The following is a 56,027-nucleotide window of genomic DNA, read 5'->3' on the forward strand; positions in this document are numbered from 1 at the left end:
ACACCCGCTGGGTGTGCCCCCGGCGTGGGCCGTGGTGGTCACGCGGGGCCGTTGTGCTACCCAGGGGGGTTTTTTTCAAATCCGGGGGGTGGGTGCAGGGGCGGCCCGGCCGGGGCCGGCCGGGACGCCGGGCGGTTCACTGGCCGGTGGTGCCGAGGACCGAGCCGAGGGCCGAGGTCAGCTCGCGGACCGTGGCCGCGTCGAAGAGCAGCTCGATGTCGAGCTCGCAGCCGAGTTCCGCCTCCAGCCGGGAGAGCAGGCGCAGGGCGCGCAGCGAGTCGCCGCCCAGTTCGAAGAAGTCGTCGTCCGGACCGACCTCCGGCACTGCCAGGACTTCACGGAACAGCCGGGTCACCAGCGCCTCGTGGTCCGCCGCCACGGCGGGCCGGCCGGTCGGCGCGGGCTCGGTGGTGGACTTCGCCGGGGTGGGCAGGGCGAGCAGGTCGGTCTTGCCCGCCGGGGTGAGCGGCAGCTCGGTGAGGACGGTGACCGCTTCGGGGACCATGTACGAGGGCAGCGAGCGGCGCAGCTCGCCCTGGAGCCCGAGGGCGTCGAACGGGGCTCCCCGTTCGGCGGGCACCACCCAGGCGACCAGGCGGTCCTCCCGTTCGGCGACCGCGGCGCCCGCCACCGCGGGCAGGGCGAGCAGCGCCTGCTCGATCTCGCCGGGCTCGATCCGGTAGCCGCGCAGCTTGAGCTGGCGGTCCATCCGGCCGAGCAGCTCGATCCGGCCGTCGGGCAGGCGGCGGGCGTGGTCGCCGGTGCGGTACATCCGGCCGCCGGTGAACGGGTCGGTGACGAACCGTTCCGCCGTCAGCTCGGGCCGCCGCCAGTAGCCCTGGGCGACGCCGTCGCCGCCGATGCACAGTTCGCCGACGCAACCGACCGGCAGCAGCCGGCCGTCCACGGTGTCCAGGACGTGCAGCACGGTGTTGGAGATCGGGCGGCCGACGGTGACCCGGGTGGTGTCGGCGGTGATCGGCTCGACGCTGGAGTACACGGTGGTCTCCGTCGGCCCGTACATGTTCCACACCGAGGAGCCGCGCTCGGCCAGTGGTGCGGCCAGGTCCGCCGGGAAGGCCTCGCCGCAGCTGTAGAGCCGGGGCCGCCCGGCGCCCTGCCAGCCGGACTCCAGCAGCGCCCGGTAGCGGGAGGGGGTGGCCTGCACCGCGGTGATGCCGTGCTCCACGGTGTAGCGGTCGAGCTCCCGGCGGCTCAGCCCGAGGGTCTGGCCGCCGACGTGGACCGTCCCGCCGACCGCGAGCGGCACCAGCAGTTCGGCGAGCGAGGTGTCGAAGCTGAGCGTGGTGAGGGCGAGGAAGCAGGTGTCGCCGTCCAGGCCCGGGTGACGGCGGGCCAGGCTGTCCACCAGGTTCGCCAGCGCCCGGTGGCCGACGGCGACACCCTTGGGGCGGCCGGTGGAGCCCGAGGTGAAGATCAGGTAGGCGAGTCCTTCCGGATCGGCGCCCGGGAGATCGTCGGCGGCCGGGGAGGGCGAGAGGTCCACGGCGGCGAGGTCGACGACGGTGCCGTCCCAGCCGGCCAGTGCGGGCACTCCGGTCGCGTCGACGAGCACCACGGCCGGCGCGGCGTCCTCCAGGACGAGGCCGATCCGCTCCACCGGGTGGGTCGGGTCGAGCGGGACGAACGCGGCCCCGGCCCGGGCGACCGCCAGCGTCGCGGTGACCAGGTCCACGCAGCGGCCCAGGCAGATGCCCACCCGGTCCCCCGGCCGCACCCCGTGGTCGGCCAGCCACCGGGCGAGGGCGTCCGCCCGCAGGTCCAACTCCCGGTAGCTGTACCGGGTCTGCGGGTCGATCACGGCCGGATGGTCGGGCCGGCTGCGGACCGCCTCGTCGATCAGCCCGGCGAGCAGGGTCGGCGGCTCGCTGCGGTCGACCTCGGTTCCGTTCCAGGTGTCCAGCTGCCGGGCGCGGGTCTCCTCGGTGACGTCCAGCAGCTCCCCGACGGCACGGCCGGGTTCGGTGGCGAAGCGGGTCAGCACGGCGACGACGTGGTCGAGCAGCGCCCGCGCCTCCTCCGGGGTGATCCGGCCGGCGTCCACCACCGCCTGCAGCTGCATTTCCGCGGCGGCCCGGACGACCAGGGTGACCGGGTAGTTGGTCCGGGTCTCGTAGCGGACGTCGCTGACCGTGACCGCGCCGTGGGAGAGCACCGCCTCCGTCCGGTCCGGGTAGTTCTCGACCACCACGACGGTGTCGAACAGCGGCACGCCGGGGGCCGTCTCGGCCCAGCGCTGGATGTCGGTCAGCGGGGTGTGCTGGTGGTCCAGCACGGGGTGACGGGTGGCGGCGTGGCCGGCCAGCCAGGCGTCGCCCGGCAGGTCCCGGTCGATCCGCACCCGCACCGGGACGGTGTTGATGAACATCCCGAGCATCTGCTCGGCGCGGTCGAGGCCGACCGGGCGTCCGGAGACGGTCACGCCGACCACCACGTCGTCGCGGCCGGAGTGACGGGCGACCGTTCCCGCCCAGGCCGCCTCGACCAGGCCGCTGAGCGTGGTGGCGTTGGCGGCGGCCAGGCGCCGGAGCGCGGTGAGGGTCTCGGCGGGCAGTTCCGCCCGGACGGTCCGGAACTCGCCGGACGGCTTGGCGCCCGGGTGCATCCCGGGCAGGGTCAGCGCCGCCGGCTCGCGATAGCCCGCCAGGTAGCCGGTCCAGAACTCCCGGTCGCGCTCCGGCTCCTGACGGCCCAACCAGGCGATGTACTCGCGGAAGGCGGGCGGCGCGGGCAGCTCGGCCGTGTCGCCGGACAGCCCGGCGGTGACCTCGGCCAGCAGCAGGGCGGCGGACCAGCCGTCCAGCAGCAGGTGGTGGTACGTCCACACCACCAGGTGCTCGCCGGGCAGGCGCAGCACCAGCAGCCGCATCAGCGGCGGCCGGGTCAGGTCGAAGCGCTCGCGGGCCCGCTGCTCCAACTCCTCGGCGACGGCCGCCGCGCGGGCCGCGTCGTCCAGGCCGGTCAGGTCGCGGAACTCGATCGGCAGGTCCGCCTTCGGCAGCACCACCTGGTGCGGGGTGCGGATCCGCTCCCGGACGAAGGCCGTGCGCAGCACCGGATGCCGGGCGATCGCCCGCTGCCAGGCGGCGCCCAGCACGGCGAGGTCCAGCTCGCCGTGCACCCGGAAGGTCGTCAGCTCGACGTAGAGGCCGTGCTCGGGGGAGGTGGTGCTGTGGTAGAGCATCCCCTCCTGGGTGGGCGAGAGGGGGTAGATGTCCTCGATGTCGTTCACTTGGTGTCCTCTCCTGACCGGAACAGGGCGAATACCCGGGCCAGGTCGTCTTCGCTGAGATCCGCGTCCGAGAAGGCCTCGCGCGGCCCCGGTGCGGGGGCCGGGTCGGATCCGGCGGGAGCGGTGGGCGGGGCTGTGGTGTCGGGCGCGGGCGCGGCGGCCGGTTCGCGGTCCGTGCGGAGCCGGGCGGCGAGCTGCCCGACGGTGGGGTGGGCGAAGAGGTCGCCGGGGGAGACGGCCAGCCCGAGCCGCTGGAGCTCACCGGTGATCTGGACGATCAGCAGGGAGTCGCCGCCGAGCTCGAACAGGCTGTCGTCCGGGCCGATGTCGGGCACCCCGAGCAGTCGGGACCAGACCGCGGCGATCCGCTCCTCCAGCTCCTCGGGCGCGGTCGGCCCGGGCTCCGGCGGCGCGGTGGCCTCCGGGGCGGTGCGGGCGGCGCCCGGGGCGGTCGCGGTGGTGGAGCGGGGGCTGACCAGCACGTGCGGGAGGTGACGGTTGGCCAGGATCCGATCGAAGGCCAGCAGGCCCTCCCGGGTCGGGATGCCGCCCCGCTCGGCGGCGGCACCGGCGGTACCGGCCGTCACACCTGTGCCGTCCGGGCCGGGCGCCGGGGCCGGGCGCAACACGAAGCCCTCGACGATCACGCTCGGCGTGCCGTCCGGCCCGGCGACGGTGACGTCGACGACCAGGGTGCCGCCCGCCCCGACCGCCCCGGGGCGGCGGACCACCCGGACCACCGCGTCGGGGCCGAGCGGGCCGAGCACCACCAGCCGCCGGTAGGCCACCGGCAGGTGGCTCCCGGTCCGGGCGGTGACCGCCCCGGTGGCGGTGTCCAGCAGCGCGGGGTGCAGCGGGTGCGCGGCCAGGTCGCCGTGGAAGCGCTCGGGAAGCTGCAGCCGCAGCATCGCCTCGGGCGCATCCCCGGCGGAGCCCTCGCGGACCTCCAGCACGCTCTCCCAGCGCGGTCCGGTGCGCAGCCCGCTGGCCCCGGCGGGCTCCCGGCCGGCGGCCGGGGCGACGGGGGCGCAGCGGCCCGCGAGCGCGTCGAGGTCGAGGCGCTCGGGGGAGCCGCCGCGGTACGGCGCGATCCGGCCCTGGGCGTGCGGCCTGGACGGCGCGGCGCTGGAGCGGACCTCCCACAGGTGGCCGCCCTCGGGCGCCGGACGCAGCCGCAGGGTGACCTGCGGCGGCTGGTCGGCGGGCAGCCGCAGCGGGTGGGTGAAGACCGCGTCCAGTTCGACCGGACCGTCCCCGAGCGTCAACCGGTGCCCGGCGACGGCGAGTTCGAGCAGTGCGGTGCCGGGCAGCACCGGGACGTCGCCGATCCGGTGTTCCGCGGCCGGCCACTCGGTCTGCTCCGCGCGGCGCAGCCGCAGCTCCACCGTGCCGTCCGGCTCGGTGCGGCGGGCGTCGAACAGGGCGTCGTCCAGCGCCTCGCCGCCGTCGAGCCAGTCCCGCAGCCCGGAGCGGACCGCCATGCCGGTCTGCGACCAGCGGTCCCAGCCGATCGACACGGCCGCCGGGCTGCCGGTGGCGAAGCTGTCCAGGAAGGCGTTGGCCCCGGTGTAGTCGGCCTGGCCGACCGCGCCGGTGACCGTGAGCGCCGAGGAGCAGAGCACCAGCAGCGGCCGGTCCCGGGCCGTCAGCCGCTCCAGCAGGACGGTGCCGAGGACCTTGGGGGCGAGCACCCGGGCCATCTCCTCGGGCCCGCGCAGGGCGGCCACACCGCCCCCGGGCACCCCGGCGGCGTGCACCACCCCGGCGAGGGGGCCGTACGCGGCCCGGACGGCGTCGAGGGCGATGGCCAGCGCGGCCTCGTCGGTGACGTCGGCCTGGACGAGGCAGAGCCGGGCGCCGTGGGCGGTCAGCCCGGCGAGCGCCTCGGCCAGCTCCGGCGGGCAGTTCCGCGCCGGAGCACAGCCCGCGGGCCGCAGGCTGTGCCAGCCGTCGCCGTCGGGGACGGCGCGGCGGGTCAGCAGCACGAGGGTCCGCGCGGGGTCCTCGGCGAGCCGGCCGGCCACGGCCAGGCCGATCCCGCCGAGACCGCCGGTGACCAGCCACGGGCCCGCGGGCAGCGCGCGCTGCGGGGCGTCCGGGTCGGTGAGCACGGGCCGGTCCGGGGCGGGCACCAGGTGGGCCCGGCCGCGGACCGCGGTGAGCGGCGCGGGCGCGAGCTCGGAGCACAGCCGGGCCACCACCGCGTCGGCGGCCAGGGCGAGTTCGGCGGGCTCCCGGGTGGGGCAGTCCAGGTCGAGCGCCTCGGCGGTGAGGCCGGGCGCCTCCTGCGGCAGCACCCGGACGGCGCCGAGCCCGGCGGCGGCCTGCGGGGTGCGGGCGGGCTGCCCGTTGACCCCGTGGGCGTTGTCGGTGACCAGCAGCATCCGCAGCGGCCGGCCCGGGAAGGCCTCGCCCAGGGCGCGGGCCAGCTGGACCGGGACGGTCAGCGCGCGCAGGGCGCCGTCGGCCGCCTCGCCCGGGGTCGCCCGCGCCAGCGCCGGCTCGTCCAGGGCGAGGCAGGAGACCACGGCGTCCGGCGGGGTGCCGCGCCCGGCCAGGGCGGCGGCGAGCGCGGAGTGCGCGGCGGCGTCGGCGGGGTCGAGGGTGAGCGCGTTCGTCTCCTCGGCGGCCGCTCCGTCGGCGGCCCGGACCACGGTGACGGCGGCGCCGGCCGCGGTGAGCCGCTCGGCGACCGGCCCGGCGAGCCCGGCGTCGTCGGCGAGCAGCAGCACCGAGGCCGGGACGGGCCCGGTGCCGACCGGCGGGAGGGCCGCGGTCCAGGACAGAACGTGCAGCCAGGAGTCCACCCCCTCGGCGGCCGGGACCGGCGCCGGGGCGGCGGGTCCGGCGGGGGCAGCGGGCGGCGCGCTGTCCTCGGCCGGCTCGAACCAGTGCCGGACCGGCTCGAACGGGTAGCCCGGCAGCGATGCGTGCCGACGCCCGGCCCGCTCGCCGAGGGCCGACCAGTCGAGCTCGGTGCCGCGCTCCCACAGCCGGCCCAGCGCGGTGAGCCGGGCGGGCGGCGGCGTCCCGTCGGTGGCCGCGTCCAGGGTGGGCAGGGCCGGCCGCTCGGTGCCCAGGGTCCGCACGGCGAAGCCGGTCAGGCCCCGGCCGGGGCCGAGCTCCAGCAGCGGGCCGTCGCCCGGCAGGGCGGCGAGCGCGTCGGCGAAGCGCACGGTGTGGCGCAGCTGGCGCGCCCAGTACTCCGGAGAGACGGCCTCCTCGGCGGTCAGTTCACGCCCGGTCAGGCCGGAGACCACCGGCAGGGCCGGGGCCTGCGCCGGGACGCCCGCCACCAGCCGGGCGAACTCGGCCAGCAGCGGCTCGGCGTCCCGGGTGTGGAAGGCGTGCCGGACGGCCAGCGGCCGGGCGGAGACGCCGCGCGCGGCCAGGCGTTCGGCCAGCCGGGCCACCGCCTCGGGGGTGCCGGCCGCGACGCAGCGGTCCGGCGCGTTGACGGCGGCGAGCTCCGGGCCCTCGGGGAGGTCCAACAGCGCGCGCAGCTCCGCCTCGGGCAGCGGGACGCTCAGCATCGCGCCGGGCGCCATGGTGCCCATGAGCCGGCCGCGCTCGGCCACCAGCCGGGCGGCGCCGGGCAGTTCGAAGACCCCGGCGGCGCAGGCGGCCGCGAACTCGCCGACGCTGTGGCCGGCCAGCGCGACCGGCCGCAGGCCGAGCGCCGTCCACCACGCGGTGAGCGCGTACTCCACCGCGAACAGGGCCGGCTGGGCGACCTCGGTCCGGTCGAACAGGTCCGCGTGGGCCGGGTCGAGCAGCAGCGCGCGCAGCGGCGCGGCCGTCCACGGGCGCAGGGCGTCCAGGCAGCGGTCGAGCGCGGCGCGGAAGACCGGTTCGGCGCGGTACGGCTCCGCGGCCATGCCGGGGCGGCCGGCGCCCTGGCCGGGGTACAGGAAGGCGACCCCCCGGCCGGTGGCGGCGGCCCGGACCGGGCGGGAGCGCAGCTGCTCCCCGGGGCCGGTCAGCACGGTGCGCCGCCACGGGTGGTGCCTGCGCCTGGTCTGCAGGGTGAACGCGGCGTCGGCGGCCGCGGGCGCGGCCGGTCCGGCCAGTGCCGCGTCGAGCCGCTCGGTGGCCCGGTCGAGCGCCGCCTCGGTGCGGGCGGACACCGGCAGCAGCTCCCACCCGCCGGTCGGCCCGGCGGGCGTGGCGGGCAGCGGGGGAGCGTCCTGGAGAACCAGGTGGGCATTGGTGCCGCCGATGCCGAAGGAGCTGACCCCGGCGACCCGGGTGCCGTCCGCGCCGGTCCACGGCTCGGCCTCGGTGAGCACCCGGAACAGGCGGGGGTCCAGCTCGGGGCTGGGGCTCTCGAAGTGGACGGTCGGCAGCAGCGTGCGGTGCTGCAGTGCGAGCACCGTCTTGATCAGCCCGGCCATCCCGGCGCAGGTGTCCAGGTGGCCGACGTTGGACTTGACCGCGCCGAGCACCCGGCGGGAGTCCGGCGCGTCGCCGAACACCCGGCCCAGTGCGGCGAGTTCGATCCGGTCGCCGAGGGCCGTCGCGGTGCCGTGCGCCTCGACGCAGGAGACCTCGCCGGGCGAGACCCCGGCCACCGACTGGGCCGCGGTGATCACCCGGACCTGGCCGTCCAGGCTCGGCGCGGTGAAGCCGACCTTGCGGTTGCCGTCGTTGTTGACCGCCGAGCCGAGCAGGACGGCCCGGACGGTGTCGCCGTCGGCGACCGCGTCGGCCAGCCGCTTGAGCACCACCACGCCGACGCCGCTGCCGAAGACCGTGCCGGTCGCCGTGGCGTCGAAGGGGCGGCAGCGCCCGTCGGCGGACAGGATCCCGCCCTCGGCGTGCAGGTAGCCGAGCCCCTGGCCGACCCCGGCGGAGACGGCCCCGGCCAGCGCCACGTCGCACTCGCCGCTCAGCAGCGCCTCGGCCGCCAGGTGCACGGCGACCAGGGCGGAGGAGCAGGCGCTCTGCACGCTCAGGCTGGGGCCGGTCAGGCCGAGCCGGTAGGAGGTCTGGGTGGCGAGGTAGTCCTTGTCGCCCGCGGCCAGCCACTGGACCTCGGCGCGGTCCGCCAAGTGTGCGGCGCGGGGCAGCAGTTGGTGGGTCAGGTAGGAGTTGAAGCCGGCCGAGGCGTAGACCCCGACGCCGCCCTCGACCCCGTCGGTCGGCTGTCCGGCGTCCTCCAGTGCGGTGACCGCGCACTGCAGGAACAGTCGGTGCTGGGGGTCCATCAGCTCGGCGTCCCGGGGCGGGATGCCGAAGTACTCGGCGTCGAACTCCGCCAGGCCCTCCAGGACGCCGCCGGCGCCCACGAACCGCGGGTCGGCCAGCCGTTCGGCCGGGACGCCCAGGGCGGCCAGCTCCTCGGGGGTGCGGAAGGTGATGTTCTCCCGGCCCGCGACCAGGTCGGCCCAGAAGGTCCCGGCGTCGGGGGCGCCGGGGAACCGGCAGGCAAGGCCGGTGACGGCGATCGCGTCCGGCAGGCCCGGCACTGCGGTGGCCGGCCCCTCGGGGGCGTGGGTGGACATCGGACTGTTCTCCTCACAGGTGGTCATCGACGCGGCTCGGTGGGTCGGCGGTCGGGCCGGGCAGGGGCGCACGGCCCGACCGCCGACCGTCCGGGTCAGCCGGTCGGTGCGGTGCCGGGGCCGCCTCGGCGGGCGGCGCGGCGCCGTTCGTGGTGCTGCCGGCGGTCGCCGCCGGCGGTCTGGGCACTGCTCTCCGGGGCCGGCGAGGGTTCCGCAGCCGCAGCCGCAGCCGCAGCCGCAGCCGCGACCGGAGCCGCGACCGGGGCGGGGGCGACGGCGGGGTCCGGCCGGTCCAGCAGCTCGGCGAGGTGCCGGATGGTCGGCCGGTCGAACATCTCGACCACCGACAGCTCCCGGCCGAAGTCCTCGGCGATCCGCCGCTGGACCCGGACCAGGTGGATGGAGTTGGCGCCGGCCTCGAAGAAGTTGGTGTCGAGGTCGACCTCCGCCCCGTCCATCACCTCCCGCCACAGTGCGGTGAGCCGCTCCACCGCTCCGGGCCCGGTGGGCTGGGCCACCGCGCGCGGCGCCGGAACCGGTGCCGCGGGTGCCGCCGGGGCGGCCGGGGTGCCCGGTGCGGCCGCCGTGACGGCCGGGGCGCCGAGCCGGGCGAGCGCCGCCCGGTCGACCTTGCCGTTGGCGGACAGCGGCAGCGCCTCCACCGCCCGGACCAGCTGCGGCACCATGTAGCCGGGCAGCCGCTCGGCGAGGGCCTCCCGCAGCCCGAGCGTCCAGTCGGCGCCGGAGTCCGGCTGCTCGGCCGCCGCACCGGGCGGGCGGCCGCCGACCAGGGTGTGCAGCACGCTCTGGCCGTCCTCCAGCAGCAGCGCTCCGCGCAGCGGCTCGGGGAACACGTCGCCGATCGGGCAGAGTGCCACCGTGCAGTCGCCGGCCCGGTGGCGCAACAGCTGCGCCATTGCCCCGGCCTCCAACAGGCAGAACCGGTCGGCGAGTTCGCCGTACACCGGGGTGATCGCGGTGTTCCTGGCGACCAGGAAGAGGGCGAAGCCGGCCCGTTCGAGCAGCGGCCGGTTGGCCTCGCTGTAGAGCGCCGGGTCCAGCGCCCGCTCCGCGCCCGGCGCGCCGTCGAGGGGGACCAGGGCCGGTCCGGCCGGGTCGACGTAGTAGGTGCCGGCCGCCAGGCCCGCCACCCCGCCGGGGGCGACGGCCAGGTAGGTCTGCACCGGGTACAGGCCGCCGGCCGACCCGTAGGCGTACCGGGGCACGCCGTCCTCGTCCTGGCGGGCGAGCACGGTCAGCAGCGCGTCCAGGTCGGTCCGGCTCACGGGGACGTCGGCGAAGCCGGTGGCGGCGCCGCGCAGGGCGGCGGCCCGGCGCAGCTCCAGGGTGTCGGCCGGCAGCGCGAACGGCAGCACCTCACGGCCCGCCAGGTCGGCCCGGCGGCCGGGCTGGCGCAGGCGCGCCTCCAGCCGGCGGACCCGCTCGGCGTCCAGTGCCGGGGCGGCCGCCGGGGCCGGGGCGGTGGTCGCCGGGTCGGCCGACAGCGGACGGGCGGCCTCGCGGACCACGTAGGCCGCGAGCCGGGCACCGAGCCCGTCGCCCTCGACCAGTGCCGCGGCCTCCCGCACGCCGTCCATCCGGACCAGGGCGGACTCGATCTCGCCCAGCTCGATCCGCATGCCGCGCACCTTGACCTGGGAGTCCTCGCGGCCGAGGAACTCCAGGTCGCCGTCGGGCAGCAGTCGGGCCAGGTCGCCGGTGCGGTAGAGCCGCTCGCCGGTGACCGGGTGGGCCGGGAAGGCCCGGGCGGTGATCTCCGGGGCGTTGCGGTAGCCGACGGCCAGGCCCACGCCGGTGATGAACAGGGCGCCGGCCACCCCGACCGGACGCGGCCGGAAGGCCTCGTCCAGGACGACCATGCCCTGGTTCCGCATCGGGCGGCCGTACGGGATGCTCGGGCGGCCCGGTTCGACCTCGCCGACCGGGTGGAGCACCGACCAGATCGACGCCTCGGTGGCGCCGCCCAGGCTGATCACCTCGGCCTTGGGCGCGAGCGTGCGGACGTTGCCGGGCATGCCGACCGGGATCCAGTCGCCGCTGAGCATGACCAGGCGCAGCGACTCCAGGTCGGCGGCCGGGTTGCCGTCGGCGTACGCCAGCAGCATCTCCATCAGCGCGGGGACGGAGTTCCAGACCGTGACCCGGTGCTCGGCGACCAGCCGGGACCAGCGCGAGGGGTCGCGCTCCTCGCCGGGCCCGACCAGCACCAGGGCGGCGCCGGCGGCGAGGGTGCCGAAGACGTCGTACACCGAGAGGTCGAAGCCGAGCGAGGAGATCCCGAGGACCCGGTCGGACGGCGTGACCCGGAAGCGGTCGTTGACGTCCACCACGGTGTTCAGCGCCCCCCGGTGGTCGATCATCACGCCCTTGGGGTCGCCGGTGGAGCCCGAGGTGTAGATGACGTACGCGAGGTCCGCCGGGGTGGTCGGGACCGGGGCCGGCGGGGTGTCGGCCGGGGTGTCCAGGGCCTGTTCGAAGCTCAGCAGGGTCACTCCGGCGGGCACGGCGTCCTCGGGGGCCCAGGACTCCCGGGCGAGCAGCGCGGTGGCGCCGGCGTGTTCGAGCGAGCGGGCGACCCGGGCGGCCGGGAGGCCGGCGTCCAGCGGCAGGTAGGCGCCGCCGGCCCGGACCACGCCGATCGCGGCGGCCACCTGCTCCCAGCCCCGGTCGGCGCGCACGCCGACCAGCTCGCCGGGGCGCACCCCGGCCGCGCGCAGCGCGTGGGCGACGGCCGCCGAGGCCCGCTCCAGTTCGCCGTAGGTCACCGTGCCGGTGGCCGAGACCACGGCGGTGCGGTCGGGCGAGGTCCTGGCCCGGTCGAGGAAGGGCTCGTGCAGCAGCCCGTCGGGCCGCAGGCCGTCAGTGGCGTTGAGCGCCCGGTAGGCGTCGAGCTGGGCGGCGGGCAGGACGACCAGGTGCGGGTCCGTCCAGGCGCCGGGCTGTTCGGCGAGCGCGGTGAGCAGGCCGGTGTAGGCCTCGAACATGGCGTCGAGCACGCCCTCGGGGAAGAGCTCCTCGACGGCGTCCCAGGTCAGCCGCAGCCGGCCCTCGTCCTCGGAGATCTGGTGGTCCAGCCAGACCTGCGGGGTCTGGGTGATGGTGTGGGCGACCTCGGCGCCCAGCTCGCGGAGCACCCGGCTGCCGCCCACGCCGTCGGCGCCGAGCTCACTGGTGAAGACGACCGGCATGGCCGCCTCGGCGACCCCGCGCCGGCGGGCGAGGTCGCCGCCGACCCGGACGCCGCTGACCAGCTGGTGGTCGAGGTCCTCCCAGAGCCGGTCCTGCAGCCGGCGGGCCCGGTCGGCGAAGGAGCCGGCGGTGGCGCCGTCCACCTCGAACAGGCTGAGCGCGGTGAAGTCGCCGACCATGGCGGCCAGGTCGGGGTGGTCGCCGACCCGGTTGAACAGGGTGAGGTTGAGGGTGAAGCGGTCGGCCGTCGACCAGGTGCCGATCACGGTGGCGTAGGCGGCCAGCGCGAGCGCCGAGGGGGTGACCCGGCCGGCGGCGGCCCGGCTCTTCAGCCGCTCCCACAGCTCGGCGGGCAGGTGCGCCTCGCGGCGGCGGAACCTGGTCTCGGCCAGCTCCTCGGGGCGCCGCGCCAGCGGCAGCGCGGGGGCGGGCGGCAGGGTGTCCAGGCGGCCGTGCCAGTAGTCGAGGTCGCGCTGCAGGGCCGGGCCCCGGCGGCGGTCCTGCTCGGCCAGCACGTAGTCGCGGAAGGAGAGTTCGAGCGGGCTCGGGTCGAGCGTGCCCTGGTAGACGGCGAGCAGTTCGCGCAGCAGGATCTGCACGCTGCCGCCGTCGGCGATCAGGGTGTCGATGCTCAGGTGCAGCCGGACGTCGGCACCCGCGGTGCGGCTGGCGCGCAGCTCGAACAGCGGCCAGGCGTCGGCCGGCAGCACCTGGTGCGACATCCGGGCGCGGGTCCCGGTGAGGTGCTCGGCCCGGTCCCGCTCCGGCAGCTCGCGCAGGTCGTCGACGGTCAGCTCGTATGCGGGCACCTCGGGCAGGACGCGCTGGGTGCCGTCCTCGCCGAAGACCAGGCGCAGGGCGTCGTGCCGCAGCACCATCGACCGCCAGGCGTCCTGGAGGCGCAGCGGGTCGACGTCGGCGACGTCCACCTCCAGGTAGAGGTGGCAGGCGACGTCGCCGCCGACGGCGCCGCTGCGGCCGATCCAGTAGGCGCGCTGGACGTCGGTGAGCGGGAAGGGCTCGTGCCGGCGGGCCGGGTCGGGGAGCAGCGCGGTCCGCTCGGCGGGCGCCTCGGCGGCCCCGTCCGTGCCCAGCGCGTCCACGGCCCGGGCCAGCGCGGCCACGGTCGGCGAGTTGAACAGGGTGCGCAGCGGCAGCTGCACGTTCAGCCCGTCGCGGATGCCGGCGACCATCCGGGCGGCCAGCAGCGAGTGACCGCCGAGTTCGAAGAAGTCCTCCCCGGTGCCGACCTCGCCGAGGCCGAGGGCCTCGCGCCAGATCGCGGCGATCCGCTCCTCGGTGGGCGTGGCCGGCGGGGTGCGGTCGCGGCCGGCGGCGGGCACGGACTCGGGCGCGGGCAGCGCCGCCCGGTCGACCTTGCCGTTGCCGGTGAGCGGCAGCGCGTCGAGCGCGATGAAGCGGGACGGGATGAGGAAGCCGGGCAGTTGCCCGGCGAGGGCGGCCCGCAGTTCGGCCGGGGCCGGCGGCGCGGCCGGGTCCGCGGGCACCAGGTAGGCGGCCAGCGCGGCCCGGGAGGTGCCCAGGCCGTAGGCGGTCACCACGCACTGGCGGATCCCGGGCAGTGCGGTGAGCGCGGCCTCCACCTCGCCGGTCTCGATCCGGAAGCCGCGGATCTTGACCTGGTGGTCGTTGCGCGACAGGTACTGGATCCGGCCGTCGGGGCGGGTGCGGACCAGGTCGCCGGTGCGGTACAGCCGCCCCGTTCCGGCGCCGGCCGCCTCGGGGTCGGTGACGAACCGTTCGTCGGTCAGCTCGGGCCGGTCGAGGTAGCCGGCCGTCACGCCCGCGCCGCCGATCAGGAGTTCGCCGGGCACGCCGACGGGCACCCGGCGCCCGTACGGGTCGAGGACCCGGACGGTGGTGCCGGCGATCGGGCGGCCGACGGTGACCAGGCCCTCCTGCGGGTCGACCTCGTCGGTGGTGGACCAGACGGTGGTCTCGGTCGGCCCGTACATGTTGAGGATCCGGCCGTCGAGGTGCCCGGCCAGGCGGCGCACCAGGTCGGCGTCGAGGGCCTCGCCGCCGAGCAGCAGCCGGCGCAGGCCGCGCAGCGCCTCCGGGTCGGCCTCGTCCAGCAGGGTGCGGGCCCGCGAGGGGGTGCACTGCAGGTGGGTGACGCCGTGGGCGCGGATCAGCGCGGTCAGCTCGCTGTCGGCCGGGCCGGTGGCGGCGGGTGCGGTGGCCGCGGTGCGGCGCAGCTCCGCCAGCCGGGGCAGGGCGGCCAGCGCGACGTCGGTGTCGACGCCGAAGTCGACCAGGCAGCCGATCTCGTCGACCCCGATCTCGGCCAGCCGGTGCACCAGCGGCAGGCACTCCTCGGCGGTGCCGATCAGCGAGCCGTGGCCGAGGTAGCGGGCGCAGGCGTGGTCGAGCAGCGCCTCCTGGTCCTCCGCGGTGAAGTCGCTGCTGCGGACGTCCATGCCGAGGCTGCGGGCCAGGTTCTCGATCAGGCCGACCGAGCTGCGCAGGTAGTCCCGGAACGGCTGCCAGGCGTGCGCCCGGACGTCGGCCGGGTCGGCGCCGAGGTAGCTGTGCAGCATCAGGGTGACGTGCGGCTCGCCGGCGTGGCCGGCCTCCCGCCAGGCCTCGCGGTACAGGGCGATCTTCTCGGCGAGGTCCTCGGTGCTCTGGCCCAGCAGGTGGGTGAGCAGCCGGGCGCCGACCCGGCCGGCCGTGCGGCAGGTCTCGGGGTTGCCGGAGGAGGTGAGCCAGTACGGCAGTTCGGCCTGGACCGGGCGGGGCAGCACCTCGACGTCGACGGTGCGGCCGCCGGGCCCCTCGAAGGGGAGCCGCTCGCCGCGCCACAGCCGCCGGACCTGCTCGATGCCGCTGACGGTGAGCGCCTGGCGGTCCTGGTAGGCGTCCTTGGCGAGGACGAAGTCGTCGGCGTGCCAGCCCGAGGCGAAGGAGAGGCCGACCCGGCCGCCGGACAGGTTGTCGACGACCGACCACTCCTCGGCCACCCGCACGGGGTGGTGCAGCGGCAGCACCACGCTGCCGGCCCGGATGCCGATCCGCTCGGTCGCCTGGGCGATCGCGGCGGCCAGCACCGAGGGGGCCGGGAACGGCCCGCCGAAGGCGTGGAAGTGCCGCTCGGGGAGCCAGACCGCGGAGAAGCCGTTGGTGTCGGCGAAGCGGGCGCCGTCCAGCAGCAGCCGGTACTGCTCGGGGCCGGGCTCGGCGCCGGCGGTGCCGCTGGCGAAGTAGAACAGGCTGAACTCGGGGACGGCCCGGTCGGCCCGGGGCGCCGGGGCGGTGGTCGGGGCGGGCAGCGCCGCCCCGGGGTCGGGGTTGACCACGACCCGGTGGCCCCGGCTGAGGGTCCAGAGCAGTTCCAGGACGGAGATGTCGAAGGAGACGCTGGTGACGGCCAGCCAGGTCGACGGCTCGGCGGCGTCGGTGCCGTCGGTGGCCTCCGCGCCGTCGGTGCCGTCCGCGCTGTTGGTGCCGTCCGCGTCCTCGGCGAGCACGCGGTCCATCGCCGCCAGGAAGGCGGTGAGGTTGCGGCGCAGGACCACGACGCCCTTGGGGCGGCCGGTCGAGCCGGAGGTGTGGATGACGTAGGCGGGCGCGTCCGGGTCCACCGGCGCGGGCTCGGCGGACGCGTTCCCGGCCGGGGCGGGGGTGTCCAGGTCGAGCAGCGGGGCACCGGCCGGCGCCGCGTCCCGAGTCGCGGCGTGCACCAGCACGGCGGTTGGCCGGGCGTCCTCGACCACGTGGGCCAGCCGGGCGGCCGGGTAGTCGGGGTCCAGCGGCAGGTAGGCGGCGCCGGCCCGGAGCACGGCGAGCATGGCGGCCGGCAGGTCGGTGCCGCGGCGCAGGCACAGGCCGACCCGGTCGCCGGGGCGCACCCCGGCGGCGCGCAGCCGGGCGAGCAGCTCGTCGACCCGGGCGTCCAGGGCGGCGTACGTCAGGGCCTGGTCCGGGCGGCCGCCGGGCAGCACGGCCTCGGCGCCGGGGCGGGTGCGGACGGCCTCGGCGAAGGCCGTCACGACGTCCACGGCGTCCTCGGGCAGCGGCCCGCCGTCCCCGGCGGCCGCCAGCAGGGCCTGCTCCACGGGGGTGAGCGCGAGCAGTTCGGACAGCCGCAGGCCGGGGTCGGCTGCGCCGCCGGCGAGCACCCGCCGCAGCGCCTCGGTCAGCTCGCGCACGGTGTCGTCGTCGAACAGGTCCCGGCTGAACTCGCAGACGCCGGCGGTGAGTCCGCCGTCCCGGGCGAGTTCCAGGCTGAGGTCGGTGCGGCACAGGCCGTTGTCCAGGTCGACGAGCTCGACACCGACCCCGGGCAGGTCGATGTCCGGGGCGGGGACGTTCCGGTAGCCGAACTGCACCTGGTAGAGCGGTGCGTGGCTGAGGTCGCGGTCCGGGCGCAGCTCGCGGACCAGGCGCTCGAAGGGCACCTGGGCGTGGGCGAGCGCGCCGAGGGCGGTCTCCCGGACCCGGTCGAGCAGCTCGCCGAAGGTCGGGTCGCCGGAGAGGTCCGAGCGCAGCACCAGGCTGTTGACGAACATGCCGACCAGGCCGGCGAGTTCGGGCCGGTCGCGGCCCGCGGTGGGCACGCCGACCAGCACGTCCTGCCGGCCGGAGTGGCGCATCAGGACGGCCTGCCAGGCCGCCAGGGTGACCATGAACGGGGTGGCCCGGGCGGTGCGCGCGGCCTGCTCCACGGCCTCGGTGGTGGCGGCGTCCAGGGTGAAGTGCACCCGGCCGCCCCGGTGGCTGGGCACGGCCGGCCGGGGCCGGTCGGTGGCCAGTTCCAGGACGTGCGGGGCGCCGTCCAGGCGCTCGCGCCAGTAGGCGAGCGGCTCGGCCAGCGCGCCGTCGGTGAGTTCGGCGCGCTGCCACTGCGCCCAGTCGGCGTACTGCACGGTGAGCGGCGCGGGCACCGGGCCGCCTTCGCGGAAGGCCCGGTAGCGGGCGCAGAGTTCCTCCACCAGCACCGAGCGGGACCAGGCGTCGCCGACCAGGTGGTGGTTGACCACGACCAGCAGGGCGCGCTCCGGCGCGGAGCGGATCAGCAGGGCGCGCAGCAGCGGGCCGTGCTCCGGGTCGAACGGCAGGGCCGCCTCCCGCTCGGCGAGTTCGCGCTCCCGCTGCTCGCTCCAGCCGGCCTCGCCGTCCTGCGGCTCGACCACCCGCAGGACCGGGCCGGTGTGCTCCAGCACCCGCTGCACCGGGCCGTCGGCACCGTCGGCGACGACGGTGCGCAGCGCCTCGTGCCGCTCCACCAGGCCGGTCAGCGCGGCCTCCAGGGCGGCGACGTCCAGCGCGCCGGTGAGGCGCAGTCCGACGTACTCGTTGAACACCCCGAGGCCGGGGGTGAGCTGCTCCACGAACCAGAGCCGCTCCTGGCCGAAGGACAGCGGCGCGGGCACCGAGCGGTCGCGCGGCGGCAGCGTCGGCGCGGCGCCGGGACCGGCGGGACCGGCGGCGGTGAGGCCGGTGGCGGTGACCGGGGCCGTGCCGGCGCGGCCCCGGGCGCGCGCCTCGAAGGCGGCGCGCTGCTCGGGGGTGAGCCGGGCGAGGCGGTCCTCGCGGCCCTTGGGGTTGCGGCCTGCGGGGTTGGTCACTGCTGCTCCAGTTCGGCGATGATGCGGTCTTCGATCTCGACGGCGAGGTCGGCGATGCGGCCGCCCTCGAAGAAGACCCGGGCGGGGACGTCGACCTCGAACTCGGCCCGCAGCCGGGCCGCGACCTGGGCGGCCAGCAGCGAGTGGCCGCCGAGCTCCAGGAAGTCGTCCTCCACCCCGACCCGGTCGAGGCCGAGCAGTTCGGCGTAGATCTCGGCCAGGCGCTCCTCGGTCGCGGTGGCCGGGGCGGTGTACGGGGTGGCGAGCTCGGGGCGGGGCAGGGCGGCCGTCCGGGGCAGGTCGGCGGCCGGGGCGGTGGAGGTCCGCAGGGTGCCGCCGGTGATCCCGGCGCCGACCCGGGCCACCACGGCCCGGCCGGCCGGGCCGTCGAGCAGGGCGGCGAAGGCGCGGGCGCCCTGCTCGGGGGTGAGCGCGCCGGCCAGCATCTCGGCCTGGAAGGCCCGCAGGGCCTCGGGGACCTCGGCCTGGTCGGCCATGCCGACCTGGGCCCACATGTCCCAGTCGACGGCCACCGCGAACCGCTCGCCGCGCGCGGCCTCGGCCTCCGCGACGGCGGCCAGGTAGGCGTTGGCGGCCGCGTAGTCGCACTGGCCGTAGGTCGGGATCAGGGTGGCGAGCGAGGAGCAGAGCACCAGCACCTCGGCCTCGCCGGGCCGCAGCGCGGCCAGCAGGTGGCGCAGGCCCGCGGTCTTCGGGGCGAGCACCGTGCGCATGCTGTCGTCGGAGCGCAGCTCCACCGAGCCGCCGCCGGGCACACCGGCCGCGTGGATCACGCCGTCGATCCGTCCGAAGGCGGACCGGGCCTGCTCCAGCGCCCGGTCGAGCGCCTCGGCGTCGGTGACGTCGGCGCGTACTGCCAGCACCTCGGCGCCGGCCGCGCGCAGTCCGGCCAGGGCGGTCTCGGCGGTCTCGCCGCCGGCCCCGCGGCCGAGCAGGACGAGCCGGGCGACGCCGGCGCCGGCCAGGTAGCGGGCCAGGGTCAGGCCGATCCCGCCGAGGCCGCCGGTGATCAGCCAGGTGCTGTCGGCGCGCACCCGGGCCGGGGCGGCGGGGACGGGCCGCTCGGCGCGCTCGACGGTGCGGGCGAGCAGGGCGCCGTCGCGCAGGGCGAGCAGCGGGGCCGGGCCGGTGAGCACGGCGCGCACCACCGCGGTGGCGGACGCCTCGTCGAGGGCGGTCCCGGCGGCGAGGTCGACCTGGGTGCAGCGCAGGTTGCGGTACTCCTCGCCGAACACCTGGACCGGGCCGCTGAGCAGGGCCGCGGCGGGCCGGGGCCGCTCGCCGGGGGCGGCCGGGAAGGCGCCGGCGGTGACCACGCCGAGGCGCACCTCGTGCACCACGCTCTCGGCGGACATCGCCCGGGCGAGGTGGACCAGGCCGAAGTAGCCGTCGGTCTCGTCCGCGGTCTCGTCCAGTCCCCAGCCGTACAGGACAGCGGTGGGCGTGCGGACCAGGGCGCGCAGGTCGGCGAGCAGCTTGGCGTACTGGGCCGGGTCGGCCGGGTCGAGCTCGTAGACGCCCCGGCGCACCCGGCGGTAGCCGGCGCCGGGCTGGACGGTGGTGACGATCTGGCCGCGCGCGGTCAGCAGGTCGACCAGCGGCTGGGCGGTGCCGGCCCGGTCCAGCAGGACCAGCCAGGTCTGGCGGCGCCCGCTCAGCGGGTCCGCCTCGGCCGTCGGCTCGGCCGACGGGTGCCAGCCGATGGTGGCGTGTACCGCGTCGGGGTCCGAGGCGGGCAGCGCGGTGGCGGGCGCCCGGCCGGGGATGGCGGGCTCGATCCAGTGCGGCAGCCGCTCGAAGGGGTAGCCGGGCAGGTCTGCGGGGCGGGCGGCGGGGTCGAGCGGCTCCCAGTCGACCGGGGCGCCGTGCGTCCACAGGCTGCCGAGGGCGAGCACGGCGCTGCCGGGCTCGTCCTCCGGGCCGCGGCGGCCTCGGGTGGGCAGCGGCGGCTGGGCGAGCCGCGCCGCGGCGGTGCCCTCGGCGGCGGAGCGGGCCAGGTCGGTCAGGACGCTGCCGGGGCCGGTCTCCACCAGCACCATCCGCTCGTCGAGCGCGGCCAGGCGGGTCAGCCCGTCGTGGAAGCGGACCGGGGAGAGCATCTGGCGGGTCCAGTACCCGGGGTCGGTGGCCTGCTCCGGGGTGATCCAGTCGCCGGTGAGGTTGGAGAGGAACGGCACGGTGGGTTCGCGCAGCGTCACCTTGGCCAGCTCGGCGGCGAACTGTTCGGCGGCCGGGGCGCACAGGGCGCTGTGGAAGGCCCGGTCCACCGGCAGCGCGAGGGCGCGCAGGCCGCGCTCGCCGAGTTCGGCGGCGGCGCGCCCGGCGGCCTCGGGAGTGCCGGACAGCACGGTGGCGGCCGGACCGTTGACGGCGGCGAGGTCCAGGCCGTGCCGGGCGGCGAGGTCGCCGGCGGCCGCCTCGTCCAGCGGGACGGCCAGCATCGCGCCGGGCGCGGTGGCCTCCATCAGCCGGCCGCGGGCGGCGACCAGGGCGAGCGCCTCGGGCAGGTCGAGGACGCCGGAGAGCAGCGCGGCGGTGTACTCGCCCAGGCTGTGGCCGAGCAGGGCAGCCGGGCGCACGCCCCAGTGCCGCCACAGCGCGGCCATGGCGTGGCCGACCGCGAGGACGGCGGGCTGGGTGACGGAGCTGCGGCGCAGCTGCTCGGCGTCGCCGTCGCGGAGCAGCTCGACCAGGTCGAGGCCCAGGTGCGGGCGCAGCAGGTCGGCGGCCTCGTCCAGGGCGGTGCGGAACACCGGGTGCGCCGCGTGCAGGCCGAGGGCCATGCCCGGGTACTGGGCGCCCTGGCCGGGCAGCAGGAAGGCGACGGGCGCGGTGCCCTGGCCGGCGCGGGCCCGGACGGACTCCCGGCGGCCGCCCCCGCGCAGCGCGGCGATCGCGCCGGCGGTGTCCCGGGCGACCACGACCCGGCGCTGGACCAGTCGGCGGCGGCCGGTGCGCAGGGTACGGGCGACGTCCGCGAGCGGGCGGTCCGGGTGGGCGGCGAGGTCCTCCGCGAGTCGCTCGGCGGCGGCGTCCAGGGCGGTGCCGGTGCGGGCGGACAGCGGCAGGGCGACCGGGACGGCGGTCGGCTCGGCGGCCTCCCGGGCGGCCGCCGCGGGGGCCTGCTCCAGGATCAGGTGGGCGTTGGTGCCGCCGATGCCGAAGGCGCTGACGGCGGCCCGGCGCGGACCCTCGGCGACCGGCCAGTCGGTGAGGTCGGCGGGGACGAAGAACGGGCTGTCGGCCAGGCCGAGTCCGGGGTTGACGGACTCGGCGTGCAGGCTGGCCGGGATCCGGCCGCTGCGGACGGCCAGGATGGTCTTGATCAGGCCGGTGACGCCCGCGGCGGTGTCCAGGTGGCCGAGGTTGGACTTGACCGAGCCGAGGCCGCACCAGCCGGTGGCCGAGCGCAGCTCGGCGTCCTGCTCGGCGCGGAAGGCGGCGGTGAGCGCCTCGACCTCGATCGGGTCGCCGATCGGGGTGCCGGTGCCGTGTGCCTCGACGTAGCCGATGGTGTCCGGGGCGACGCCCGCGACGGACAGCGCCTCGCGGATCACCGCGGTCTGCCCGGCCACCCCGGGGGCGGTGTAACCGGCCTTGTTGGCACCGTCGTTGTTGACGGCCGAGCCGAGGATGACGGCGTGCACCCGGTCGCCGTCGGCGAGCGCGTCGGCGAGGCGCTTGAGCACCACGACGCCCGCGCCGTTGCCGAAGACCGTGCCGGCGGCCTCGGCGCCGAAGGGCCGGCAGTGCCCGTCCGGGGACTCGATGCCGCCGGGCACCGGCAGGTAGCCGGAGCGGTTCGGCACGGTGACGGTGACGCCGCCGGCCAGGGCGAGGTCGCACTCCTCGGAGAGCAGGCTCTGCACCGCGAGGTGCACCGCCACCAGCGAGGTCGAGCAGGCGGTCTGCACGCTGACCGCCGGGCCGCGCAGGTTGAGCTTGTACGCGGCCCGGGCGGCCAGTTGGTCGGGCTGGTTGCCCTGGAAGAGCATCGGCACGCCGAGCGAGTCCTGCAGGTCGGTGCGCGGCAGCAGGTTGTGGATCAGGTAGGTGCTCAGCAGCGATCCGGCGTAGACCGCGACCGGCCCGCGCGCCCGGTCGGGGTCGCAGCCCGCGTCCTCCAGCGCCGCCCAGGCGCACTCCAGGAAGATCCGCTGCTGGGGGTCGATGACCGAGGCCTCCAGCGCGTTGTAGCCGAACAGCTGGGAGTCGAAGCCGGCGACGTCCGACAGCACGCCCTTGGCGGCCACGTACCCGGGCTTGCCCGACCGGTCGTCCGGCACCCCGTCGGCCCGCAGCTCCTCCGGACCGAAGCGGCTGATCGCCTCGGTGCCGGCGGCCAGCAGCTCCCACAGCGCGTCGACGGAATCGGCTCCGGGGAAGCGGCCCGCGAGGCCGACGACGGCGACCCGGCCGTCGGTCTCGGCCGGGTCGGGAAGGACCGGCTGTGCGTTCAAGGTGTTCTCCGTGGTGTGGTGGGCTCCGCGCGCGGCGGGGCGGGCAGGACCGGGGACGACCGGGTACGACCGGGGCTCAGACCGCCATCAGGTAGCGCTGGAAGCGGGGCATGAGGATCTCCAGGGCCCGGACCTCGACGGGCGTCAGCTCGGGGTGCCAGACGTCCCAGAGCAGGACGGCACGCTGCTGGGTGCCCTTGTTCCACGCCTCGTGGATGAAGCTGTCGTCGAAGAGGATCACCTTGCCTTCCTCCCAGCCGCGCTCGTCGTCGGCGACCTTGATGGCGCAGCCGGGCGGGACGATCAGCGGCAGGTGCGCGGTGAGCAGCAGGTTCACGCCGCCGGTGTGCGGGGTGATGTGCACGCCGGGGTTGAGGATGGTGAACATGCCGTCGCGCGGCCCGTGCGGGGTCGCGGACACGGCCGCGTGGGTCTCGGGGCAGCGCTCCCGGACCTCGTCGCGCCACTGCCCGTTGCGGTACAGCTGGTAGGTGTCCCAGCCCTGCCAGCCGAGCTCCTTGGTGTACAGGTCCTCGTACGGGGCGAAGCGGGCCTGCTCCTCGCGCAGCGCCAGGAACTCCGCCTTGATCGCCTGGTACGACTCCTCCACCCGTGCCACCCAGGGCAGTTCGGCGGTGTCGTGCCAGGGCAGGGCGCTGATCCCGGGGAAGAACAGCCGGGTCGGCTCCTGGTCCTCGTGCAGGTACTCGGGGGCCTGCTCCCCGGTGAGGATGCGCAGGCACTCCTCGACCCGCTCCAGCCCCTCGGTGCCGAGGGCGCCGTGCAGTTCCGTCATCACGCTCTGGACGTCCATGGATTCAGTCCCTCCCTGTCGGTGTGTACCGGTCGGCGGCGTCCGCGCCCTCGGCCCGGTCCCGGGCCTCGCGGCGGGCCCTGGCCCGGGCGCGGACGGCGTTCTGCCGACGCTCGCCGCGCGGTTCGTCGGTGGCGGCCGGGGTCCGGCCGTCCGCGGTGCCGGTGCCGTCGGTGAGGCCGGCCGCGAACTCGGCGATGGTCGGCCGGCCGAAGACGTCGACCAGCCGGACCGGCCGGTCCAGCCGGCGGGCCAGCTCCAGCTGGAGCCGGGCGGCCAGCAGCGAGTCGCCGCCGGCTTCGAAGAAGTTGGTGTGCCGGCCCACCGGGCCGCCGCCCAGCAGCTGTTGCCAGGCGTCGGCGACGAGCTGTTCGACGCCGGCCAGCGGGGTGGCGTCGGCGGGCCGCGCGGCGGCCTCGGGGAGCGGCAGCCGGGCCCGGTCCCGCTTGTTGGTGCGGGTCCTGGGCAGCGCGGCCAGCAGCATCACGGTGTCCGGCACCACCGCGGCGGGCAGCCGTTCGGCCAGGTGCGCCCGCAGGTCGGCGCCGGTGACCCCGGGTGCGGCGACCGCGTAGCCCACCAGCCGTCGGGCCGAGCCCTCGCCGTGCGCGGCGGCGGCGGCCTCGCGCACCCCGGGGTGCAGCTCCAGCAGGGCCTCGATCTCCTCCAGCTCGATCCGGTTGCCGCGGATCTTCAGCCGGCTGCCGATCCGGCCGGTGAACGCCAGTTCGCCGTCCGGCAGTCGGCGGCCGAGGTCCCCGGTGCGGTACAGCCGGCCGCCGTCCTCCCAGGGGTCGGCGACGTAGGCCCGCTCGCTCTCCTCGGGCCGGCGGTGGTAGGAGCCGGCCAGCAGGTCGCTGCGCAGGTGGATCTCGCCGACCACCCCGACCGGGCAGAGCCGGCCGCGGTGGTCCAGGACGACGGCCTCGCGGCCCGGGATGGGCAGGCCGATCGGCACCCCGGTGGGGAACTCCTCGCCCGGCGCCAGCTCCCGGTGGGTCGCCAGCACGCACTCGGTGGGCCCGTACAGGTTGTGCAGCCGGGGCCGGTCGGGGCGGTGCGCCCAGGCGGCGGCCAGGGCCACCGGGAGCACCTCGCCGGCCATCAGCACGTGCTCCAGGTCGGGCAGCTGCGTGCAGGTGGCGTCCAGTGCCTCGGTGACCAGCTGGAAGAAGGCCGGGACGGTCTGGATCTGGGTGATCCGCTCGGCCCGCAGCCACTCGGCCACCGCCAGCGGGTCGCGGCGCAGCCCGTCCGGCGGCAGGCAGAGCACCGCCCCCGAGCAGAGCGCGGCGAACACCTCGGTGTACGCGGCGTCGTACGTGAACGGCGCCCACTGGGCGATCCGGCTGTCCGGGCGGATGTCGAAGCGCTCGCGCTGCCAGTCGGCGAACTGGGCGAGTGCCGCGTGCGGCAGGGCGATGCCCTTGGGGCTGCCGGTGGAACCGGAGGTGTAGACCAGGCAGAGCGGGTCGCCGGGGTCCGCGGGGGAGGCGGCCGGGACGGGTCCGGCCGGGTCGGCGGCCGGCGGGCACGGGTCGAGGGCCTCGACCGGGACGCCGGCGAAGCCCCCGTCCTCCGCGCGCAGCCCGGGGTGGCGGGCCAGGGCCGCCTCGGCGGCCAGCAGGCAGACCGGTTCGGCGTCGGCCAGCAGGGTCGTCAGCCGGGTGTCCGGGTCGGCCGGGTCGAGCACCGCGAAGGCGGCGCCGGTCTTGGCGACGCCGAGGATCGCGGCGGTCTGCACCGGACCGGCGGGCAGCAGCACCGAGACGAACCGGCCGGGTCCGGCGCCGTGCGCCAGCAGCCGGGTCGCGACGGCGTCGCTCCAGGCGTCCAGCTGCCGGTAGTCCACCGTCAGGCCGTAGGCGCGGATCGCGGGCGCGTCCGGGTGGGCGGCCGCCCGGGCCCGGAACAGCTCGGTCACCGACCGGGCGTGCCCGGCGCGCACCCGGCCGGCCGGGCGGGCCGGTACGGGGGAGGGCAGGGCCGGGTCGGCGAGCTCGACCGCGTCCAGCGGGGCGTCGGGCGCGGCCAGCGCGGCCCGCAGCAGGGCGTCGAGGTGCCGGGCGAACCGGGCGGCGAAGTCCGGGCCGAAGCGGTCGGCGGCGTACTCCAGGCCGCCGTCGATCCGGTCGGGGTGCTCGTCCAAGGCCAGCGTGAGGTCGTACTTGGCGGTGCCGGTGGGCAGTTGCCGCAGCACGCCGGTGGCCTCGCCCAGCCGGAGTCCGGTCGGAGGCGCGTCCTGGAACACCAGCGAGGCCTGCGCCAGGGTGGGCCGGCCCGGTTCGCGGGGCAGGCCGAGGCCGGCCACCAGCCGGTCGAAGGCGACCAGCGGACGGCCCAGGTCGGCCGCCAGCGCCCGCCCGGTGCGGGCGACCAGTTCGGCGAAGGACGGTACGCCGGACAGGTCCACCCGCACCGGCAGGGTGTTCACCAGGGAGCCGACCAGCGGCTCCAGTTCGGGCCGGTCCCGGTTGGCCACCGGCACGCCGACGACCACGTCGTCGCTGCCCGCGTAGCGGCCCAGCAGGGCCGCGTACACCGAGAGCAGCACGGTGAACGGCGTGGTGCGCAGGCGCGCCGCGCCCTCGCGCAGTGCGGCCGTCAGCTCCGGTGCCAGCGCGACCGGCAGGGTCTCGCCGGAGCCGGCCGGCCGGGTCAGGGCGGGTACGTCGGTGGGCAGGTCCAGCACCCCGGGGTGCCCGTCGAGCCGCTCCAGCCAGTAGTCCAGCTGGGCCTGGCGGTCCGTCACGGCCTGCGCGGCGGCGAGGCCGGCCGCGTGGTCGGCGAAGCCCGGCTCCAGCGCGGCCGGCGGCTCGGCCAGGCCGAGGCGCGCGGCGTAGAGCGCGGCCAGCTCGCGCACGGCCACCCCGATGGACCAGCCGTCCACGGCGAGGTGGTGCGCGGTGCACAGCAGCACCGAGCGCTCGGGGCCGGTGCGGACCAGCGTGAGCCGCAGCAGCGGCCCGGCGGCCAGGTCGAAGGGCCGGACCGCCTCGGCGCGGGCGAGCGCGGGCACCTCCCCGGGCGTCGCGTCCAGCACCGCGAGGGCCGGTACGGCGGTCGGCGCGAGCAGCAGGACCGGGCCCTCCTCCCGCAGTTCGCAGCGGGCGGCCAGCACCGGGTGGCGCGCCACCAGGTCGGCGAAGGCGCCCTGCAGGGCGTCCCGGTCCACCGGGCCGGTCAGCTCCAGCGCGGCCGGCAGGTGGTAGGCGGGCGAGTCCGGGTCGAGCCGGTGCAGCAGCCACAGCTGGCGCTGCTGGTCGGTCATCGGGACGGTGTCGGGCGCGGACCCGGCGGTGCGGGCGGCCGGGCCGGCGGTGGCCGCCCGGGTGCGGGCCAGCGCGGCCGGCGTGGGGTCGGTGTAGAACTCGGCGAGCGAGGGCGCGCCGCCGAACCGGGCCCGGACCCGGCCGAGCAGCCGGGTCGCGGCGATGGAGTTGCCGCCCGCGGCGAAGAAGTCGTCGGTGGTGCCGACCCGTTCGGCGGGCAGGCCCAGCACCTCGGCCCAGAGCGCGACGGCGGCCCGCTCGGCCTCGGTGACCGGCTCGGTCCGCCGCGCGGCGGCGAACTCGCCGACCCGGCGCAGCAGTTCGGGCCGGTCGACCTTGCCGCTGGTGTTCAGCGGCAGTGCGGGCAGCACGGCGATCGTGCCGGGCACGGCGGCCGCGGGCAGCCGCTCGCGCAGGTGACGGCGCAGCGACTCGGGCAGGGCGTCCTCCCCGGGCTGGGCGTCGTCCCCTGGCAGCGCGTCGTCCTCGGCGCGGGCGGTGACGAAGGCGACCAGCCGGGGGCCGGCCGGCTGCTGCCGGTCCACCACCACGGCCGCCTGGCGGACCGCGGGGTGGGCGCCCAGCAGGGCCTCCACCTCGCCGACCTCGATCCGGTGACCGAGGATCTTGACCTGCTGGTCGGCCCGGCCGAGCACCAGGATCCGGCCGTCCGGGAGGTGCCGGGCCAGGTCGCCGGTGCGGTAGACGGTGCCGCCGGCCGGGTCGACCGGGTCGGGCACGAAGGCGGCGGCGGTGAGCTCGGGGCGGTTGCGGTACCCGGCGCTCACGCCGGCCCCGCCGATCACCAGTTCGCCGACGGCGCCGCGCGGCACCGGGCGCAGCCGCCGGTCGAGGACGTAGCAGACCGTGTCGGCGACCGGGCGGCCGACCGTGACGGGCTCGCCGGAGCGCACCCGTCCGACGGTGGACCAGATGGTGGTCTCAGTGGGCCCGTACAGGTTCCACAGCTCCGCGCAGCGGGTCAGCAGCCGTTCGGCGAGGTCGCCGTCCAGGGCCTCGCCGCCGCACAGCGCCCGCAGTCCGGGCCGGCCCGGCCAGCCGCCGTCCAGCAGCCCGCGCCAGAGCGAGGGGGTGGCCTGCATCGCGGTGGCGCCGCTGCTCTCCAGCAGGGCGCCGAGCGCCTCGGCGTCCCGGACGCTCGCGCGCGGGGCGACCACGACCCGGCCACCGGCCAGCAGCGGGGCGAACAGCTCCAGGACCGAGATGTCGAAGGTGATCGAGGTGACGGCGAGCAGGGTGTCCTCGGGGCCGAGGCCCGGCTCGGCGGAGACCACGCTGTGCAGCAGGTTGGCCACGCAGCCGTGCGGCACCGCGACGCCCTTGGGCAGCCCGGTGGAGCCCGAGGTGTACATCAGGTACGCGAGGTCCTCGGGCGCGGGGCCGGGCGTCGGGGCGGTGGCCGGCTCCGCACCCTCGGCCAGCAGCGCGGCCGGGTCGGCGGCGGGCAGGCCCGGGAGGCCGTCGCCGACCAGCAGCCGGGCGCCGCTGTCGGTGAGCACGTGCGCGGCACGCGCGGCGGGCATGGCCTCGTCGAGGGGGACGAGGACGGCGCCGGCCCGCCAGATGCCGACGATCAGCGGCACCAGTGCGGCGGCACGGTCCACCCGCAGGGCCACCCGGTCGCCGGGCAGCACGTCGTGCCGGGTGGTCAGCCGGTGGGCGACCCGGTCGGCGGCCGCGTCGGCGCCGGCCCGGGTGTAGGCGGTGCCGGGGGACTCGACGGCCGGGGCGGCGCCGTCCCGCCGGGCGAGCCCGGCCAGCGCCTCGGGGACGGTGGCCCAGCCGCGTGCGCCGTCGGGCGCCCGGTTGAAGTCGGTCAGGACCTGGTGGCGGCGGTGCTCGGAGAGCACCGGCAGCTCGGTCAGCGGCCGGTCCGGGTCGTCCACGGCGGCTTCCAGCAGGCACAGCAGCGAGTCCGCGAAGTCGGCGGCCGTCTCGGGGGCGAGCAGCGCGGTGCGGTACTCCAGGGTGGCGTCCAGCGCGCCCGAGGGGCGTGGCCGGAGGAAGAAGGTCAGGTCGTACTTGGCGGTGCCGCTGTGCGAGGGCGCGGGGGTGGTCCGGACGCCGGGCAGCTCCAGGGTCGTGGTGGGGCCGCTGTGGAAGGAGTACATCAGCTGGAACAGCGGGGTCCGCCCGCCGGCGGCGCGGCCGAGGCGCTCCACCACCAGGTCGAACGGGGTGTCCCGGTGCCGGAGGTCGGCCTTCAGCTGCCGGCGGGTGCGGGCCAGGGCCTGCCGGAAGCCGGGCTCGCCGCCGAGGTCGCCGCGGTGGGCCACGATGTTGAGCAGCGGGCCGACCACGCCGGCCAGGGCGGACCGGTTGCGGGTCGCCACCGGCATGCCGACCACCAGGTCGTCCTGGCCGGTCCAGCGGGCGGCGGTGGCGCAGAAGGCGGTGAGCAGCACCGTGGACAGGCTGGCGAGTTCGGCCCGGCCGAAGGCGCTGAGCCGGGCCGCCAGTTCGGCGGGGACGGTGAAGTGGTGCAGCGCGCCGGCGACCGGGTCGCCGCCCCGGCCGGGGTCGGCGGGCAGGTCGGCGGTGGGCAGTTCCCCGGCGAGCCGGGACGTCCAGTGGTCGAGCCCGCCGCCGTCGCCCGCCCCGGCGCGCTGCCAGGCGGCGTAGTCGCCGAAGTCGGGGCCGCCGGCCGGGGCCTCGGCGGTGCCGGGCGCGGCGGCGTAGCGGGCGGCGAGGGACTCCAGGAAGACGCCGAAGCCCCAGGCGTCGACCACGATGTGATGGGCGGTGAACAGCAGCAGCGAGCGGTCCTCGCCCAGCCGGAACAGGTGGGTCCGCATGAGCGGGGGCCGGTCGAGGTCGAAGGGCACGGCCACGGCGCGGGCGACCAGCTCGGCGAGCCGCTGCGCGCGGTCGGGCTCGGGCACGTCGGCCAGGTCGACGGTCTCGACGGTGGGCCGGACCTGCTCGGCGAACAGCTGCCAGGGCTCGCCGGCGGCGTCGGCCACGACGGAGCAGCGCATCATCTCGTGCCGCCGGGCGGTCTCGGCGAGCGCCCGCTCCAGGGCGGCCGGGTCCACCGGGCCGCTGACGTGGAAGGCGGCGCTCTCGTTGTGCAGGGCGGTGCCGGGCAGGACCTGCTCGGCCCGCCAGATGGAGCGCTGGGCGTAGGAAAGCGGGGCGCGGCCGCGGTCGGCGCGCAGCGGCAGGGAGGTGTCTCGGCTCATCGGGGCTCACCGTCCGCGGCGGCCCCGGCGCGGCCGGCGGCGACGGCCGCGGCCAGTCCGGCGACGGTCGGGGCGCCGACGTACACCCGCAGCGGCACCTCGACGCCGAAGCGGGTGCGCAGCCCGTCCAGCAGCCGGGCGATGCCCAGCGAGTCCCCGCCGAGCAGGGCGAAGTCGTCGTGCCGGCCGACGGCGGGCACGTGCAGCAGTTCGCGCCAGAGCTCGGCGATCCCGGCCTCCAGGCCCTCCAGCGGCTGTTCGCCGGTGTGGCCGGCCCGGGCGGCGGCGGGGCTGGGCAGCGCCCGCCGGTCGGCCTTGCCGCTGAGGGTGCGCGGGATGGCGGCGAGCCGCAGGTAGAGGGCGGGCCGGGCGGCGGCGGGCAGGGTCTCGGCGGCGTAGTCGCGCAGTTCCTCGTCGGTGACGTCCGGGGCGACCAGGTAGGCGCACAGCACGGGCTCGCCGTCGGCCTCCTCGACGAGTGCGGCGCAGACGTCGGCGACGCCGGCGTGGCGGCGCAGCCCGTCCTCGATCTCGCCGAGCTCGACCCGGGCGCCGTGCACCTTGACCTGCTGGTCCCGGCGGCCGAGGACCTCCAGGGCGCCGTCGGCGCGCAGCCGGCCGAGGTCGCCGGTGCGGTAGCGGTCCGGCCCGGCGAAGCCGCCGGGGGTGTCGCCCAGGTAGCCGCGCAGCGGGAACGGGGTGCGGATCTCGATCTCGCCGATCGCCTCCGTGACGGGGCGTCCGGCGACCAGCACGCTGACCTCGACGCCGGGCATCGGCCGGCCGGCCGGGACGGTCTCGGCCTCGGCGTCCTCGGCGGTGAGCCGGCGGAAGACCTTGGTCATGGTGGTCTCGGACGGGCCGTAGAGGTTGACCAGCTCCTTGTCGGCCCCGAACAGGCCGCGCCACCAGGCGATGTCGGCGGGGCGGACCGGCTCGCCGGCCAGCAGGGCGGCGCGCAGCCGGGGCAGCGAGCCGCTGTCGAGCCCGGCGGCGCGCAGGGTGCGGAACACGGTCGGGACGCAGTGCAGCAGGTCGATCCGCTGCTCGGTCAGCCAGTGGCCGAGGGCCGCGCCGACCGGGATCGCGCCCGGCGCCGGGACGACGGCGGTGCCGCCGGCGCAGAGCGGGACGAGGGCGTCGCGCAGGAAGGCGTCGAAGCCGGGGGAGGTGAGCATGGAGACCCGGGTGCCGGGTGCGACACCGAACTCGGCGATCTCCCAGTCCAGGAAGTGGCCGACGGCCTCGAAGCTGCCCCGGATGCCCTTGGGGCGGCCGGTGGTGCCCGAGGTGAAGTACACGTACCCGGCGTCGGGGCCGTCGAGGCCGCGCCAGTGGTCGGCCGTCCACGGCAGGCCGGAGACGGACTCGGCCTCCAGCAGGGGCGGTTCGTCCGCTCCGGCGGCGGCCAGGGCGGCGCGGCCGGCGGCGTCGGCGAGCACGGTGCCCGGCCGCAGGTCCGCCAGCAGGGCGGTCCAGCGCGCGGCGGGCTGGCGGGTGTCGACCGGGGCGAACGCGCGGCCGGTGGCGGCGCAGGCGAGGACCGCGGCGACCACCGGGACGGGGTCGGCGCAGGCCACCAGGACGGGGCCGGTGCCCTCGGCGAACCGGGCCCGCAGGCCGGTGGCCAGCTCGGCCAGGTCGCGGTGGCTCCAGTCCCGGCCGGCGGTGGCGAGGGCGGGTTCGGCGGCTCGGCGCTCGACCTGGTCGGCCCAGCGGTCGAGGATGCTCGTGTGGCTCACAACTCTCCGTTCATGATCCGGCGGGCCACGACCGTCAGCGGGTCGAGGGAGGGCAGTTCCCCGCCCAGGCCGGCGTCCTCGATCGCCCTGGTGACCAGGTGCAGTTCGGTGCAGGCGGCGACGAAGGCCCGCACGCCGTAGCGGGGCAGGGTCTCGCGCAGGAAGTCGATGGTGTGGGCGGGGTCCTCGCCGCGCTTGAGGCGGTGGATCTGCTCGTGCAGCGCGTCCTGGTCCGCCGGGCGCAGCGCGACCAGCCGTTCGGCGGCGCGGGCGCCGGCCGGGCCGGAGGTGAGCAGGCCGGCCCGGGCGGTGCCGGAGGAGCAGAGCAGCAGGTGCGGTTCGGTGGCCGCCGCCAGTTCCTCGTGCACCACGTCGACCAGTGAGACGCAGCGCGCCGCGAGGTCGGCGGGCAGGTCGCCGAGCACGTGGTGGGCGGTGATGCAGGCGATCACCGTGCGCTCCGCGCCGGCCGCCTGCAGGCCGCGCAGCGAGGTCTCCACGGCGCGCCGAAGCACGTCGAGCTCGCCGCTGCCGATGGCCTCGGTGCGGTCCACCACGGCGGGGTCGGACCACAGCAGCAGCCGGGGGGTGTCCTGTTCGGGGTGGAGCCGGCAGGCCCGGTAGACGGTGCGCAGCAGTTCGGTGGAGGCCAGCGGCCCCATGCCGCCCAGCACCCCGATCAGCGGGTGGTCCGGGCGGGCGCCGGGGGCGGCGGACGGTGCGGCGGCGGTGAGGGTCATCCCAGGCACGGCAGGTCGAACTCCTCGACGAAGAGGGCGAAGGTCGCGACGAGCATCAGGTAGTCGGTGTCCAGGTGGGCGTGCACCTGGTGGCCGTCGGTGCGCTGGCGCGCGGTCAGGGCGGCGACGGTGTCAGGGTCGAAGTAGCCCTGGCGGCGGACGGTCGCGGGGGAGATCAGCTCCTCGAACCAGTCGGCGCCGGTGCTGAGCAGGTGGCTGCTGGTCTGGCCGCGGAAGCCGTACTTCTGCCGGCCGAGCACCTCGACGGGAACGAGCCCCTCGGCGGCCCGGCGCAGGACGGCCTTCTCCCGGCCGTGGGCGAGCATCAGCTCCGGCGGCACCGTGGTGGCGTGGTCGACCACGGCGTTCGCGAGGAAGGGGAAGCGCAGTTCGACGCCGTTGGCCAGGGCCATCCGGTCGCCGTGGTCGCCGAGCAGGTGGTCGGCGAGCCGCAGCCGGTAGTCGAGGTAGGAGCGCTGGTGCAGCGGGTGGCGCCCGGCCAGCCGGTCGGGGTCGGCCAGGCGCTGGCTGGTGACGGAGAACTCGTCCAGCGCGTGGGCCAGGTCCTCGGCGTACAGTTCGCGGCGGAACTCCTGGGCGGGCAGCTGGTCCTGTTCGTAGGCGAGGTCGACGCCCCACATCCGGTGCCGGAACTCCCGCTCCAGGGAGGCGTCCAGGCCGGTGAGCCGGCTGCCGCCGAGGCCGGTGGCGTCGAAGCGGTAGCCGGGGTAGCCGCCGAACAGCTCGTCGGCGCCCTCGCCGCTGAGCGCGCCGACCGTCCCGGCGGCGCGCACGGCCTCGGACAGCGCGAGCGAGCAGACGTTGTACGACTCGCGGACGGGGGCCTCGGCGTGCCGCACCATGGCGGCGATCCGCTCGGCGACCTCGTGCTCGCCGACCGGCACCTCGTGGTGGTCGGTGCCGAGCTTGCCGGCGACCAGCCGCTGGTGCGGGCCCTCGTCGAAGTCCCGGCCGGGGAAGGTGACCGAGAAGCTGGGCCAGGCGTGGCCGGGCCGGGCCCGGGACATCAGGGCGCCGATCAGGCTGGAGTCGAGGCCGCCGCTGAGGTACATGCCGATCGGCACGTCGGCCAGCAGCCGGCTGCGCACCGCGGTGTCGAGCAGTGCGACGGTGCTGTCGGCGTACCGGTCCAGCTCCCGGTCGAGGTCCGCGGGGCCGACCGGGGCGAGGTCGGTGGCGAGCGGGAAGTCGAGGTCCCAGTACTGCTCGGTGCGCACCCCGGCGTGGTCGGCGATCAGCCGCTCCCCGGGGCGCAGCGCGCTGATGCCCTCGAACATGGTGCGCGGGCTGACCAGCCCGGGCAGGGTCAGCACCTGGTCGAGGCCGCGCAGGTCGACCCGGGCGCGGACGGCGGGGTGGCGCAGGATCGCCTTGACCTCGGAGGCGAAGATCAGCAGGCCGTCGGTGACGGTGTAGAAGAGCGGGACGATCCCGGCGCGGTCCCGGGCGAGCAGCAGCCGCCGCTGGGCGGCGTCGTGCAGGGCGAAGCCGAACTGGCCGTCCAGGTGGGCGGTCAGCTCCTTGCCGTACTCCCGGTAGAGGTGGACCAGCACCTCGGTGTCGTTCTCGGTGCGGAAGCGGTGGCCGCGGCGGCCCAGCGCGGTGCGCAGCTCGCGGTGGTTGTAGATCTCGCCGTTGCAGACCGAGACGAGCGTGCCGTCCTCGGTGCGGTGCGGCTGGTTGCCGTGGGCGAGGTCGTTCAGGGCCAGCCGGCGGAAGCCGAGGCCGATGCCGTCCGCGAGGTGGTGGCCGTCGTCGTCGGGCCCGCGGTGCACCAGACCGGCCGTCATCGCGGCGACCGCCTCGGCGTCGACCGGGCGACCGCCGCCCAGGACGAATACGCCGGTTATTCCGCACATTGCGTCCGCCCTCTCCGGTGGATGTTCACGCGTGCCGTTGGAAATACTTCGGAAATATCCGCAAGAAGCCCGGACGAATAGCACCGTAACAGAGTCGGATGGCTCGGGAAAGAGTGGGATTTCCTCAAGGAATTGGCCGTTTTCGGGCACGGCAAAGCCCCGCCACTGCCCGGTCGAGAATATCCGGGAAATGGCGAATGATGGGCTGGACCCAGCTGAAAATCAGCGCATAAAGTCTTCCCGGGAGCCTGGTCGACAGGCTTCTCTCAGTGACCGGGAACGAAAGCGAATAATTGATGACCGGATGGCCCGCCGTATTGCCCGACGAGGTGACCCGATGGACGCCGTGGCACCGTGACGCCGAACCGGACGGGGGGTCCGGGCCCGTACGCGTCTACTGCCTGCCGCACGCCGGCGGCTCCGCCAGCGCCTACCTGCCCTGGGCCCGGGACACCGGCCAACCGGACCTGACGATCGTTCCGGTGGAGATCCCCGGCCGGGGCACCCGGCTCGCCGAGCCGCCGATGACCGCCATGGACGAGGTCGTCGACGGCCTGCTCGCCGTCCTCGCGAGCCGCCCGGCCGACGAGCCGTTCATCCTCCTCGGCCACAGCATGGGCTCGCGGATCGGCTACGAGACGACCCGCCGGCTCGCCGCCGAGGAGCGGCCGCTGCCGCTGTCCCTGGTGGTCTCCGGCGGCCGGGCGCCCGGCACGCCGGACGTGGCCCGGCTGCACGACCTCACCGACGACGACCTCCTGGAGCGCCTCGTCGACCTCGGCGGCACCCCCGCCGAGGTCCTGGAGTTCGAGGACCTGATGCGGATGGTCCTGCCGGTGCTGCGGGCGGACGTCACGCTGCTGGCCGAGTACAACGAGCGGATCCGGCCGACCGTGCTGCCCTGCCCGGTGCTGGCGCTCGGCGGCTCGGACGACCTGATGGCCGGCCCGGAGTGGATCACCGGCTGGCGCTGCACCACGGCGGCGCGCTTCCGCCACCGCATCCTGCCGGGCGACCACTTCTTCCTGCACCGGCAGCGGGGCGAGGTGCTCGCCGAACTCGCGGCCGAGGCCCGGGCGGGCCTGGAGGCCCCGAGCGCCTGACCCCGGCTGTCCGGCCCCGTGGTGCGGGGCCGGACAGCGGGCGACGGTCCGTCCGCAGCGCGCCGGACGGACCGTCATCGCCGGCCCTGGTCGGCCCGGCGGAGGGCGGCGGCGACGACCCGGGCGATCTCGTCGATCGGTCCGGCTTTGGTGAGGTCCAGGTGCCGGGCGGCGACCGGGTGCTCCACCACCGGCCCGGTGGTGTGGGCCGACCACGTGGCCACCGTCCCGTCCGAGCGGTGGTCGGCCGTCGCGGTGAAGGCGAGCAGCGGGGCGTCGAGCACCCCCGGTGCCCAGCCGGTCATCAACTGGGCGTGGTAGCGGCAGGAGTCGAGGAGCACCGCCAGCTGGTCCTCGTCGCGCGGCGCGGTCTCGCGGAGCGCGACGGCCAGCCGGTCGAGCAGCTCCGACGGCTTCGGCCGCCACTGGCCCGACCGGACGGCGGCCACCTCGGCGTCGGACGCGCCGATCGCCGTCAGCAGCTCGGCCACCACGACGGAGTCGGTGACCTCGCCGGATTCCGCCGTCGCCGGATGGCTGTCCAGCAGCGCGACCAGGTCGACCTCCTCGCCCGCCTCGCGCAGCAGGACGCCGATCTGGTGGGCGACCAGCCCTCCGAAGGACCAGCCGAGCAGACGGTAGGGGCCGTGCGGCCGGACGGCCCGGATCCGGGCCAGGTACTCCCGCGCCAGCCCGTCCAGGGTCGCGGGCCGCTGCCCGCCGCCGACCGGGCCGATGCCCTGGAAGGCGTGCACCGGCTGGGCCGGGTCGAGGCCGCGCAGCAGACCGAGGAAGCCCAGGCCGTGGCCGGTCACCGGGTGGACGCAGAACAGCGGCGCCCGGGTGCCGGTGCTGCGCAGCGCCAGCAGCGGCTCGAAGGCCGCGTCGGCGACCTCCGGCCGACGCTCCGCCAGCCACTGTGCGAGCCGGGCCGGGGTCGGTGCCTCGAACATCGCCCGCACGGGCAGTTCCACACCGAGCTCCGTCTGGATCCGCTCGACCAGCCGGATCAGCAGCAGCGAGTGGCCGCCGCGCAGGAAGAAGTCGTCGTCCGGCCCGACCTCGGTCACGCCGAGCTCCTCGGCGAAGAGCGCGACCAGTGCGCGCTCGGCCGGTGTCCGCGGTTCCCGGGCCCGGCTCTCCTCGACCTCGCCGAGCTCGACCCGTCCGCCGCGCGCCTTCACCTGGCCGTCGGCCCGGCCAAGGTACTCCACCGCGCCGTCACGGCGGCGGCGGGCCAGGTCGCCGGTGCGGTACATCCGGGTGCCCGGCGCTCCGTGCGGGTCGGCGACGAAGCGCTCGGCGGTGAGCGCCGGGCGGCCGAGGTAGCCGGACGCGAGCTGCTCGCCGGACAGGTAGAGCTCACCGGGCACGCCCGCCGGGACGGGGTTCAGGGCGGCGTCCAGGATGTGGGCGCCGGTGTTCCGGATGGGCCGCCCGATCGGCACCGGGCGGGGCTGCTCGTCGGCCGGCCCGCACTTCCAGGCCGTCACCTCGACGGCCGCCTCGGCGGGGCCGTACAGGTGGTCCAGCCGGACGCCCGGGAGCACCTGCCGGAACCGGCGTACGGTGGCCGCCGACAGCGCCTCGCCGCCGGCCACCACCAGGCGCAGCCCGGTGCAGTCGGCGGCCGCCGGGTCCTGCAGGAAGGCGTCCAGCACGGACGGCACGAACCGGGCGACGGTCACGTCCTGGCGTCGGATCAGCTCCGCCAGGCAGGCCGGGTCGCGGTGGCCGTCGGATTCGGCCAGCACCAGGGTGGCGCCGGTCATCAGCGGCCAGCAGAGTTCCGGGACCGGGATGTCGTCGCCGACCGAGGTTTCCTGCAGCACCGCGTCGCCGGATGCCAGCCGGTACTCCTCCTGGCCCCACTCCAGCCGGTTGACGACGGCCCGGTGCGGGACGAGCACGCCCTCGGGGCGTCCGGTCGAGCCGGAGGTGTAGATGACGTACGCCGGGTCCTCGGGACCGGGGGCGGTCAGGGTGGCGCCCTCGGGCGCCGGCAGGTCCTCCGGCGACAGGCACGGCACGCCCTCGGCGGGGCTCAGGGCCGCGAACTGCTCCGGGGCGGCGACCACGGCGGCCGGCCGGGCGTCCGCCAGCACGAGGGCGAGCCGGTCGGCCGGGGCGTCGGGGTCGAGCGGCAGGTAGGCGCCGCCGGCCCGGTGGACGGCGCACAGCGTCACCACCAGCTCCACCGAGCGGGGCACGGCCACCGCGACCCGGCTGCCCGGGCGGACGCCCGCGGCGGCGAGCCGCAGGGCCATCGCCTCGATCCGGCGGTCCAGTTCGGCGGGGCCGAGCGCCCGGCCCGCGAAGACCAGCGCCGGGGTGCCGGACGGCGCGGCGAGCCCCTCCCGCACGAGTGCGGCCAGCGTGGTCGGCGCCAGGTCCCGGCGCTCGCCGAGGGACTCCGCCAGCAGCCGGGCCCGCTCGCGCTCCGAGGCCAGCGGGAGCCGTCCGATCGGCTGCTCGGGGTCGGCCGCCACCGCGCCGAGCAGCCGGACCAGGTGGCCGGCGATCGCCTCGACGGTGGCCCGGTCGAACAGGTCGGTGCGGTACTCGATGGCGCCGATCAGCTCGTCGTGCGGTTCGGCCGGTGTGCTCAGGGTGAGAGTGAGGTCGAACTTGGCCGGTGCCGGGCCGGCGGTGAGCAACTCGGTCTCCAGGCCGGGGATGTCCACGGCGGGACCGCTCTGGTCCATCACCAGGGCGACCTGGAAGAGCGGGTGGCGGCCGGGGGAGCGCTCCGGGTTGACCAGTTCGACGATCCGCTCGAACGGCAGGTCCTGGTGGGCGTAGGCGGCCAGGTCGGCGTCCCGGACGCGGAGCAGCAGCTCACGGAAGCCCGGGTCGCCGCCGGTGTCGGTGCGCAGCACCAGGGTGTTGACGAAGAAGCCGACCAGGTCGTCCAGGGCCTCGTCGGTGCGGCCGGCGATCGGGGTGCCGATGGGGATGTCGGTGCCGGCGCCGAGGCGGGTGAGCAGCGCCGCCAGGCCGGCCTGGACGGCCATGAAGAGGCTGGCGCCGTGTTCCCGGGCGAGGTCCGCCAGGGCCCGGTGGTCCGGGCCGGCCAGCCGCAGCGGGACGCGGCCGGCCGGCGCGCCGGTCTCGGCGGTGCGGCGCCGGTCCACCGGCAGCGCGATCTCCTCGGGCAGGGCATCCAGGGCCCTGCTCCAGTACTGCCACTGAAGGGCGGCCGGGCTGCCCGGGTCCTGGTCGTCCCCGAGCAGCTCGCGCTGCCACCGGGTGTAGTCGGCGTACTGGACGGGCAGGTCGGTCCACTCGGGTGCGCGGCCGGCCGCCCGGGCCCGGTAGGCGGTGCCCAGGTCGCGGGCGAGCGGGCCCAGCGACCAGCCGTCGCAGGCGATGTGGTGGACCGTCAGCAGCAGGACGTGCCGGTCGGGCGCGAGAGCGAGCAGGTCGGCGCGCAGCGGCGGCTCGGCGGCGAGGTCGAAGGGCCGGGCGGCGGCGGTGCGCAGGGCCTCGGCCAGGCCGTCCCCGGTCACCGGCGCGGAGTCGGCCGCGGTGGCGTCGGCCGGGGTGGGGCGGCGCAGCAGCGGGGGGAGCCGGTCCGGGTCGAGGACCAGCTGCCGGGGGCCGTCCGCGTCGGCGGGGAAGACGGTGCGCAGCGCCTCGTGGCGGACGGCGCAGTCGTGCAGCGCGGCGGCGAGCGCGTCGGCGTCGAGGGCACCGGTGAGGCGCAGGGCGAGCGGGATGTGGTACGCGTCGCTCAGCGGGTCCAGCTGCTGGAGGAACCAGAGCCGGCGCTGGGCGTGCGAGAGCGGGATCCGCTCGGGGCGGGCGGCGGCGGTCAGCACCGGGCGACATCGGCCGGTCTCCACCAGGCGGGCCAGTCCCGCGGCGGTGGGGCTCTCGAAGACCGCCCGGATGGGCAGTTCGGCGCCCAGCGCGGTGCGCACCCGGCTGACCAGCCGGGTGGCGAGCAGGGAGTGGCCGCCGAGCGCGAAGAAGTCGTCGTCGGGGCCGACCTCGGCGACGCCGAGCACCTCGGCGAGCAGCGCGCAGAGCGCGGCCTCCCGGGCGTTCCTGGGGGCTCGGGACGGGCCGGTGGCGGCCCGCAGCCCGGGCTCGGGCAGCGCCGAACCGTCCAGCTTGCCGCTGGAGTTGAGCGGCAGCCGGTCGAGCACGGCGTACGCCGCCGGGATCATGTAGTCGGGCAGCCGGCCGGCCAGCAGCTCGCGCACCTCGGCGAGGTCGGGGGCGCTGCCGTCCTCGGTCACCAGGTAGGCGGCCAGGTAGCGCTCCTCGGCGCTGTCGCCGCGGGCCAGGACGGCGGCCTGCAGGACGGCGGGGTGGCGCAGCAGCACCGCCTCGACCTCGCCGGGCTCGATCCGGAAGCCGCGGATCTTGACCTGCCCGTCGGCCCGGCCGAGGTACTCCACCTGGCCGTCGCGGCGCATCCGGGCGAGGTCGCCGGTGCGGTACATCCGGGCACCGGGCGGGCCGTACGGGTCCGCGACGAAGCGCTCGGCGGTGAGGCCGGGGCGGCGCAGGTAGCCGCGGGCCAGGTGCGGCCCGGACAGGTACAGCTCGCCGGGCACGCCGAGCGGGACGGGGCGGAGCTGCTCGTCCAGCACCTGGGCCCGGGTGTTGTCGAGCGGGCGGCCGATGACCGGGGTGTCGCTGTCCGTCAGGTTGCAGGCCAGCGCGTCGACGGTGCACTCGGTCGGGCCGTAGTAGTTGAACACCTCGACGTCCGGCAGGCCGGAAAGCTCGGTCCACAGTGCCGGGCCCACCGCCTCGCCGCCGAGCATCAGCACGGTCGGGCGGTGCTGCTCGGCGGCGAACAGGCCGGCCGCGGTGAGCGCCGGGACGTACGTCGGGGTGAGGTCGAGGAAGTCCAGACGCTCGCGGCGGACGTAGTCGACCAGGGCCCGCGGGTCGAGCCGGACCTCGTCGCTCAGCAGGTGCAGCGGGTGGCCCTCCAGCAGCCAGAACAGCGGCTCCCAGGCCGTGTCGAAGGTGATCGAGGCGACCAGGCCGAGCTGGAGGCGCCGGCCCCCGGGGCCGCCGGACGGCCGGACCATCCGGGTGCGGTGGTGCTGCATCAGGCTGCTGAGGCCGCCGTGCGGGATCACCACGCCCTTGGGGACGCCGGTCGACCCGGAGGTGTGGATGACGTAGGCGGGGTCGAGCGGGCCGGTGGGACCGGTCCGGTCGGCGTCGGTCAGGTCGCCGCCGGGGTGGGCGGCGACGGCGGACCGGACCGCGGGCTCGTCCAGGACCAGCACGGGGGCGGTGTCCGGCAGCCGGGCGGCGTCCGCGGCGGTGGCGAGCACACAGACCGGGGCGGCGTCGGCGATGATCCCGGCGAGCCGCTCGCGCGGCGCGGCGGGGCTGACCGGGATGTAGGCGGCACCGGACTTGAGCACGGCGAGCAGCGCGATCAGCAGGTCGGTGGTGCGCGGCAGCGCCAGCACGACGTACCGCTCGGGTCCGGCCCCGCGCCGGACGAGCTCCCGGGCGAGCCGGTTGGCCCGCTCGTTGACCTCGGCGAAGGTGAGCCGGCCGTCCTCGGCGACGAGGGCGGTGACCTCGCCGTCCAGGGCGGCGCGCTGCTCGAAGGCGGCGTGGTAGGTGGCGGTGGCGGCGGGCAGGGCCGGCCCGGCGGCGCGGTCGAGGACGTCCCGCTGCTCGTCGGCGGAGAGCAGGTCGTACCCGCCGATCGGCCGGTCCGGGTCGGCGGCGGCCGCAGCGAGCAGCCGGCCGAGGCGGGCGGTCAGGGCCTCGGCGCCGTCCCGGGTGAACAGGTCGGTGCTGTACTCGACGAAGCAGCCGAGCCCGGCCGGGGCGCCGTCGGCGTCGTGCAGCTCACGGATGTTGAAGGACAGGTCGAACTTGGCGCCGCCCGGGCCCGCCTCGGCGATCTCGGTGTGGATGCCGGGCAGTGTGAGGGCCGCCTCGGGGGTGTTCTGGAAGGCCAGCATCACCTGGAACAGCGGGTGCCAGGCCAGCGAGCGGCGCGGGTTGAGCGCGGTGATCAGCCGCTCGAACGGGAACTCCTGGTGGGCGAAGCCCTGGAGGTCGGTGCGCCGGACCCGCTTGAGCAGTTGGCGGAAGGTCGGGTCGCCGGAGGTGTCCAGACGCAGGACCAGCGGGTTGACGAAGTACCCGACGACCTCGTCGTAGCGTTCGTCGGTGCGGCCCGCGATCGGGCTGGCGATCGGGATGTCCGTCCCGGCCCCGGAGCGGGTCAGCACCACGGCCAGCGCGGCCTGGAGCACCATGAACATGCTGACCCGGCAGGAACGGGAGAGCGCCAGCAGCTCGCGGTGCAGCTCGGCCGGGAGGTTCCAGGGGAAGTACTCGCCCCGGTGCGACATCGCGGCGGGCCTGGGGTGGTCCGTGGGCAGTTCCAGGAAGTCCGGCAGGCCGGCCAGGGCATCGCGCCAGTAGGCGAGTTGGCGTCCGCCACTGCTCTGCGGGTCGTCCAGGTCGCCGAGGTCAGCGTGCTGGCGCACGGCGAACTCGGTGTACGTGGCGGGCAGTGGGGACCAGAGGGGGGCCCGGTTCTGCGTCCGGGCCAGGTAAGCGGTGCTCAGGTCGCGGGCCAGCGGGGCCAGCGACCAGCCGTCGCCGGCGATGTGGTGCAGCACCATCAGCACCACGTGCTCCTGCGGACCGAGCACGAACAGCCGTACACGCAGCGGGATTTCCGTCCGCAGGTCGAAGACGTGCCCGGACTCGGTGTCGATCAGGGCGGGCAGCTCCGCCTCGCCGGCGGGCACCACGGTGAGTATCGACGGCACCTCCGCCGTCGGCAGCACGTGCTGGCGCGGTATGCCGTCCCGGTCGGGGAGGACAGTGCGCAGTGCCGGGTGCCGCCCCACCACGTCCGCCAGCGCGGACCGGAGGGCCTCGGGGTCGACCGGGCCGGTCAGCCGCATCGCCACCGGAACGTTGTACGAGGCGTCGCCGCCCTGGAGACGGTCGTTGAACCAGAGCGCCAACTGCGCGTACGAGAGCGGTGTTTCCGCCGGCAGGCTGTGTTCGCCCAGCACGGGGCATCCCTCCAGGTGAACCCGCCCGCCGGCCTGGTGGGCGGGCGGGCCGGATGGTGGTTTTCCGGTGGCTCTTGGCCGTTGGGGCCCGCCGACGTCCCTCGGCGGGGTACTACCGCTCGGTGCGGGCGGGCGTCACGCGGTCCAGCGGTAGGTCATGTCGGGCTCGTTCTCCTCGTTGCGGCTGCCGTCGTCGGTGTCCACCACGACGAAGCCGTGCCGCTCGTAGAAGGCGCGGGCCTCGGTGTTCTTCTGGAAGACGTGCAGCGAAAGCTCCTGCGGACCGGCCGACTTGACGGCTTCCAGCAGCAGCGTGCCGATGCCGCGACGGCGCGCGTCGGGGCGCAGGTAGAGGTGGTCGAGCAGGTTGCCGTCGAGCGAGGCGAAGCCCAGGAGGGCCCGGGTGCGGGCGTCCTCGGCCAGCCAGACCCGCGAACCCGGCAGCACCACGTGGGTGATCCAGCTCAGGGTGGCCTCGTCACTGTGCAGGCGGGGGAGATACGGCATGGCCGCGGCGCGCGAGGCCAGGAAGACCTCGGTGACGGCCCCGGCGTCCTCGGCTTCCGCGGTCCGCAGGTGGACGTTCCCGGTGAACGGTTCGTCGGATTGCATCCACATCTCCTCGATCAGGCAACAGGCGGTGCTGCCGCCGGTGGACCACCGAGGAAGGAGCACGCGAACGACACCGCCGCGCACCGATGTCGAAAATCGGGTGTGCAGCGGGTGATTGAGTCGAATCTCCCCCCGGATGACCCACGTGAAAACGGGCCCGGCGGCGTTGATCTTCGGTCAACATACACACCGGGTCATGGACATGGGAACCCTCTCGAGCGGGTTCCTGACAGGCCCGATTCTGCGGTTAGATGAGTGTGCGCCAGGTGTTCGAACGGATGTGAACCGAGCACGCCCCGGCGGCCGTTATACAGAATCGGGTCGACCCGAAAAGCGCTCCGGCCCGCCCGGAAACGGGCCCGAATTCCCGGGGCCGGAGGATGCCGGCCCACCGGGGCGGCGACTTGCACGACTGCCCCGGTCACTTCCCAGAGCCTTCCCGAAAGGAGCGGCCCGCGTGGACACCCCTGCCGTCCGAATCAGCAGTGCGGTCAAGACCTTCGGTGCCACCACGGCGGTGGGCGGCCTGGACCTGGAGGTGCCGGCCGGCATGTTCCTGGGCCTGCTCGGGCCCAACGGCGCCGGCAAGTCCACCACCATGCGGATGCTCACCGGACAGACCCGGGCGGACTCGGGCACGGTGGAGGTTTTCGGGCACCGGATGCCGGACGACTCCCGCCGGGCCCGCTCCCTGGTCGGCGTCGTGCCGCAGCACGACAACATCGACCCCGAACTGACGGTCCGGCAGAACCTCGACGTCTTCGTCCGCTTCACGGCCCTGCCGCGCGCCGGGTATCGTGACGCCGTCGACCGCGCCCTCGCCGCGGTCCGCCTCACCGACCGCGCCGACACCCGGGCCGACGCGCTCTCCGGCGGCATGCGCCGCCGGGTCCTGCTCGCCCGGGGCATCGTCAACAACCCGCGGCTGCTGCTCATGGACGAGCCCACCGTCGGCCTCGACCCGCAGATCCGCCAGGACCTGTGGGACGTCATCGACGGGATGCGCGAGAGCGGCACCACCGTGGTGATGTCGACGCACTACATCGAGGAGGCCGAGCGGCTCGCCGACGAGGTGGCCGTGGTGTTCGGCGGCCGGCTGATCGCCCGGGGCACCCCCGCGGAACTGCTGCGCGCGCACGCGGGCGCCCAGGCCGCCGAGTACCGGGGCGACGCGGCCCGGCGCGAACTGGTCGAGGCCGAAGCCGCCCGGGCCGGGCTGCCCAGCCGCCGCACCGGGCCGGCCGTCTCCGTCCTGCGGGCCGAGACCATCTCCGCGCACCTGCACGAGCGCCTCGGGCCGCCGGACGTGCTGCGCCCGACCTCCCTGGAGGACGTCTTCGTCGCCCTGACCGGCGAACTGTTCGGCTGACAACCGCCCCCGCCGCCGCGCCCCGCCGGCCGGCCGCCCCCGACGGGCCCGGCCGGCGGGGCGCGCACCGGCCACCGGCGGGGGCCCGGCCCGCCGACCCCCAGAGAAGAGGACACCCGATGACCACGGCGACGCCCACGCCCCGAACCCGGGAACAGGCCGGCCCCGCCGCCGAACCCGGCCGCCCGCCGGCCCTGTGGCCGACCATGCGCGCGGTCTGGCTGCGCGAACTGCTGCTCTTCCGCCGCTACTGGCCCGCCGTCACCTTCGGCTCGCTGATCGAGCCGCTGGTCTACATGACCGGTTTCGGTCTTGGCTTCAGCCGGCTGATCGACTCCGTCCAGGGCCACCCGTACCCGCAGTTCGTCGGCGTCGGCATGGTCGTCACCTCGGTGCTCTTCGCCTCGGCCTTCGCCGGGATGTTCGAGAGCTTCAACCGCCGCAAGTACCAGAAGATCTACGATGCCGTCCTCTGCCAGCCCGTGGACGTCTGGGAACTGGTCACCGCCGAGGCCTCCTGGATCGCCGTCAAGTCCTCCGTGTACGGCACCACGCCGCTGCTGGTCACCCTCGCCATCGGCCTCCCGCCGACGCCGGAACTGCTGCTCGTACCGCTGGTGGCGCTCGTCTCCGGCTTCGCCTTCGCCCTGCTCGGCATGTGGGTGTCCTGCCTGGTGCCGGCCATCGACTGGCTGCGGCTCGTGGTCTCCGGCGTGCTGACCCCGCTGGTGATGGCCGCCGGCGTGTTCTTCCCGCTGGACGGCCTGCCCGGCTGGGTCCACGCCGTCGCCGCCGTCAACCCGATCTACCACTGCATGCAGACGGTCCGGCACGCCGCCTTCGGGACGCTCGGGGCGGCCGACGCGCTGCACGGGGCCGTGCTGGCCGGCTTCGCCGCCCTCGCCTGGTACCTGGCCGTCCGCGGGATGCGCCGGCGGCTCATCGACTGAAACGGGGACACCCCCGACCGACCCGGACCCGGCCTTCCCCCGGGCACCGCGCAGACCAAGGAGAACCACGTCCATGACGGACACCGCCCGACCGGGCCCGCGCGAGCGGCCGCCGGTCCGCACCGCGAGCCCGCGCCGCTTCCTGATGTGCCGGCCCAGCCACTTCGGCGTCAGCTACTCCATCAACCCCTGGATGCACCCGGAGAAGCCGGTCGACGGCGAGCGCGCGCTCGCCCAGTGGACCGGGCTGCGCGACCTCTACCGCGAACTCGGCCACACCGTCGAGGAGATCGACCCGCTGCCCGGCCTGCCCGACATGGTCTTCGCGGCCAACGGCGCCACCGTGATCGACGGGAAGGTCCTGGGCGCGCGCTTCCGCCACGCCGAGCGCACGGCCGAGGGCCCGGCCTACCTCTCCTGGTTCCGCGACCAGGGCTACTCCGACCTCCTGTGGCCCGAGCACATCAACGAGGGCGAGGGCGACTACCTGCTGGCCGGCCGCCGCCTGCTGGCCGGCACCGGCTTCCGCACCGACCAGCGGTCGCACGCCGAGGCCCAGGAGTTCTTCGGCGTCCCGGTGACGAGCCTGACCCTGGTCGACCCGGAGTTCTACCACCTGGACACGGCCCTCGCCGTCCTCTCCGACGACGAGGTCATGTACTACCCGGCGGCCTTCACCCCGGGCAGCCGCGCGGTGCTGCGCGAACTCTTTCCGGACGCCATCCTGGCCACCGACGAGGACGCCGCCGTCTTCGGCCTCAACGCGCTCTCCGACGGCCGCCACGTCCTGCTGCCCGAATCGGCCACCCACCTGATCGGCGAACTGCGCCTGCGCGGCTTCGAGCCGATCGGCGTGGACCTCACCGAACTCCTCAAGGCCGGCGGCAGCGTCAAGTGCTGCACCCTGGAGCTGCGCGGCCGGTGACCGCGCCGTCCCCACCCATCCGAGAGGACGACCCGATGACGAACCCCTTCGACGACCCCGACGCCGACTACCTGGTCCTGGTCAACGACGAGGGCCGGCACTCCCTGTGGCCGGCCTTCGCCCCGGCCCCCGCCGGCTGGCAGCAGACCTTCGGCCCGGCCGGGCGGCAGGACTGCGTCGACCACATCGAGACCACCTGGACCGACATCCGGCCCAGGAGCCTGGCCCAGGCCTAGGGGGCGGCGGTGGGGGGGCCGGTGGGGCAGCATGGTGCCCGACCACTGCCGGGTGCGTGGTGCCTGCGCGTCCGCGCGGGCACGCACCGCCGCCTGCCCCGCATCGCCGCCTGAACGGAAGACACCTTCGTGACCGGTACCGCCGCCGTCCCCGCCGAGCAGATCAGGGCCCGCCTCGCCGGGTACGAGCGCCGGTTCAACGCGCTGTCCGAGCAGTACTTCCAGGACCTGGCCGCCGCCTTCGATGCCCCGTCGTTCAGCCGGTTCACCCCGGTCTGTCTGGCTCTGCTGCGGGACCTGTCGTTGCGCGGCGGCAAGCGGATGCGGGTGGCCCTGCTCTTCGAGGCCGCCCGCCTGGTCACTGCCGAGCCCGTGGAGGGGCTGGACGACGCCGCGCTGAGCATCGAACTGCTCCAGACCCACGGGCTGGTCCACGACGACATCATCGACGACAGCCCCACCCGCCGGGGCGGGCCCTCCACCTACTACGCCTACCGGGGGCAGTTCCCCGACCGGCCGCAGGCCGCGCTCGGGCTCGCCCTCCTCGCCGGCGACCTCGCACTCGCCCTGTCCCTGCAGGTCCTCCTCGACTCCCGGGCCCCGCTGCCGGTGCGGCAGGCCATGGTCGAGGTGCAGACGCGCGCGGCCTCGGCCACCTTCGTCGGCCAGATCATCGACCTGGAGCGGGACTTCACCGCGGAACCGGACGAGGACATGCTGCACGACGTGGCCGACTACAAGACCGCCCGCTACTCGGTCCTCGCCCCGATGCAGATGGGGCTGCTCGCCGCAGGCGTCCAGCCCGCCCTCCACGACAAGGAACTGCGGCGCTACGCCCGGCTGGTGGGGATCTGCGGCCAGATGCGCGACGACTACCTGGACCTCTTCGGCGACGCGGGGACCATGGGCAAGCCCACCGGAGCGGACATCCGGGAGGGACGGCGCAACTACACCGTCCGCGCCGTCCTGGCAGCGGCCACCGACGCCGAACGGGCCCTGGTGGAGTCCGCACTCGGCGACGGAGCCTGCCCCGAGAACACCATCGCCGCCATCCGCGACATCGCCCACCGCCACGGCATCCCCGACCGGATGCGGGCGGACATGCGGCGCCACGCGCACGCGGCCGCCACGGAAGCCGCCGGATGGCGTCCTCGGTGGCGGGAGGAGTCCGTCGCGTTCTTCGAGTACCTGCCGAGGTGGAGCGTCGAGCGAGTGCGGTGAAACCCGCTCGACCCGGTGACCTCTTCTACGCGATCCTCGGGCATGGAGTTTCTCTGCTACCACCGCGACCGGCCCGGTTCCCCGCCGCTGCGCGACGAACTGCTGGAAGAGCACTGGTCGTACATGGACCGGTACGCCAAGGAGATGATCGCCCGCGGCCCGACCCTCGCCGCCGACGGCACGCCCACCGGAAGCGTGCACATCGTCGACCTGCCGGATCCCACCGCCGCCCGCGCGTTCGCCTTCGACGAGCCGAACTACCAGGCCGGCGCCTATCGGGACGTGCTGCTGCGACGGTGGCGCAACATGCTGGGACGCACCATGTGGGACTTTCCCGGCGGTCGGACAGGTGGCAACCGGTACCTGGTGCTCGGCCTCGGCACGGGGCAGGCCGCCGACCTCGCGGTGCCGCCCGACCGGGACGGCCTGATCGCCTACGGGCCGCTGCTGTCCGACGACGGCGCCATCTGGCTGGGCACGGCGGTGCTGCTCCGGGCGCCGGACCCGGACGCGGCGCGCGCCATCCTGACCCCGGGGCGGTACGCCGACATCGAGGTGCACAACTGGCAGTTCGGCGGGCGCCCGTCCTAGCCGAGGACGCCCGGCCGACGTCGACCGCCGAAGCCCCGAGGGCTCGGGGCAGGGCTCAGGGGCAGTGGTAGCTGAAGGAGGCGGCGGCGGTGCGGGGGGTCGGGGTGAGGAGTTCCAGGGTGGCGGTGGCCTGGAGTGAGCCCTGGCCCTCGAAGCTCCAGCGCAGCACCAGGTCGGTGCGGTGCGCGCCGGAGCGGACGTCCTGGACGATCTCGTCCGAGGCGGTGCCGTCGCTGCGCAGCCAGCGGTAGCGCAGGGCGCCGGAGCCACCGTTGGACTCCACCACGGCGGTGGCCACTGCGGTGCCCGCGCAGCCGGGGCTCGCCGGGTCGACGGTCACGGTGACGCCGGTGACGGCCAGCGCCGGGCCGCGCAGGTGGCGCCAGAAGAGGAAGGCCGCGAGGGCCAGGAGGGCGACGACGAGCGGTGCCAGCCACCGCCACACCCGGCGGGCGCGCCGCGGCGGCCCGGCCTCCGGCGTCGCGCGGCCGTGCCACGCGGCGGCGGCCCGCGGGGGGACGCCGGGACCGAAGCGGCGCAACTCCCCTGGGGCGAGCGGCCGTTCCTGCGGTGCGGCGGAGACGGCTGGCTCTGCTTCGGCGTCCTGGACCTCGGCCGGTGTGGTGCTCTCTCCGGCCCGCGCGGGGTCGGTGAGGGTGATGGTTTCCCCGCTCGGCGGCGTGCTGCGCCAGACGCGGGGGTCGAGGAAGGTCGCGTTCGCCGCCTCTTCCTCGTCCTCCGCCCCCGCTTCGGCCTCCCGGGGCAGCCGCACGGTCGTCTCGCCCGCGTCCGGGCCCGTGCCGACTCCGACGTCCGCACCGCTGCCGGTGGCCGGGCGCGCGCCGAGTGCGATGGTGTGCTCCGCGCCCGGGTCGGGGGCGGAGTCGGGGCGGGGCTCAGGCATGACTTCTCCGGGACAGGGACAGGGACAGGGACGGGGACGGGCGCGGGGCAGGGGCGACGACGGAAGGCGGAAGGCGGGGGAGCGGGCCCGTACGGGCGGCGGTGAAGGGACGTCAGCGGGGCGGGTTGCAGAGGAAGGCGGCCGTCTCGGCGGATGTCTGGCCCGGCTTGGCCGCCACCGGGGTGGTGGTGACGCGCACGCCCCAGGTGGGGAAGGTGTCGGCCGAGCCGAAGTCGTGCGCGCGGGTGATGGTGGCGGTGCCGTTCTGGACCGCCACGGTGTCGGTCGCGACGGTGACCGCGCGGCCGCCCGAGCTGTGGTACCAGCTGAGCGTCAGCGTCCCGCTGCCGGCGCCGTGGGCCGTCACCGTGACCGTCGCGGTCAGGCTCCAACGGCCGCTGCAGGTCAGGGAGTTCAGGCTGACAGAGTCGACCGCCAGGGTGGCGGGCGCGACCGTCGGGGTCGGAGTCGGGCTCGGGTTCGGCGGGGCGGTGACGGGGGTCGGCGCGGCCGTCGTGGGGGCCGGTACGGCGGGGGTGGACGGTGTCGGCGGGCGGCCGGGGGCGGGCGGGGCCGGCGTGGCCGGTGCTGTGGGCGCCTTGGCGGTCGGCGCGGCGGTGGGGGTGCCGCCGGGCGTGCCGCTGGGCGTGCCCGGGGTGGCCGTGGGCGAAGCCGTCGGGCTTGCCGTGGCGCTGTCGCTGTCGCTCGGGGCGGGGGAGGCGCCGTCCGTCGGCTGCTGCGGGCCGAGGCTGGTGGTCGCCTCGGGGGAGGCGGCGCCGACGACCGTCCGGGCACCGCCGTCGGTGGCCCCCGCGACCGCCAGGCCGGCCAGCGTGGCCAGGGTGAGGGCGCCGGCCGCGACCCCGGTGAGGGCCTTGCCACGGTTGCGCAGGAGCACGCCGGGGCGGGCCGGGACCCGGCGCAGCACGCCCTGGGCCCGGGCGGCGCCGGGTACGGAGCCGGACCCCTGGGGGCCGAGCGCGGTCTGGGGACTCAGGGAGGTCTGGGAGCCCAGGGAGGTGTGGGCCAGCGAGGTGACGCCGCCGGCCGCGCCGGCGCCGGGCAGCAGCGCCGCGAGCAGGGCGAGCAGGGCGAGGAGGTCGAGACGGCCCCGTTCCTCCCAGTCCGGTCCGTAACCGGTCGTCGCGACCGCCTCCAGCTCGCGGACGAACGCGGAGGCGCTGTCGGGCCGGGCCTCGGGGTCCTTGGCCAGACCCGCCAGGATCAGCGGCCGGACGAGGTCGGGCGCCTGGTCGGCGGGGATCGGTGCCTCGGCGTGCTGGACGGCGAGTTCGGCGATCGTGGCGCCGTCGAAGGGGCGGGCACCGGTGAGGCACTCGAAGAACGTGACGGTGGCGGCGTAGACGTCCCCGGCCGGGGACGCCGGACGGCCCGCCCACTGCTCGGGCGGCATGTAGGCGGGGGTGCCGGAGACGTCGCGCTCGTCGCCGCTGGGCACCGCGATGCCGAAGTCGACCAGCTTCGAGGTGCCGGCCGCGTCGACGAGCACGTTGGCGGGCTTGTAGTCGCGGTGCACCACACCGGCCTCGTGGGCGGCGGCCAGGCCCAGCAGGGAGCCCTTCAGCACCACCAGGGCCGCCTGCGCGGTGGTGGCGCCCTCCGCCCGCAGCAGGTCGCGCAGGGCGATGCCGTCCACCAGCTCCATCACGATGGCCGAGCCCTGCGCCCCCTCCACGTACTCGTAGAGCCGGGTGATGTGCGGGGAGTCGATCCGGGCGAGGACCTCGGCCTCGGCGCGCAGCGCGGGCGTGCCAACGCGGTCGTGGAGGTACTTGATCGCGACCGGGGTGCCGGTCTCCCGGTGGTGGGCGAGCACGACGCGGCCGCTGGCGCCGGCGCCGAGCTCGCGTCCGTGGAGGTAGTCCGGGAGTTCCCAGGCGCGCGCGTCCTCGGGCGCCGGTGGAAGGAGGGCGGGCGCGGGAGCGGCGGAGGGCGTGCCGCTCCCGCCGGGTCTGTCGCCCTGCTGCGTCCGGTCGTCCATCGTCCCGTGCTCCCGTCCCTGTCGTGCCCGCCGTCCCCCGGCCGTCGGCCGTGCCTGTCGGCGCGGCACCCTACGGCACGCCGACCGACATGGAGGACGCGCCCCGTGGACACCGGGTTCCGGGCCTCCGGGGGCGGGTGGTCGTGGCCCAGGTGATTCGCACGGCGTGCCAACCATTCGGCCGTCTTCACGGTGACGACCGCCCGCCGAGCGCGCACGACGGCACCGCCCGGAGAGGGTCAGTCGATGATGTGGCGCAGGTAGGCCTCGGGGTGTTCCAGGTAGCGGCGCCAGTGGTCGACCAGCGCGAGGTCCTGCCAGCGGGTGCGGCGCACCCCGTGGTCGCCGAGTTCCGCCGCCTGCGGCCGCGGATGCCACTCTGCGAGCGCGGCCGGCGGGGGTACGGGAAAAGCGTGTGCGAAGCACGCTATTCTGGAGGGGTGAAGCACGAGACAGGACACGACATCGCCGACGCCCTCGGGCTGCTCCTACGGCGCAGCACCCGGGCCCGCCTCTACACCCGCCTGACCGAGGGGCTGGGGGAGGCCGTCGACGACCTCACCTACCCGGTCCTCAGCGGCCTGGCCCGCACCGGCCCGTACAGCGCCGCCGACCTCGGCCGCGAGATCGGACTCGACCGCACCACCGTCACCCGCCGCGCCGACCGCCTCGAACAGGCCGGCCTGCTCCAACGCCGCCCCGACCCCGCCGACGGCCGCGCCACCCTGCTCGCCCTCACCGATGACGGTCACGCCGTCATCGCGGCCACCCGGCAGCGGCTCGCCGCCGGCATCGAGGACTCACTCGCCACCTGGCCGCAGGCCGACGCCCGGGACTTCGCCCGCCTCCTGCGCCGCTTCGTCGACGAGGGGCCCTTCGCCGTCGACCACGACTGACCGGGTGACGCAGGTCACGGGAACTCGCTCCCGGGTGCCGGACAGCCCATAGGAGTGATCACAGATATGCGAACCCGGGTACGGGCCGGGGACCCGAACGTCTTCGGGGAGTTGTTCGACCTCCATGCCCGATCCGTCTACAACCACGCCTTCCGTCTCACCGCGGACTGGTCGGCCGCCGAGGACGTCATGTCGGCGACGTTCATGGAGGCCTGGCGGTTGCGCGGCAGGGTGGCCGCCGAGGGCGGGTCGCTGCGGCCGTGGTTGCTGGGCATCGCGACGAACCTCGCCCGCAACCACTGCCGCAGCAACCGGCGCTACCGCGCCGCGGCCGCAGCGCTCGCCGCGACGGGGCCTTCGGTGGTGGAAATACCCGACCATGCCGAGGACGTGGCCGGCCGGGTGGACGACCGGCGCCGGATCGCCGCCACGATGGCCGCCATGGGCTCGTTGCGCCGTCCCGAACGCGAGGTCCTGATCCTGTGTCTGTGGGAGGGCCTGGAGTATGCCGAGGCCGCCGAGGCCCTCGGCATCCCCCTCGGGACCGTCCGCTCCCGCCTGTCCCGCGCCCGTACCAGGCTGCGCAAGCTCGCACAGGCGGAACTGACGGCGGACAGACGGGAACCCGCCCGCCGGACTCGACAGATAACTGGGGACCGCGCGACAGCGGTCCGGCCCGTACCGGAAGGAAACCGATGAACGCCAGCCCCTCCCAGCCGCACCCGGCTGAGTGGCCGGAGACCGATGGGCTCCTGCCGGTCGTGGCGCGGGATCTTCCGACGGGCCGCCACGAGTTCCACAAGGAGCGCCTGATGGCCCGGATCCACGAAGACCTCGACAACGCCGTCTCCGGCCCCGCCCGAATCAGCACCCCCAAGCCGCGCAACCCGTTCCTGCGCCGCGCGATCCTCCTGCCGGTGGCGGCATGCGTCCTGACGGGCGCCGTCCTGGCCGGAGCCGGCCTGAGCCTGAGCGGCGGCCCGGACCAGGCCGCCACCTCGGGCACCGGCCCCGCCCTGACCACGACCGTCGGCGCCGCCGACGCGCACGGGGTCGTCCAGCTGCTCGACCGGATTTCGCTGGCCGCCCAGGAGACCGCAGCCCCGCCGGCGAGGGCGGGCCAGTTCGTCTACATCGAGTCGAAGGTCGCCGGCAGCTATGTGCGGACGGTCGACGGCAGGAGCTCGGTGGTCAGCGACGCACTGAACACGCGCCGGACCTGGACGTCGCCGGACGGCCGGCGGGGTTGGCTGATCGACCAGCAGAACAAGGACGGCATCTCCCTGGACTCGAAGGTCGAGCCGTACCTCAACGCGCCGTCCTACGACTACCTGGCCGCCCTCCCCACCGACCCCGACGCCCTGCTGAAGAAGATCTACACGGAGACGGCGGGCCACGGCCCGGGCCCGGACGCGGAGGCGTTCACCACCCTCGGCGATCTGCTCATCGAGAGCTACCCGTCCGCCCAGCTCTCCGCCGCGCTCTACAGGGCCGCGGCCAAGATCCCCGGCGTGGTCCAGGTGGACGACGCGGTCGACGCCGTCGGCCGCCACGGGGTCGCGGTGGCCCGGTTCGAGGAGAAGACCGGCCAGCGCACCGAGTGGATCTTCGACAGTGCGTCGTTCACCTTCCTCGGCGAGCGCACGGTCCAGGTCGAGGGCACATCCGGCGACCACGACCTGATCACGCCCGGCACGGTCGTCTTCACCCATGCCATCACGGCGCGCGCGATCGTCGACGGCATGAAGGAGGCGCCTTCCCACTCGGCCTGAACAGCCCCGGCTCGTCCCACCCGAGCCCCGGGGCGCCCGCTGCCCCCGGCGTCTCCCGTGCCCCTCCGCCCCTCCCTCCCGGCTTGGCCTGAGCCGGGAGGGAGGGAGGGAGGGGTTGGCCCGGTCGGCGCCGAGCGTCCTACCCGGCGGTCGGCTTCAGGGTGCGGCCGAGGAGGGGGAGCAGGCGCTCCCAATGGCGTTGCAGTGCGGCGGGGTTGAAGGCGTCGGTGTCGGCCATGGTGAAGCCGTGGACGGTGCCGGGGTAGACCTCGGAGGTGTAGCCGACACCCGCGGCATCGAGGACCTGGTTGAGCTCGCCGAGAGCCTCGGGCGTCAGGTCGGTTTCGGCGTGGCCGAAGTGGACCTCGGCGGTGAGGCGGTTCAGGTTGTCGGGCCCGGCGACGCCCACGGGGCCGTGGAATCCGGCGAGGGCGGCCACCTGGCCGGGGTGTGCCGCGGCGGTGCGCACTGCCAGGAGGCCGCCGATGCAGTACCCGGTCACCGCGACCGGTCCGGGGCGGACCTCGGGCTGGGCGGTGAGGAACCCGAGGTAGGCGTCGGCGTCGCTCAGGACGCGTTCGGCGGTGTGCGCCTGGATCAAGGGCATCACCTGGGCGATGAGCGCGGACCGGGCCTCTCCCTCGATGTGCTCGGGAAGGTCGAGCAGCGGTGTCGGGCCGTGCCGGTAGAAGTAGTTGGGGACGAGCACGTAGTACCCGTGCCCGGCCAGTTCGCAGGCCATCTCCCGCAGCACGGGCCGGATGCCGAAGGCGTCCGCGTACATCAGCACCCCGGGGTGCCGCTCGCCGTCGTCGGGGAAGGCGGCGAAAGCGTCGGCCTGGCCGTCCGCAGTGGGAATCTGCAACGTCTTCGTGGGCATGCGTTCTCCTGTCGTGGTCGATGTGTCGAGCCTGTGGTCAACACGACGGAGGCGGGGCTCGCGCGGCAGCGCAGGATCCCCGATCGAACAGCGGGCCCGCCCCGGCCCGTACGGCGCTCAGAGGAGCGCCGGGTCACCGATCCGTGTGCGGCGCAAGGCCATCCCGGTTGTCATAGCCGGACAGCGTAGCCCACCGGCCTGAAATCCGAAGGGACTTCGAGACTCCCTCGCCCCTGAACGTGGATGCGTGATGTCGGTTTGCCGAAGCCGCCCCACCTCAGGGAAGTGGCGCGGATCACAGGGGGGTTCGCGCGGTCGGCGAAATGCGGGGGCCGCCGAGGTGGTTGGCACGGGCAACCGTTTTCGTCCCGACGCACACCACCCCTTACCCGCGAGGAATCCCCATGACCGTCACCGAGCCCGCTGCGGCCGCCGACCCCTTCGCCTCCCGCGCGGCCGAGATCCTGTCCCGGCCCGTCACGATCAACGGGCTGACCGTGCCCAACCGCATCGTGATGGCGCCGATGACGCGCCAGTTCTCCCCGGGCGGCGTGCCCGGCGAGGACGTACGCGGGTACTACGCCCGCCGCGCCGCCGCGGGCGTCGGCCTGATCGTCACCGAGGGAACGTACGTCGGCCACGAGTCCGCCGGCCAGAGCGACGACATCCCGCGCTTCCACGGCAAGGAACAGCTGGCCGGGTGGGCCCGCGTCGCGCAGGACGTCCACGCGGCGGGCGGCACCATCGTGCCGCAGCTCTGGCACATCGGCATGGTGCGCAAGCAGGGGGACCCGCCGTTCGCCGACGCCCCCGCCGTCGGCCCGTCCGGCATCCGGCTGGACGGCACCGAGGGAACCGGGCGGGCGATGACCCGGATCGACCTGGACGCCGTCATCGGCGCGTTCGCCGAGGCCGCCGCGGCCGCCGAACGGATCGGCTTCGACGGCGTCGAGCTGCACGGCGCGCACGGCTACCTGCTCGACCAGTTCCTGTGGGCGGGCACGAACCGCCGTACCGACGCCTACGGCGGCGACCCGGTCGCCCGGACGAAGTTCACGGCCGAGGTCGTCGCCGCGGTGCGCGAGGCCGTCTCCCCCGAGTTCCCGGTGATCTTCCGCTACTCGCAGTGGAAGGCGGAGAACTACGACGCCCGCCTCGCCGAGACCCCGCAGGAACTGGAAGCGATCCTCACCCCGCTCGCGGAGGCCGGCGTCGACGCCTTCCACGCCTCGACCCGCCGCTACTGGATCCCCGAGTTCGACGGCTCGGACCTCAACCTGGCCGGCTGGACCAGGAAGCTCACCGGCCGCACGGCCATCACCGTCGGCTCGGTCGGCCTCGACGGCGACTTCGTCCGCGCCTTCATGGGCGAGGGCGCCCCGGTCCAGGGCATCGACAACCTGCTCGACCGGCTGGAGCGCGACGAGTTCGACCTGGTCGCCGTCGGCCGCGCCCTCCTCCAGGACCCGCAGTGGGCCGCGAAGGTCCTCGCCGGCCGCTTCGCCGACCTGCACCCTTACGACGCCGCCGCAGTCCGCACCCTGAGTTGACCCCCCCGCCCCGAGGCCCTGCCGCAACGGCGCGAGCGGCAGGGCCGGAGGGCCGGGCAGACCGGCCACACCCCGGATACCTACCGGAAGTCGGCCGGCCTGCTGACGGCCGGCGCGCAGAGCGGCTGACCGTTCGGCAGGCGCACCACCCCGCCCGGTGGTCCGCCGCTGCCGACGGGTGGAAGGGCGGTGGGGGGGGGGGGGGCCCCGCGCCCCCCCCCCCCCCGCGTTTGGGGGGGGGGGGGGGGGGGGGCGGGTTGTGGGTTTTGTAAAACCGGGGGTGGGTAGAGTTCTAGGGGGC

At 76.0% G+C, this 56,027-nt stretch carries 25 protein-coding genes; 11 read left to right on the top strand and 14 right to left on the bottom strand.

From position 1 onward, the window contains the following. Positions 1-136: 136 nt before the first annotated feature. The 9 genes from ACIBEC_RS39720 to asnB all read right to left on the bottom strand — a co-directional run bounded on the left by ACIBEC_RS39720 (position 137) and on the right by asnB (position 33,690). On the bottom strand, positions 137-3,253 hold the full coding sequence (locus ACIBEC_RS39720) for an amino acid adenylation domain-containing protein (RefSeq protein WP_396290132.1): 3,117 nt from the start codon (positions 3,251-3,253) through the stop codon (positions 137-139). After that, positions 3,250-8,757, bottom strand: a complete 5,508-nt coding sequence (locus ACIBEC_RS39725; protein ID WP_360504456.1) for an SDR family NAD(P)-dependent oxidoreductase — start codon at positions 8,755-8,757, stop codon at positions 3,250-3,252. The genes ACIBEC_RS39720 and ACIBEC_RS39725 overlap by 4 nt, the downstream gene beginning before the upstream one ends. Before the next feature lie 95 nt (positions 8,758-8,852). Continuing rightward, positions 8,853-17,558 carry an amino acid adenylation domain-containing protein gene (locus tag ACIBEC_RS39730; RefSeq protein ID WP_360504454.1) on the bottom strand — a complete coding sequence of 2,902 codons (8,706 nt, stop codon included), beginning with the start codon at positions 17,556-17,558 and terminating at the stop codon, positions 8,853-8,855. After that, entirely contained in the window at positions 17,555-22,039 is a 4,485-nt protein-coding gene (locus tag ACIBEC_RS39735; protein ID WP_360504452.1) for an SDR family NAD(P)-dependent oxidoreductase, read from the bottom strand. Before ACIBEC_RS39735 ends, ACIBEC_RS39730 begins: the two co-directional genes overlap by 4 nt. A 76-nt stretch (positions 22,040-22,115) precedes the next feature. Next, positions 22,116-22,853, bottom strand: a complete 738-nt coding sequence (locus ACIBEC_RS39740; protein WP_360504450.1) for an aspartyl/asparaginyl beta-hydroxylase domain-containing protein — start codon at positions 22,851-22,853, stop codon at positions 22,116-22,118. Between the two features lie 4 nt (positions 22,854-22,857). Then, on the bottom strand, positions 22,858-29,328 hold the full coding sequence (locus ACIBEC_RS39745; RefSeq protein ID WP_360504448.1) for an amino acid adenylation domain-containing protein: 6,471 nt from the start codon (positions 29,326-29,328) through the stop codon (positions 22,858-22,860). Then, entirely contained in the window at positions 29,325-31,070 is a 1,746-nt protein-coding gene (locus ACIBEC_RS39750; protein ID WP_360504446.1) for a non-ribosomal peptide synthetase, read from the bottom strand. Before ACIBEC_RS39750 ends, ACIBEC_RS39745 begins: the two co-directional genes overlap by 4 nt. Further along, on the bottom strand, positions 31,067-31,810 hold the full coding sequence (locus tag ACIBEC_RS39755) for an aspartate/glutamate racemase family protein (protein ID WP_360504460.1): 744 nt from the start codon (positions 31,808-31,810) through the stop codon (positions 31,067-31,069). Before ACIBEC_RS39755 ends, ACIBEC_RS39750 begins: the two co-directional genes overlap by 4 nt. Further along, complete coding sequence (asnB, locus tag ACIBEC_RS39760) at positions 31,807-33,690, bottom strand: asparagine synthase (glutamine-hydrolyzing) (protein WP_360504444.1); 1,884 nt, start codon at positions 33,688-33,690, stop codon at positions 31,807-31,809. Before asnB ends, ACIBEC_RS39755 begins: the two co-directional genes overlap by 4 nt. 296 nt (positions 33,691-33,986) lie before the next feature. Between asnB and ACIBEC_RS39765 the strand changes: the two genes are divergently transcribed. Beyond that, positions 33,987-34,793, top strand: coding sequence for an alpha/beta fold hydrolase (locus ACIBEC_RS39765; protein ID WP_360504442.1), 807 nt, complete (start codon positions 33,987-33,989; stop codon positions 34,791-34,793). Positions 34,794-34,867: 74 nt separating this feature from the next. Here ACIBEC_RS39765 and ACIBEC_RS39770 read toward each other — a convergent pair whose 3' ends face one another. Further along, positions 34,868-41,818 (bottom strand): amino acid adenylation domain-containing protein, encoded by a 6,951-nt coding sequence (locus ACIBEC_RS39770; RefSeq protein WP_360504440.1) that lies wholly within the window; start codon positions 41,816-41,818, stop codon positions 34,868-34,870. A gap of 135 nt (positions 41,819-41,953) precedes the next feature. Beyond that, positions 41,954-42,430 (bottom strand): GNAT family N-acetyltransferase, encoded by a 477-nt coding sequence (locus tag ACIBEC_RS39775; RefSeq protein ID WP_360504438.1) that lies wholly within the window; start codon positions 42,428-42,430, stop codon positions 41,954-41,956. A gap of 457 nt (positions 42,431-42,887) precedes the next feature. Here ACIBEC_RS39775 and ACIBEC_RS39780 point away from each other — a divergent pair, with 457 nt between their 5' ends. The 6 genes from ACIBEC_RS39780 (at position 42,888) to ACIBEC_RS39805 (ending at position 47,722) form a co-directional block, all read left to right on the top strand. After that, positions 42,888-43,799, top strand: coding sequence for an ABC transporter ATP-binding protein (locus ACIBEC_RS39780; protein ID WP_360504436.1), 912 nt, complete (start codon positions 42,888-42,890; stop codon positions 43,797-43,799). A gap of 119 nt (positions 43,800-43,918) precedes the next feature. Next, positions 43,919-44,749: an ABC transporter permease gene (locus ACIBEC_RS39785; protein WP_360504434.1), complete on the top strand. Its 831-nt coding sequence runs from the start codon at positions 43,919-43,921 to the stop codon at positions 44,747-44,749. Between the two features lie 73 nt (positions 44,750-44,822). Further along, on the top strand, positions 44,823-45,674 hold the full coding sequence (gene ddaH, locus ACIBEC_RS39790) for a dimethylargininase (protein ID WP_360504432.1): 852 nt from the start codon (positions 44,823-44,825) through the stop codon (positions 45,672-45,674). Positions 45,675-45,709: 35 nt separating this feature from the next. Next, positions 45,710-45,910, top strand: a complete 201-nt coding sequence (locus tag ACIBEC_RS39795) for an MbtH family protein (protein ID WP_360504430.1) — start codon at positions 45,710-45,712, stop codon at positions 45,908-45,910. A 129-nt stretch (positions 45,911-46,039) separates the two neighbouring features. Continuing rightward, positions 46,040-47,131, top strand: coding sequence for a polyprenyl synthetase family protein (locus ACIBEC_RS39800; protein ID WP_360504428.1), 1,092 nt, complete (start codon positions 46,040-46,042; stop codon positions 47,129-47,131). A 42-nt stretch (positions 47,132-47,173) separates the two neighbouring features. Beyond that, entirely contained in the window at positions 47,174-47,722 is a 549-nt protein-coding gene (locus tag ACIBEC_RS39805) for a YciI family protein (protein ID WP_360504426.1), read from the top strand. 55 nt (positions 47,723-47,777) lie between these two features. On the opposite strand, the gene ACIBEC_RS39810 is transcribed toward ACIBEC_RS39805, so the two are convergent. After that, on the bottom strand, positions 47,778-48,626 hold the full coding sequence (locus tag ACIBEC_RS39810; protein WP_360504424.1) for a hypothetical protein: 849 nt from the start codon (positions 48,624-48,626) through the stop codon (positions 47,778-47,780). Positions 48,627-48,738: 112 nt separating this feature from the next. Beyond that, a complete protein-coding gene (locus tag ACIBEC_RS39815; RefSeq protein ID WP_360504422.1) occupies positions 48,739-50,628 on the bottom strand; it encodes a protein kinase in 1,890 nt (629 codons plus the stop codon). A 440-nt stretch (positions 50,629-51,068) separates the two neighbouring features. Between ACIBEC_RS39815 and ACIBEC_RS39820 the strand changes: the two genes are divergently transcribed. The 3 genes from ACIBEC_RS39820 (at position 51,069) to ACIBEC_RS39830 (ending at position 53,296) form a co-directional block, all read left to right on the top strand. Continuing rightward, the gene (locus ACIBEC_RS39820) at positions 51,069-51,524 is read left to right on the top strand and encodes a MarR family transcriptional regulator (protein ID WP_360504420.1); all 456 of its coding nucleotides are present in this window, start codon (positions 51,069-51,071) and stop codon (positions 51,522-51,524) included. A 66-nt stretch (positions 51,525-51,590) separates the two neighbouring features. Next, positions 51,591-52,223 (top strand): RNA polymerase sigma factor, encoded by a 633-nt coding sequence (locus ACIBEC_RS39825; protein ID WP_360504418.1) that lies wholly within the window; start codon positions 51,591-51,593, stop codon positions 52,221-52,223. Beyond that, positions 52,220-53,296 (top strand): CU044_5270 family protein, encoded by a 1,077-nt coding sequence (locus ACIBEC_RS39830; protein WP_360504416.1) that lies wholly within the window; start codon positions 52,220-52,222, stop codon positions 53,294-53,296. The genes ACIBEC_RS39825 and ACIBEC_RS39830 overlap by 4 nt, the downstream gene beginning before the upstream one ends. Before the next feature lie 139 nt (positions 53,297-53,435). Here the strand turns inward: ACIBEC_RS39830 and ACIBEC_RS39835 are convergent, their stop codons facing one another. Continuing rightward, on the bottom strand, positions 53,436-54,176 hold the full coding sequence (locus ACIBEC_RS39835; protein WP_360504414.1) for a dienelactone hydrolase family protein: 741 nt from the start codon (positions 54,174-54,176) through the stop codon (positions 53,436-53,438). A gap of 404 nt (positions 54,177-54,580) precedes the next feature. Here ACIBEC_RS39835 and ACIBEC_RS39840 point away from each other — a divergent pair, with 404 nt between their 5' ends. After that, positions 54,581-55,726 (top strand): NADH:flavin oxidoreductase, encoded by a 1,146-nt coding sequence (locus tag ACIBEC_RS39840; protein ID WP_360504412.1) that lies wholly within the window; start codon positions 54,581-54,583, stop codon positions 55,724-55,726. The last annotated feature ends 301 nt before the right edge of the window (positions 55,727-56,027 follow it).

Source organism: Kitasatospora sp. NPDC051164 (assembly GCF_044455625.1).
Lineage (GTDB): Bacteria > Actinomycetota > Actinomycetes > Streptomycetales > Streptomycetaceae > Kitasatospora.

Coding starts and splice junctions, on each gene's coding strand:
- ACIBEC_RS39725 (WP_360504456.1), bottom strand. CDS start 8,757: ATGTCCACCCACGCCCCCGAGGGGCCGGCCACCGCAGTGCCGGGCCTG.
- ACIBEC_RS39740 (WP_360504450.1), bottom strand. CDS start 22,853: ATGGACGTCCAGAGCGTGATGACGGAACTGCACGGCGCCCTCGGCACC.
- ACIBEC_RS39745 (WP_360504448.1), bottom strand. CDS start 29,328: ATGAGCCGAGACACCTCCCTGCCGCTGCGCGCCGACCGCGGCCGCGCC.
- ACIBEC_RS39755 (WP_360504460.1), bottom strand. CDS start 31,810: ATGACCCTCACCGCCGCCGCACCGTCCGCCGCCCCCGGCGCCCGCCCG.
- asnB (WP_360504444.1), bottom strand. CDS start 33,690: ATGTGCGGAATAACCGGCGTATTCGTCCTGGGCGGCGGTCGCCCGGTC.
- ACIBEC_RS39765 (WP_360504442.1), top strand. CDS start 33,987: ATGACCGGATGGCCCGCCGTATTGCCCGACGAGGTGACCCGATGGACG.
- ACIBEC_RS39775 (WP_360504438.1), bottom strand. CDS start 42,430: ATGCAATCCGACGAACCGTTCACCGGGAACGTCCACCTGCGGACCGCG.
- ACIBEC_RS39785 (WP_360504434.1), top strand. CDS start 43,919: ATGACCACGGCGACGCCCACGCCCCGAACCCGGGAACAGGCCGGCCCC.
- ddaH (WP_360504432.1), top strand. CDS start 44,823: ATGACGGACACCGCCCGACCGGGCCCGCGCGAGCGGCCGCCGGTCCGC.
- ACIBEC_RS39795 (WP_360504430.1), top strand. CDS start 45,710: ATGACGAACCCCTTCGACGACCCCGACGCCGACTACCTGGTCCTGGTC.
- ACIBEC_RS39805 (WP_360504426.1), top strand. CDS start 47,174: ATGGAGTTTCTCTGCTACCACCGCGACCGGCCCGGTTCCCCGCCGCTG.
- ACIBEC_RS39810 (WP_360504424.1), bottom strand. CDS start 48,626: ATGCCTGAGCCCCGCCCCGACTCCGCCCCCGACCCGGGCGCGGAGCAC.
- ACIBEC_RS39815 (WP_360504422.1), bottom strand. CDS start 50,628: ATGGACGACCGGACGCAGCAGGGCGACAGACCCGGCGGGAGCGGCACG.
- ACIBEC_RS39825 (WP_360504418.1), top strand. CDS start 51,591: ATGCGAACCCGGGTACGGGCCGGGGACCCGAACGTCTTCGGGGAGTTG.
- ACIBEC_RS39830 (WP_360504416.1), top strand. CDS start 52,220: ATGAACGCCAGCCCCTCCCAGCCGCACCCGGCTGAGTGGCCGGAGACC.
- ACIBEC_RS39835 (WP_360504414.1), bottom strand. CDS start 54,176: ATGCCCACGAAGACGTTGCAGATTCCCACTGCGGACGGCCAGGCCGAC.
- ACIBEC_RS39840 (WP_360504412.1), top strand. CDS start 54,581: ATGACCGTCACCGAGCCCGCTGCGGCCGCCGACCCCTTCGCCTCCCGC.